The organism is Pseudoalteromonas neustonica (assembly GCF_001653135.1).
Lineage (GTDB): Bacteria > Pseudomonadota > Gammaproteobacteria > Enterobacterales > Alteromonadaceae > Pseudoalteromonas > Pseudoalteromonas neustonica.
Window position 1 is genome coordinate 57672 of the sequence record NZ_BDDS01000006.1, and the last position, 57671, is coordinate 115342.

Consider the following 57671-nt stretch of genomic DNA (forward strand, 5'->3'; position numbering starts at 1 on the left):
CTCAATTAAAGAAATTCAAGACACTTTGTTTAGTTGGTCAACAGTGATGAAAAATACAAAATCCCAGGCCGATGACTGTGTAAATACAACTGGCCATACGCAAATAGAGCTTGATAGCATTTTTGCTCAGATAAGCGAAATATCACAATTAGCCACACAAATATCAGCCGCAGCACAGCAGCAACAAGCGGTCAGTGGTGATATTGGTGAGAACGTAAAACAAATTAAAGGATTTAGTGATGAAAACCTCGCTTTAAGCTTTAATGTAGCTAAAGATGCGGCTCAGCTAGTTGAAGGTTCACGTAAAGTGAATGATATTTTGCTTACTTTTAAAGTTTAAATTATAGTTTATTGGGATGTTAAAGCCTGATTTTAGAGCTTTATTTTTAACTTTACATTAGGGCGTGTTGACCTTTTTGTGGATTGAAATTTGTTCAATCTTGGGGCGATTTAATCGCGGCGCGAGGTTTGTAACCTAGCGAGCTAAATAAAAATAGAACAACAAAAAGTTATGACCAGCACATGCGCTGGTCATAACTTTATTACTTATTTAGCGTGTTGTGAATACTAAACCATTTTCATCAGCGTCTATCACTATCATGTCTCCACTTTGATATTCACCAGCGAGTAGCTTCTGAGACAGTGGGTTTTCAATTGTGTGCTGGATTGCTCGTTTAAGCGGTCTTGCACCATAAACTGGGTCAAAACCGCTAGCAGCAATTCGTTCAAGTGCAGCATCACTAATGTTTAACAAATACCCCATTGCTGTAAGTCGCTCGCGTAATTTGCTCAGTTGAATATCTGCAATCTCTTTGATGTGCTCATTCGCTAGGGGATGAAATACGACAGTTTCATCAATACGGTTTATGAACTCAGGTCTAAATTCATTAACGAGTACACCCATTACTTTTTCTTTCAAGGCACTGTAATCATTACTACCTGTTTGCTCTTGGATGATATCGGAGCCTAAGTTAGAAGTCATGATAATCACCGTATTTTTAAAATCAACGGTTCGACCTTGCCCATCCGTTAAGCGACCATCATCCAATACTTGTAGTAAAATATTGAATACGTCAGGGTGCGCTTTTTCAATTTCATCAAGCAAAATGACTGAATATGGACGGCGTCGTACAGCTTCGGTCAAGTAGCCACCTTCTTCATAACCTACATAACCAGGAGGCGCGCCAACTAAACGTGCTACTGAGTGTTTTTCCATAAACTCTGACATATCAATACGCACCATTGCGCTCTCAGTGTCAAACATATATGTTGCTAACGCTTTTGTCAGTTCGGTTTTACCGACTCCGGTTGGCCCTAAAAATAAGAATGAACCAATTGGTCTATTTGGATCAGCAAGCCCTGCGCGTGAGCGCCTAATCGCATTAGATACGGCAATAACGGCTTCGTCCTGCCCGATTACTTTTGCATGCAGATGATCTTCCATTTGCAGTAACTTTTCTCGCTCACCTTGAAGCATTTTTGAGACCGGGATCCCCGTCCAACGCGATAAAATTTCAGCAATCTCATCTTCGCCAACCTGATTTTTGAGTAAACTCATATCTTGCATTTCAGCTTGCGACGCTAAATCAAGTTTTCGCTCTAAATCAGGGATGCGACCATACTGGAGTTCAGACATACGTTGTAAATCAGTTGCTCTGCGGGCAACATCTAAATCTAAACGAGCTTGTTCTAGTTCTGCTTTTATAACTTGGGTGCCTTGAAGTGATGCTTTTTCGGCATTCCACACTTCATCAAGCTCACGGTATTGGGCTTCAAGGTCTGTGATCAATTCCTGCATTTCACTTCGACGCTTTTGGCTTGCGTCATCTTTTTCTTTCGCTAACGCATTGTCTTCTAATTTAAGTTGAATAATACGACGCTCCAACTTATCTAAAGACTCTGGCTTTGAATCAATCTGTAGACGAATAGACGAACCTGCTTCGTCAATTAAATCAATAGCTTTATCTGGTAGTTGGCGATCACTAATATAGCGGTGCGACAAATGTGCAGCAGCAACAATGGCCGGATCGGTAATATCAACGCAGTGATGAAGCTCATAACGCTCTTTTAATCCACGTAAAATCGCTATTGTGTCTTCGACTGAAGGCTCTTCAACTAAGACTTTTTGAAAACGACGCTCTAAAGCTGCATCTTTTTCAATGTACTTACGGTATTCATCAAGCGTTGTTGCACCTACGCAATGTAATTCACCTCGTGCTAAAGCAGGTTTTAACATGTTCCCTGCATCCATTGCACCATCGCTCTTTCCTGCGCCCACCATAGTATGAATTTCATCTATAAATAAAATCACTTGGCCTTCTTCTTTAGCCAATTCATTAAGAACTGATTTTAATCGTTCTTCAAACTCACCTCTATACTTGGCACCAGCCACCAGCGCCCCTAAATCAAGTGACAACACACGTTTGTTTTTTAACCCTTCGGGCACTTCACCATTAATGATACGCTGCGCTAGTCCTTCGGCAATCGCCGTTTTACCGACGCCTGGCTCACCAATTAGAACGGGGTTATTCTTAGTGCGTCGTTGTAGTACTTGAATTGTACGACGAATTTCATCGTCACGACCTATAACAGGGTCTAATTTACCTTGCTCAGCGCGTTCGGTTAAATCTATGGTGAATTTTTTCAATGCTTGGCGTGTTTCTTCAGCATTTGGATCATCCACTTTTTGGCCACCTCGAATCGCTTTAATTGCCGCTTCAATTTTTGTCGCGGTCATATTCAAGGCACGGAAAATATCACCTAACGGTCCTTTATCTTCACAGGCAGCTAATACAAATAATTCGCTCGAGATATATTTGTCTTTACGTTTTTGTGCATATTTATCACATAAGTTAATCAATGAAACCATGTTATTCGATAACTGTACGTCACCACCAACACCTTCCACTTTAAAGAGTTTTTCTATCTCTTGGGATAATTTAGTATTGAGCTCATCGGCACTCACACTCGCTTGAGCGAGTAATGCACGCACACTTGAACCGCTTTGCTGAAGCAATGAGTACATTAAGTGCACAGGTTCAATAAATTGATGATCGCGACCTAGAGCAAGAGACTGAGCATCTGAGAGCGCAGATTGAAATTTACTGGTAAATCGATCTAAACGCATAATGAGATAACCTATAAAAAAACTAATTGTTTAATTAATGGGTATGTTGAGTGGTTTGTTCAAGGTTTAGCAAAAAATATAATCATGAATATGAGTGTAGTTAGAGGTTATTTGCGCCAGATCAAGCTTGCCATTCGTCCTGTCTGCCTATCACGGCGATATGAAAAAAATGATTCGGGCTGGCTTACGGTGCAATATTCGCCACCACTGATAGTATTTACACCTAACTGTATTAATTGAATACGGGCAATAGCGTAAATATCAGCTAAATATTTGCCATTATTGGTTTCTTTAAATGCGTATTCATAGGCATCTGATTGCTCACAAAATGCAGCTCTTACTTCACTGCCTACTTCAAACTTTAATGCACCAATTGCAGGCCCTAACCATGCAATGATGTTATTTTTTGATGCCGAGAATTGAGCAATCGTATTCGCCATAATACCTGCATTTAAACCACGCCAGCCACCATGTATTGCGGCAACTTCACTACCACACGATGACGTCAACAATATAGGGAGACAATCTGCCGTCATAATTGCTAAAGGCTGATTCTGCAAAGATGTATAAAGTGCATCTGCATCTCGTACTGTTAATGGATCAAAATGTTTATCAACGACGACAACTTCAGCGCTATGTACTTGATTTAACCAAATCGGCGGATTTGGCAATAGCTGATCTAATAAATGGCGATTTGCTAATACCACTTGCCGATCATCACCCACATGAAGCCCTAAGTTTAAACTTGAAAAAGGGGCACGCGATAGCCCCCCGTCACGAGTTGTACTTAATGCACCAACATTTGTTGGTGCTGACCAATTGGGTGAAAGCATTAACTAAGCTTAATAATCAATATTTGGGTTTGCTTTCGTATCTTCACGTAGCACGTGTGTCATCGCAACCATGTCATCAGGAATAGGTGCCTGCCATGTCATCATCTCACCAGTAATTGGATGAGCAATACTTAACTTAACAGCATGCAAAGCTTGACGATTAAACTCACGTAGCATTTGGAATAACTCAGGTGTTGCTCCTTTTGGTGGACGTGGACGGCCGCCATATGCTTTGTCGCCTATTAATGGGTGATTAATAAATGCCATATGAACACGAATTTGGTGAGTTCGTCCTGTTTCTAAACGCAGACGTAATCGCGTGTGCGCACGAAACTTTTCAGCAACGCGAAAATGCGTAATTGCAGGTTTACCCTGCTCATGAACAGCCATGTGTGTACGCTGTGTAGGGTGACGAGCAATTGGTTTTTCAACCATGCCACCTGCTGTCATCGTACCATTACAAATTGCTTCGTATTCACGCGTGAAATTCTCGCGCTTTTGCAAGGCTTTAACTAAATGTGTTTGCGCCTGAATAGTTTTAGCTACCACCATTAAACCGGTCGTATCTTTATCTAGACGGTGAACAATACCTGCACGTGGAACGTTAATAATATCAGGATGATGATGCAATAATGCATTAAGCACAGTGCCATCAGGATTACCAGCTCCAGGGTGCACAACTAAACCCATAGGTTTATTGATAACTAAAATATCATCATCTTCATAAACGATGTTTAATTTGATATCTTGTGCGAGGTATTCACGTGGTGCTTCAATACTCGTTTCAACATTAACGACTTCTCCGCCAAAGAGTTTTTCGCGTGGAGTGTTGAAAATTTCACCATCAACGGTGATTTTATCATCCAAGATCCACGTTTTTATACGTGAACGTGAATAATCAGGGAACAATTGTGCTAATACTTGGTCTAGACGTTTACCGCCTAACTCAGTTGGTACATCGGCTTGAAGAGAAATTTGCTCTGTCATTAGTAACTTTACCCAATTTACCAGTGCAAGCTGCGCTCGACTGGGTTAGAATCGCTTTTAATAAAAGCATTATATAATAAGTATAGTTTACTCGGTTTTACCCACTTGGCCTAGCCGAAGACATCGAAGGTAACAAATAAAATGATAAATAGAATAGGGAAACGTGCATTCGCCATTGTTTTTACAGTTTCATTGCTTGGTTTAGGGGCTTGTTCGTCAGCACCAGATGAAGAAGATATCCAACGCGTACCAAATAAATCTGCACAAGCACTTTATGAAGATGCGAAACAAACTCTCGATTCAGGCTTATACGCACGTGCAATTGAACTTTTAAGTGCTATAGATTCACGCTACCCGTTTGGCCCAATGTCAAAACAGGTGCAATTAGATTTGGTGTTTGCTCATTATCAAGCTGGAAATACTGAGCAGGCATTAGCAACAATAGACCGTTTCATTCGCCTTAACCCAAACCACAAAGATTTAGACTACATGTACTATATGCGTGGCTTGGTAAATATTAAAGCGGATGAAAATGCTTTCCAAGAATATTTTGGTGTTGACAGAGCTGACCGTGATGCAAACCGAACTCGTGTTGCATTTACTGATTTATCAACTTTAGTTAATCGCTTTCCTGATAGCGGTTATGCACCTGAGGCAAAACGCCGCTTAGTATGGTTGCTAAATAAAATGGCACGCTATGAACTTAAAGTAGCCGATTATTATTACGAACGAGAAGCATATCTAGCTGCAGCTAACCGTGGTAAATATGTTGTTGAACATTATTCACAAAGTAGCTATCTAGATGAAGCTCTGGAGATGATGGAAAAAAGCTATGAAAAGCTTGGTTTACCAGAGTTAAGTAAGCATGCAAGAATGACTCGCGAACTAAATAAAAATAAGTAGATTATTTCCAAACACACTCTAACGTGTTTGTAATAAATACAAAAAAGGCGCTACTTGATACAAGTAGCGCCTTTTTTAATGGATGAGTAATACCAATCGACTTAAATTTTTAACCATTCTAGCGGACTAAATAAAGCGCTAACTGCGTTAGTCATTTTTCATGTACGACTGCATGGATGCAGGAGCTAGAGCAATGCAGGAGCAATTGCCGAGAACAACACCATGTCAAAGTTTCTGCCTTGTTATCACTGTATTTATCTTTCGCTATAAATGACCATTAACTTAATACAATTGGTATAACGTCTAAATTGCTTCTTCATCTTCTTCCGCTGTACGGATACGAACAACACGTTCAACGTCAGTTACAAAAATCTTACCGTCACCAATCTTGCCCGTTTGCGCTGTTTTGACAATAACTTCAATAGCACGGTCTACATCTTCATCCGTTAGTACAATGTCTAATTTTACTTTAGGTAGAAAATCAACCATGTACTCAGCACCACGATACAATTCAGTGTGCCCCTTTTGACGACCGAAGCCTTTAACTTCGCTTACTGTCATGCCTGTAATACCAACTTCTGATAATGCTTCTCGTACATCATCAAGTTTAAAAGGCTTAATTATTGCTTCAATTTTTTTCATTGTTTGTTGCTACTCATAATTCCCATTTGCATCGATTTTAGACAATCCTGCATCCCATAGCAAACAAAGCAATTGAATTACGATGATTTAATCGCCAGCAGTGGTATGATTGAGCAACAGATTACAGCCATACCCAAACTACCTCAAGGTGTGAGCGTCGTTGGAGTTAAAAGCGATTTAGGCAAGGCATTGATTGCAGAGAATAGTTATTCCCTTGCTAAAATAAATAACACAGTATAAATCGCTTTTAAACCAACCCATTGGGCGATTCACCGGGAGTTACTCTCTGCGTTGTTACTTCTTAAAAGGGACATTCTTACAAGTAACGCTTGATATTAAGCCCCTGTGAAACGCTGAACCCTGCATCTTGAGGCGGTTTGGGTATATAATTAATAATGAGTTTAAATAACTCCACAGTAAGTACCTACTTAGTAGCAGAGGTGTATATGAAAAATAAACAACGTGGTTTCACACTACTAGAATTAATGGTCACAGTTGCAATTGTAGGGATTCTTGCTGCGATCGCATTTTGGAATAGCAGTGATATGCTTAATAAAGATCGTGCCGAAAATTTTCTTTTAGATTTAAAGCGCAATATTAGTTTTGCTCGAGCTAAGGCAAGTAGTACTGATGAAATTGTTATTCTCTGCCCAGTGTTAGAAAGTAGTGTAATCGCAAAAGCGACAACCATTGAATGCTCAAATGACTGGGCTGATAAAAACGCTATTATTGTATTTGTAGATGCTAATCAAGATCAAGGCTATGACGCTGGCTCTGACTCAATACTGAGAGTTATGGATAAAGTACCACTTAATAATCAGCTGAAATTTTCAGGCAGCAATAGCTTACGTTTTAATACCAGCGGTAGAGTAACAACAAACCCTGGTGATTTTGTTTTTTGCCCCAGTAAATCAGGTGAGAGCAACAAAGCTTTAAACGTCTCCCAATCTGGCACAGCAATGTATCTTGGAGATACCACATCTAACTGCCAATAATTACATCTATGTTTGCTAATCTAGGATTAGCATCTAGAATTTAGAGATATTGGATTACTACGGACTTCAAGGATGAAGCAGTTAATGCCCCTTCACCAACATTCTGGGATCACATTAATTGAAATAATGATTGGTGTGTGTATCTTATCTATTTTGCTTCACTTTACTGTATTTCAAATGTCTGAGGTATTAGCGCGTGTAAGAGCTGAGAATAATACAGCCTTATTGCATCGAGGCTTATACTTATCGAGGCTGTATGCAATAGAGCACAATACTTTTACTACTTTTTGCGCCATGAAAAATAAACGCTGTGTGCTGGATCAGTGGGATAAACAAGTTGTTGTTTTTACTGATAAGAAGAATTTTGGAGTACGAGATCCAAATGAAGAAATACTCATGGTGTTTGACCTTGCTCATCAAGCCGATAGATTAAAGTACCCTAGACGTATGATCACTTTTCGCCCTGACGGGACACCAAACGCTTTAAATAATGGGACATTTATATACTGTCCAAATTATCAACAAGCAAAACTTGCTGGCTATGCTGTCACACTGAGCCAAACAGGACGAGCAAGAGTGAAATCCACAAAAGAATGTCAGTCAGCCTCCCTATGATATAAAACCTTATATCATAGGGAGGCAAACGTGGTTAAGTAGCTTATCGCTTGTGGAATATACCCAAAAGCGATAATTAATAATTAAGTTACTAACCCCAGCAGTAGTCGATACTTTTACTGCCCCCTACGCCTTTTAAACCAACATCAGTTATTGTAAAAGAGCCACAATCACCGTCTGACTTTACAGGCCCACCAACTGGCTTTGCTGTTAGAGTGAAATTAGAACCTCCAACGTTCACTGTAAGTGAATAGTAGCCGTTTTCAGTCGTTGTATTAACACCTAAATCACCTAGATTAGACGTGTACTGTCTGTTATCAACAAAGTACTGTTCTTGTCTATTTGCGGCATCTAATAACGCTGTTACAGCTTCTACACGCGCAGCACGCTTTACATGCTCAGAATAACTTGGAATAGCAACCGACGCTAATATACCTGCAATAGCCACTGCTATTAACAGCTCAGTTAATGTAAAGCCATACGTTCTTTTTTTCATTACTTGCATCTTAATTATCATTACTTGCTTCATCATTATCTTCACGTTTATAAATAAATGTTTGTCGTGTTTTAAAACCAAACCCAACCGGTAGCTCATCACTAAATAGCTTTATTTTGCCACTTGTATCCAGATTTAAGCCTGGACCAGTAATTTCTTTTGGTACAAAAGGATTTGTAACACCATACTTTTCAGGGTTTTTAATGCTTGGCCCAATTGTTTGAAATTTACTCACTTCTTCTACGTCTTCACCTGTATCATCACACTTACCATTACTGTCTGAATCCGCACATGAGGCACCACTACCGAAGAATATTTGCGGTGTGTCAGGCACGTCATTACCTGTTTGATACTTTAAATTACTATAGGCCTTAGTGCCATAATGCAAATGAAACGCGTATACGTGTCCTGATCCTCCACTTAATGAACATTGATTCACTGTCGACGTTTTTGATGCTGGTGTATAACTTGTAAAATATGCAATGCCACCAATCACTGTCGCTGCAGCCAATGACTTTTCACCTGCGCTTGGTAGCGCATAACGCCACCCTTTATAGCTATTGGCTAATTCAGCTTCTAATTCGACAAATTTCTCTACATTATCGAGTGAATTACCAAAAGGATCATCGTTCATCTTCATCAAATCACCTACTTCTATTGTAGGCGGTATTTTTGTTTTAAACGAACGCGTAACCGTGTTTTCATCTCTGATCATGAATAGTTGATCTTGTTCAGATGTTGATGTCGGTTTAGAGCGGTTACCACTGCCTATCAGTACTGCATCAAAGGGGGTATCTTTACGTGTTGTAACACCGCTTACTAGATCTTTTGTTACTTTACTAAACATTGTACGTGCTACCATCGGCTTATAAAAAAAGCGACGGTCTTGGGCTGCGTTGTTACTTCCCAGTTCTGCGAGCTTAAAATGTGTCCATGGATTTTTTGCATCCGTAGGGTTATCTGAGGGCATGTCAACACGCCAAACATTGCCTCCCGTATCTGTTGCATAAAGGCGATCAATATAACCATCGTAATCAGAATCCATCGTCGTTATATCTGAAGCAATACTATGTTGTCCTTGAAAACCATTGCCTGACTCTAAAGACCATACTTTTTTTCCAGTCTGTGCATCAACGATAAAAATACCACGCCCTTTGCTATCATTACTGCGTATTGCATTGTCTTTATTTGTATCATAGCCTGCACCAAAAATGAGCATTGGCTTATTTTTGTAGCCATTTAGATTAACAAAGGCAACTTGTGCTTTTGACCATGTTTGTCCAAGTTCGTTAAAATCGCCACTGCTTCCAGTGATTGGCCCACCCCACATTAACTTTGGTTTATCTGGTATCGAAATATCAAACGCATAGTATTGATTTCCACCACGACGCATCCCAGTAAATGCCCAGACTCTGTCGCTACCATTAACAATGCCGTCTTTATTTTTGTCATCAAAGTAAATTGAGATTGGGCCATCAAAGCCATATACTTTTGTGTCAGCTTGGTTGTCTCGTAACGGTTTCATTATTTTATAAAGGCTGGTCGGTATGAAAGCCCAGCTTTCAGATACAGTGTCTCCACTGTCTTTAAACATATGCAAGTAACCTGCATTTGTTCCAATCAGGATTCTTATGTCGTCATTACCGTAATCTATCGCAACAGGCTTTGAATGTAACGGATCACCAAAAATATCTGTTCGCTGATCAATTGTTGAACCATTATCATTTTCATCATTAACATCAACCCCTTTCGACCAACTTATAATATCAGGTAACTCAAGTAAGTTACCCCCAGCTAATTTTAATAAGTTGTTAACGCCACCTAATGCATTAGCAACATCGGTATAGTTGAAATCTATTAACCCACCAGTGCCCGCATCTGTAAATAATTTACGCTCTGCAAGCATAGACAACTTTAAATTTACACCTCCTTGTTGTACCGTATTACCATCAGCCCCTTCGTTTTCCGGTAACCAAAAAGTACGTGCATTCTTATCTATAAGGCCATCGCTATTAAGTGCTTGTATATCTTCAGAATCAACAATGTTTGCACCAGATACTTTTAGTTTTTTTAAGTTTCCTCTCCACCTTGCACCACTTTCAGGATAAAACATTGCGTAATATATTGATTCTCGACTGCGAGTTTGGTCAGCATTATTAGTAGCAACTGCTGGCGCCGAGAAAGTATCGTTGACTTCTCTTATTCTGGTAATTGTTTTTTTAAGTGCATCAGATAATTGCTCTGCAGTGTTTGCATGCAGATATTGACCGCCACCATCTTTTGCAGCTTCGGCAAGTAATGTCTTACCAGCTGAGCTCATCCCAGAACCAAAGCCTATAGCAAAAACACGCCCCTCATCATGAATTAAGGGTGTGCCAGGATAAAGGTCGACTTTAGTATCTTTAGTGCCATGAATAGATTTTGCCAATGCACTTAAATAGCTGTTACTAATTTTTGACGGATTGCTCCCAAATGTACTTCTATGCAAATTATAAATAACAGTATCAGCGCCGTTATCATTTGAAGGATCGCCATCGGTCATTAAAATAACATTTACTGAGTTATCACATCGCTCTGGTACGCCGCTAACAGGTAGAAAAGGTGAACGGTAGCGATTGCCCACATCAACCGTTCTATCACGCGCACCAACGCTTCTCCCATAAGCACGCTGCTGACCGGTTAAATAAAGGTAAGCTTCCCAAAGCGTTTCTGTCAACGGCGTTGCACCATCTGCAGGCAAGCTATTAATCTGATCTACCAATTTAGTTTTAGTTGCACCAAGACCAGCCATGACATAGCCACCTGAACTACCGTTAAAACGCATTAGACCAAACTCTATGTCATCATTATCATTTACGAGTGAACGAATTGCATCTTTTGCTACACCTAGGCGACTATCATTACATAAAGTCCAGCCTCGATAATAACCACAATCTCTACCTGTTCTCGTAGAAAAGGCCATGCTCCCTGATGTGTCAAAAACAACCACAACCCGTGGTTTCTCTGTCGTTTTTACATTATGGTTAACATAAAGCTCTATATCTTCGGCTTTAGCTTGATAACACACTGCTAATGCAAGAGACAGCAAACTAAATCTTACAAACTTATGGGTCTTCATTTACTTATCCTCACTTTAACTGCCTGTATTCAAGCTCACCATCTCTTGTGCAACACCCGTTACAACAGCCAATGTATGCTTACTTTTTGAACCATATGCGATTGTCGTGTTCATTTGCATCATGTTGCATGAAATTCCAGCTGTATAACTAAACTTACGTGGACATTGCAAATCATGTGCACCCGTATTTAAGTTTATTAGCAGGCTTTTTGTTTTACCACCAAGAGCCAAATCAACCCCACCAAGAGGAATCTCTACTGGCGTTAGAAAAAAACGACTATTACCACCTCTTAGCGCTTCTGTAGCCATCGTTTTTTGTACTTCTCCCATCAAGGTATTATCTGCAATTTCGCGCTCTTGAGCAGCATTTGTGATTTTAATATCTATGCTACTGCTGCTCATTAAAGTCACCGCTATCCCAGTGACAGCAATCACCATTATAAGCGCGACGATTAATACAACTCCCTGCTGGTGGGTCCTACTTGTATTTAAATATTCCATAAATTTGCTCCCACATTGTTCAACCGTATTGTGGTTGTAAATAAAGTTCGACGGAAATGATCTGATTTGCTAATAATTCGTTGATCAGCATCTTCCCCCATCGTATACACTTGACTTTTTAATTTAAGACCATAGTCTGGTAATAATGAACGTACTAAAATAAAGACCTGAACAGTTAGAATTCCCTGACGATTTTCCCAATCTGATGCGGTCATATTTTTAATACTTTTGTAAGTATCAACACGGTTATTACTTGTCGTATCTAAGCCAAATACAAAACGCATATTTTCAACGCCTTCCATCACTGTTTCTGTGATCATACCGCCACTGGGGGTGAGCCTTTTACGCATAAGCACTGGTACACTAATTGACTGTTTATTAATTTCATATGTTTGATTCGCAACATAATAAACATGATGCCCATATGGCCAAACGCTAGCATTACCATTAATGCTGTTTTTATCAATAGGTCCACGTCGAAACTCGGCCTTTTCTTGTTGGGCAATAAAGTAATATTGCTTGTTAGTACTATCATCAGGCTGTACCTGACGTCCTTCTAAATATTTAACTTGTAATATATCTGAGACAGGATCAAAATTTGCATTTTTAATACAACTTAATTGCAAAGCACTTGTTGCTTCTACAGCAAAAACAGATCGAAAATTAGTATTGCTATTATCTGGAAAACTACCGTTATTCTGGCCGCTAAAACAATCACTTGTAGGATTAGGAAGAGTTACCGTATTATCATCTGTAAATCCATCTTCATAAAATGTTCCCCAAAATCCTATTTGCTCAATATCACGTTTCATTATTGATAATGCTAATCGACCCGACTCCTGAAGCTCACCAATTACCATTGTGTCTTTTGTTGTTGATTTCATGCCAACATACAAAAACATCACTCCGCCTAAAATCAATCCACCAATAAAAAGGGAGATCATTATTTCGATCAACGTAAATCCATGCTGCTTCATACTTAGCTCCGTATATAAATAAAGCTGTTTATAACGACTAAGCGCCGCTTTTTATCATTCGCCCCGCACTTTTTCCCTTGTGTACTCCCAGTGGCTGTCATTTCTTGACGCCCTTGCCAACTTATTATTACTTCAATATTAAATTGCTTACCTTTTGTATTCGCCATCATTTGTGGATCAATACATACTGTGGCGTCATCTAAAGTACCTGTATTTTCTCTTGCTTGAATAGCGCGCTTCCATTGCTCGAAATCTAGTGCCGCGATCTGCGCAGCACTACAAGCCCCCGTAAAGCATTGAGAGTTAGAGTTTAATGCCGTTTTACTCGTAAAATCTTTTTTATATAAAGCCCCAATTTGGGGCACATCGTTAGCTCTGATACGTTGAATAATATCGTTTCCTAATGCCACAGCAGCGGCACGTTGCATTGAATCAAAACTCGCTTTTTTAGCCGTCGCTTGTAATGCCACAGCACCAAGTAAACCAAAGCTTAAGATTACGAAAGCAATTAATACTTCAATAAGTGTAAACCCTCGTAGAGATGAAGGGTGTGCTGAGCCCATAAGTACGCCTAATAAAAAATATCGTACGATAAGAATAATCTAACAAGGAGGGAATACAAGAAGGGTTAGGATGAAAGGTTATTTTTGTTGATAAACGGTTAACGCTATTTGCAATGAGTAACCTAAAGTTGCTCTTTTACCACTTTGTAAGCTCGCCGACTTACTGGTAGTAAATGAGTGCAATTTTTAAGCTCCACTACATGGCTACCATCTTCAGCTTTTTTCAATGCATGCAACTGCGATCGATTAATCAATATCTTACGGTGGATCTGTAAAAGTTCCACGGGAAAGTCTGATACTAGCTGCTTCAAGCTTTGCTCGATGATTGCCTCCCCGTCATCAAAAATAATCCGTGTATATTTCTCTTCAGAAATAATGTAATAAACTTTTTCCAACGCTATTACTCGACTAACCCCCGCTAACTGGTAACTTATTGTCGCTGTTTTTTTCTTTTGCATATGAGCTCGAGTTACTCGTCCTATTTGCTCTAGCGTTTTCGCTAAATTTTGCTCAGTCACTGGTTTCACAAGATATCCTGCAGCTGATAGCTGTAATGCCTCTAGCGCATGTTCAGGATGAGCCGTCACAAATACTATCGCTGGCGGTACAGCGAGTAGGTTAAGCTCGTTTGCAACTTCTAAACCATTTAATCCGGGCATATCGACATCCAAAAAAACTAAGTCAGCAACCCATGACTGCATCAATTCTAATGCTTGCGTACCGTTACTTGCTTCTCGGTGACTGCTTAAATCGGGGTATATAGCAAGTAAGCGCTTTAGACGTGAGCGAGCCAATGCTTCATCATCAACGATTAATACTTTCATGGGAAACCCTTTAAGTCTAATACATGCCTAGGCAAAACGAGTTTCACTCGAAAAGTGTCATTGCGTGTTGTAACTACCAACTTTCCTTTCCCTTGATAATAAATGTCTAACCGTTGACGAATGTTCTCCAGCGCCATACCATTCCCAGGACGTTTATTCACACCTTCAAAAATAGGGTTTGATACCAAAATAGTCAACGATTGAGTGCTAAGCAACAACTCTATATTGATTACAGCCCCTGTTACTGAAGGTTCAACTCCATGGCACACGGCATTTTCAATCAAAGGTTGCAATGTTAAACATGGTATTTTCAGCGCAGGTAACTGCTGAGGGATATGCCAATTTACTTGTAAGCGCTCTGAAAACCGCCAAGTTTCCAAAGCTATATACTGTTTTGTTAGATTAATTTCATCTTCTAATAAAGTGCTTTTTCCGACTTTCATCGCAGCTTGCGATAAAGCAGCCAAGGCCAGAATTGCTTGCTCTGCAGCTAATGGATCACAATGGGTCAATTCGGCTGCTGTATTTAAACTATTATATAAAAAGTGTGGACGAATACGTGCCTGCAATGCATCAAGTTCAGCTCTCGCTAATGCATTGGTTTGCTGTTCTTTTTCATAGTGGATAATTAAAAATTGAATAAACAATGCTGCAACTAAAAATACCATTAGTAGGTTTTTTAATAAAAACTCGTAGGGGTTTTGCAGCGCAATATAATCATTTGTAAACTCAGTAAAAAGCAGACTAAACAAAGCAGTAGTTAATAATAAAGATGCCATTAATGCACATAACTGAGGTGTTTGATTTAGTCTTTGAAGCCGTTTACGTAAAAGATAAAGCCAAGTAAGGCTGAATAAAAAGGTGAGATGTAAAAAAAGGCTAATAGCCCCTAAACGAATCCAAATAGCATCAGCCGTCGCTGGAGCAAACGCTAAAATAGTCGCTATAACTTGTCCTACAACAAGTGTAGCCAGTACTCCACGCTCTTTAAAAAGAGCCGCAAAAAGCAAAACATTGGGTTGCAATTGTTTGCTCATCCGGCTCTCCTTTAAAGGTTGTTATAGGCTTAACGCAATTCAACCGGTACTGCAAAGACAATATTCTCTTCTTCGCCCGGGTTTTCAATAACCTGTTTACCACCAAGTTCTTTTAAGCAGTTTATTACTTGTTGCACAAGAACCTCAGGGGCTGAAGCACCCGCTGTTACACCCACCGCATTTGCCTTTTCAAACCAATGCTTTTCAACATTACTTGCATCATCAATTAAATAAGCGGTTGTGCCCATTTTATCTGCAAGTTCACGTAAGCGGTTGGAGTTAGAACTATTTTTTGCACCAACAACGAGCAATACGTCTACTTTATCTGCCAAGTCACGAACAGCATCTTGACGGTTTTGTGTCGCATAACAAATATCGTCTTTTCGTGGACCATTAATTGCGGGATACTTTGCGCGCAAAGCATCAATTACATCAGCAGTATCATCCACTGATAATGTCGTTTGGCTGCAATAAAATAAATTGTTAGGGTTTTTAACATTAAGATTAGCAACATCATCAGTCGTTTCGACTAAATAAATACCGCCATCGTCATTATCGTATTGCCCCATTGTTCCCTCAACTTCAGGGTGGCCATGATGACCTATCAAAATACACTCAATACCCTTACGGCTTGCGCGCGTAACTTCCATGTGTACCTTGGTAACTAGCGGGCAAGTGGCATCAAAAACTTTTAGCTCTCTGCGCTTTGCTTCGCTGCGAACAGCTTGAGACACACCATGCGCACTAAAAATAACAATGCTATCGTCTGGCACTTGATCTAGCTCTTCAACAAATACCGCACCACGTCTTTTAAGGCCGTCAACAACATAACGGTTATGTACAACTTCGTGGCGAACGTAAATTGGCTTTTCAAAGATATCTAACGCACGCTCTACGATACTAATTGCTCGATCTACACCGGCACAAAAACCACGTGGATTTGCTAAAAGAATATCCATTAGCCATTTACCTCTAAAATTTCTACTTCAAAGGTTAATCGCTGACCCGCTAGAGGGTGGTTAAAGTCAATTGTTACTGACTCCCCCTGCACTTCACGCACAAGCCCTGGTAACTCTGTACCATCAGGTTGCGTAAAAGCAATAATTGAACCGACTTTTGCAGGTGTCTCTGGGCCAAATTTACTGCGATCAACGTAATAAATGTTATCAGGGTTAGGCTGCCCAAATGCATCTTCTGGTTCAAGTTCAAATGATTTGCTCTCACCTGATGCCAAACCAAATAAACATTTTTCAAAGTTTGCCGTTAAGCTACCATCGCCCATAACAAGCTTTGCGGGCTTATTATGAACTTTGGTTGAATCAGCTGCTGAGCCATCAGACAATTTAATCGAAAAATGAAATATCACTTGTGAGTTTTCACCAATCACCGATTGACTCATGCTTTTTGCTCCTTTGGACTTTCGCCTGTAAAGGCATCATATAATAGTAGCGCTGCACCTACACAAATTGCACTGTCGGCAATGTTGAACGCTGGAAAATCCCAGTTTTGGTAGTAAAAATGAAGAAAGTCAATTACATAGCCATATGTCATACGGTCATATAAGTTACCTATCGCTCCTGCTAATACTAACGAATAAGCACCGCACAATACTTTATTAGTAGCTGGTAGACGTTTTAACCACCAAATAAGTAATACACTAATTGATATAGCTATAATGCTTAAAAACCAACGCTGCCAACCACCCGCTTCACTTAAGAAGCTAAATGCCGCGCCATAGTTATGGACATACGTTAGATTAAAAAAAGGCAAAATATCAATCGAATCATATAGATTCATGGTTTTAACAACCAGTGTTTTGCTGGCAAAGTCTGCTACTAAAAGTAGCAAACTTAACCAAAGCCACACTAAACCACTTTTTTGGGCTAGTTTGCTCACTTAAAACTCCTATGCGAACTGGCGCTTTTCACCTTCGCCATTTACGTTACTCACGCAACGACCACAAATTTCAGGGTGTTCTGGATCAGTCCCTACATCATCACAGTAATGCCAACAACGCTCACACTTTTTAGCATCTGTCGCTGAAACGCTAATATACAAGCCTTCAATTTCTGTTGCTTGAGTGCCATCTGGTTGGGCATCAACAGCCGTTACAGTTACCTGTGAGGTCAAAAATACAAAGCGTAGTTCATCACCAAGTGCTAATAGCTTATTTGTAAGTTCTGTACTTGCATATAAAGCGACATTAGCTTGTAATGTTGCACCGATAACTTCTTCTTTACGTGCACCTTCAAGAACGCGGTTTACTTCATCACGTACTGTTAGAATTGTTAACCAATCATCATTACTAAATTGACCTTCACTAACAGCCTTTAAGCCATCATACCAAACTGATGTAAATACATATTGATCACGTTCACCTGGTAACGCTTCCCAAATTTCTTGCGCTGTAAAACTCATGATTGGCGCCATCCAGCGCGTCATTGCTTCGGCAATATGATACAAAGCAGTTTGACACGAACGACGTGCATGACTATCGCTCTTCGCTGTATATTGGCGATCTTTGATTACGTCTAAATAGAAAGAGCCAAGTTCACCAGTACAGAAGTTCATTAGCTTTTGCGTCACTTGTAGCATTTGGTAGCTATCGTACGCGGCTAAAATTTCATCTTGTAACTGTGCTGCACGACCAACAATCCAACGATCAAGCTCAACCATATCATCAATAGCAACTTGGTCAGTTTTAGGATCAAAACCACTTAGGTTGGCTAATAAATAACGGCTAGTATTACGAATACGACGGTAGCGATCAGCTGAACGTTTAAATATCTCATCTGATACCGTCATTTCTGCGGTGTAATCAGTTGAGGCAACCCATAAACGTAAAATATCTGCGCCTAGTTTGTTCATCACATTTTGTGGTGAAATAACATTACCTAATGATTTTGACATCTTACGGCCATTCTCATCCACGGTAAAACCATGAGTAAGCACTTGGCGATAAGGCGCATGTCCATTAATAGCAACTGACGTCATCATTGATGACATAAACCAACCACGGTGTTGATCTGAACCTTCAAGGTATAAATCTGCTGGGCCAACTAAATCTTCACGGGCATCAACAACACATGCGTGAGATACACCTGAGTCAAACCATACATCAAGTGTATCTTGCACTTTCATGTATTGCTGAGCATCAGCTTCGCCAAGCAATGTTACAGGTTCTAAGTCATACCATGCTTGAATACCTGACTTTTCAACCAGCTGAGCTGCTTTTTCAATCAATGCTTGTGTATCTGGATGAAGCGCGCCAGTGTCTTTATCTACAAATAAAGCGATTGGTACGCCCCACGTACGTTGACGTGAAATACACCAGTCTGGGCGACCTTCAACCATGTTAGCAATACGGCTTTCGCCCCATTCAGGTAGCCACTGCGTGTTTTTAATCTCAGCCAATGAATCTTGACGTAAATTAGCCTGATCCATACTGACAAACCACTGCGGCGTAGCACGAAAAATTATTGGCGTTTTATGGCGCCAACAATGTGGGTAACTGTGCGTCAATGCATGATGATGCAATAAAGCATTACGTTCAGTCAGTACATCAACAACGCTCGCGTTTGCTTTAAATACGTGTTGGCCGGCAAATAACTCGGTATCAGGTAAATAAACACCATTTGCGCCTACTGGGTTCGCAACTTCTAAACCGTATTGTAAACCTGCCACGAAATCTTCTTGGCCGTGACCTGGTGCGGTATGAACAATACCAGTACCTGAATCAGTTGTTACATGTTCTGCGACAATGACTGGCACGTTAAAATCATAAAACGGATGAGCTACCTGTAAGTTTTCAAGCGCTGCACCTTTTACATAACCTAATACGTGGTAATGATTAAAGCCATATCGATCCATTGCATCTTTTACAAGTTCTGAGCCTAAAATCAAACGCTGCGTAGCGCCTTCATCATCAACTTGTACCAGTGCATATTCTAAATCAGCATGTACTGCAACCGCGCGGTTAGCTGGCAGTGTCCAAGGAGTTGTTGTCCAGATAGCCGTACTTACAGTGCCTGAGCCTTCATGCCCTTCGTTTAAATCAAAGGCATTAACAACGCCCGCTTGATCAACAAATTCAAAACGTACATCAATAGCCGGTGATTGTTTATCTTGGTACTCAACTTCTGCTTCAGCCAATGCTGAACCACAATCAGTACACCAATGCACAGGTTTAGCACCTTTGTGTAGATGACCTTTTTCGATAATGCGACCAAGCACACGGATGGCGTTGGCTTCAAAATCAAAATTCATCGTTAAATACGGTTTATCCCAATCAGCAAATACACCTAGGCGTTTAAAATCAACTTTTTGACCTTCAACTTGCTTTTTAGCGTAAGCACGACATTTTTCACGAAACTCAGCAGCCGTGACTTTCACACCCGGCTTACCAACTTTCTTCTCTACCATTAATTCAATTGGTAAACCATGACAGTCCCAACCTGGTACATAAGGCGCATCAAAATCAGATAACGTTTTTGATTTAACAATGATGTCTTTTAGAATTTTATTTACTGAATGGCCTAAATGAATATCGCCGTTTGCGTACGGAGGGCCGTCATGCAAAATAAAGGTTTTTTTACCTTTTTTAGCGTTGCGAATTTGACCATATAGGTCTTCTTCATACCATGTTTTAAGCATTTTTGGCTCACGTTGTGCCAAATTGCCGCGCATTGGAAACGTCGTTTCCGGTAAATTCAAAGTATGCTTGTAGTCGCTCATTAATCCTAGTTTCCGTATCGGCTACCTAATTTAAACCAAAACACTGTTTAGCGGCAGCAACATCAGTTGCTATTTGTACCGTCAATTGTGTTAATGTCTCGAATTTTTTCTCATCGCGAAGTTTTTCAATCAACTCCACGTGCATAAACTGTCCGTAAATATCTTGCGCAAAGTCGAACAAATGAACTTCTAATAATGCGCGTGTTCCATTAAATGTGGGTTTGTTGCCAATATTTGCAACCCCATACACTTTTTTATCGTTTAACGTTACTTGCACCGCAAATACCCCATTCACTGGGCATACTTGACGCTTTAATGCGATATTCGCAGTCCTAAAACCTAGCTCTCGCCCGCGTTTCCAGCCATGAATAACACGCCCTGATATTGCATAATCATGGCCTAACATCGCTTTAGCTTGCACTAACTGACCTTCAGCTAATGCTTGGCGGATCAAAGTGCTGCTTACTCTAGCATTTAATTGGCGAAAACTCGCGGTGCTTTTTACATCCATATGAGCCGCTTGACCCATTTTTGTCAGTAAATTAAAGTCACCTTGGCGTCTTTTCCCAAAGCGAAAATCATCGCCTACGGTTAACGCTTTAACGCCAAGCTTATTGATCAATATATCTGTCACAAATTGCTCAGCTTGCATATTGGCAAATTGTTGATTAAAACTAATGCAAATAACGCGTTCAACACCTAATTCCTTGAGCAAACGTAGTTTGTCTCGTAATCGTGTTAATCGAGCCGGCGCATTGTCTTTAGCAAAAAACTCTTGCGGCTGTGGTTCAAATAACATCACCGTGCTGGGCAAATTATATTTTTTAGCGTCATTGAGTAACCCATTGAGTACTTCAGCATGCCCTAAATGCACGCCATCGAAATTACCAATGGTCAACACACAGCCGTAATGCTGCGTGCGAATATTGTGAATACCTCTAATTAACTCCATGCCAACTAATGCCTTTGTAAGCGTTATGTACCGAGTAAAATTTCACTTGGGTTACAGAATCATCAATTATACCCAAACCACCTCAAGATGCGAGTTTCAGTTGGTTATATAAATCGTTTTTTTTACTTCATTAAAGCGTTGTAACACTTTTTATCGTTTTCAATCGTACACCGAACAAAAACAAGGTCAAAAAATACACGAACCCAGCAAGTACCAATAAACCACCTAATAAAATCACTTGCTCTGTGAAGTGCCATTGCTGCCACATAAATTGTGTTGAGGTGTACCAAACAACAGCCCCCATAATCAATGCTCCTATGACGCATTTAGTAAAAAACACTAAACTAAAACGAGAGAATTGATATACCTGCTCTTTGCTTAATTGGCGATACAGTAAATACGCATTACAGCTAGCGGACATTGATGTTGCCAACGCTAACCCTAAATAACCAATAAAAGGGGCTAGCATGATGTTGAACACCATGTTCAATACTAAGGTGATAATACCTATACGCACAGGGGTCTTGGTATCTTGGCGAGCATAAAAACCGGGCGCTAACACTTTAATTAGCATAAAACTAACGAGCCCGACCGAGTAAGCCATAACACCGAAACTTACAGCCTGAACATGGTCAATATTGTCATCTTTAAATGCACCATGATCAAATAAAACCGAAATGATCAACGGACTGATAATCATCAGGCCAACCATCGCTGGCAGCCCTAAAAATATCACAAACCGCACTCCCCAGTCTAAGGTGTGCTGAAAATCGCTGCCTTTATCACTACTATGTAATTTAGACAACGCAGGCAAAATAACCGTTGCGATACCAATCCCAAATAAACCCAACGGAAACTCAATTAATCTATCGGAGTAATACAACCAAGCGATTGATCCTGTCATCAACAAAGAAGCGATTACTGTATCTAGTAGTAAATTAATTTGACTAATAGACACACCAAATAATGCTGGCAACATCAACTTGCGTACTTTTTTTACATTTTCATCCTGCCATGCCCAGCGTGGTTTACTGAGCATTCTAGCTCGATACAAAAATGGCAATTGAAACAATAACTGCACCACCCCACCTACAAACACACCAATGGCAAGTGAATAGGCACCGACAGAAAACTTATCATGTAAAAAATATGCACATGTAATAATCGAAATATTCAATAAAACAGGTGTAAATGCAGCAACCGCAAAACGGTTATAAACATTCATTAACGCACCGCTAAGTGCAACAAGGCTAACAAAAAACAAGTAGGGAAACGTTAATTTTAGTAAGCTGCTCGCTAATTCAAACTTTTCAGCATCTGGGCCACCTTGCCACCAATCAATAAACCAACCAGTACCAAAAAGTCCGGCAATAATTGGCGATGCGATTATACCAATCATGGTGACGATCAGTAAAATAGTCCCTAATGTCCCCGCTGCTTGGGCGACAAAAAGACGAACTTTATCATCACCTTGTTGTTCTTTTATTTCAGATAATACCGGCACAAACGCTTGAGCAAATGCGCCTTCAGCAAATAAACGTCGTAAAAAATTTGGGATGCGATTAGCGAATAAAAAAACGTCGGCTGCGGCTCCGGCTCCCAATAAGTTGGCTACCACCGCATCTCGCACTAATCCTAAAATACGCGATATCATTGTCATTGCACTTACAATCATACCAGAACGAAATAATCCTTTTGCCACCTTAAACTCGCTGTAAAACAATTAAGAAAGGTAATTATGCCTAAAATCTACTGAAAGCACTAGGCTGAGACCACGGGCTTTGTTACAATAGCGATATTAACTGCTAGAGCGGCAACAAATTGATGTTCGTTATTAAGGAGCAGTTTTTCTTGTTATGTCAATTTTTTATTGACATTCATGATTAAAAAAGGCATATTCCACGGCCTTTAAATTAAGCTTATTTTTAAGATTGTTAGGAGCAAACCTTGGCTAACATCAAGTCTGCAAAAAAACGCGCTATCACTAGCGAAAAGAACCGTCAACACAACGCAAGCCGTCGTTCAATGATGCGTACATACTTCAAAAAAGTACTTGTTGCTATTGAAGCTGGCGACAAGGAAGCTGCACAGCAAGCTTTCGCTGTTGCAACACCTATTTTAGACCGTTACGCAACTAAAGGTCTAATTCACAAAAATAAAGCAGCTCGTCATAAGAGCCGCATAGCAGCTAAGATTAAAGCGCTATAATTTATTTTTGCTAGAATATAAAAAACCGGCCTCGGCCGGTTTTTTTATATCTATTTTCTATGGCGCTGAAAAAATAACTCAATAATTTTTAACGCAGCCTAAAGAGTTATTTAATTCACGAGATAATTTGTTATGCGTAATTTTGATATGACTTTAGATTAGGCTATGACTAATTCAGGGTAAAACTTTTTCAACATTGCGGCTATTTTTTTCGGTGTAAATGGTTTTACAACAAACCCTTTAGCGCCTTTATCAATCGCATCTTTTACATTCTCTACCGTAGAATGAGCTGAAACCATCACCACATTTGTCTCAGGATTTATATCGTTTATTTGCGCGATAAGTTCTTTTCCATCGCCATCTGGTAATTCGATATCTAAAAATATAATGTTGTAACTCGCTGCATTACACGCGCTAATGCACTGCGCTGCTGTCGATGCTTCCCTAACGTTTTCAATACCTAAATGCATTAAAGTTTGATTTAAAAAGCTACGTACAGTGCCTACATCGTCCACTATCAAGATTGAAAGCTGCGTATTCATGGTTGATCCCCGTAGGTTATGAACTAGGTTTAAGTTATTATACTTGGGTATATACCTAATAACTTATTTCATTTTATAATCTCATTATAGAGAGCTCTGCTTAAAAGGCCAGATTTGCTTTATGTCTAACAATCAAAAAAAACAATCCTTACTTGGAAAAACACCACAAAGAAGAAAACCGACAACTGCATCAAAAAAAAAGGGGACCAGTCAGCTTCCTAGCTCAATCCAAAGTGTAGATGAGCAACAAATTACAATTGGGGCTAACAACAAAAAAACGAAAGCTAAACTTATTATTACTGGTGTAATTTTACTAATCGCTGTCAGTGTACCTAAGCCACAATTAATAACGTATGAAAAGTTAGGCCTAGTGACGCAAAGTGTTTACTGGCCTGGTATGTTTGGTTACGGTGCCACACTTTTTGATTCAAGCTTGCAGCCTCAAGCCGATCTAACCCGAAACAGCCTTTACTTGTGTCGAAATATGAAGCAGCCTGATAGCTGTCAAAAATATCGAATAACCGAAAATGCAGGCTTTTTTGCTGCGCTCAAAAAGCTAATGATGGATTAAAAAAACTAATCCGAAAAAATAAATTTACTTGGTTGAAAGGTGCGCAAAAACTCACCATAATGGCGCTCCTTTTTTCAACACATGAACAACGATAAAACCATGCTAAACGAGCTTGATTGGCTTTTAAACTTTATACTGTTAGCCCTAGGATTAGGGGCATTTTTTATTAACCAACTAACAATATTACGCGTTGCGGCGATTAGCGCCTGCGTTTTACTGTTTTTATCATTTAGTTTAGACCTAATGTCGTCAAGTGTGATCTCAAACATGAGCCTTGTGTTGATTAATACATTTTATTTGTTCAAAGTTTATACCTTTGGTCAATTAAATGTGACGCCTAATTAATATATCCCCCAAGATAATTTTATATGCCTTACTTGGTTTTACTGAGTGAGGTATTTTTTTGTCTAAACTTATTAGCAAAGAAATAACTCGCTTGCACAATAATGCATTAATAAGCTTGTAAAAAAGGAAGAGAGTAAAAACCGAGCACTATGTAAGAAGGATTGACTCGGCTTAGTGATTACTTTTATTTAACTTGGCTTGTTGATTGTTGAGGTTGTTCATCAGCATTAGCTTGGTTAAACCATGCTGACACTCCCATTAGAACAATAGACACCACAATAACACTGAGTTTTACGCCACCTTGTTGTTGTTTCATTATAAACCTTATTATTGTTTTTATTATAAATCGTACGCGTTATAGATTAGCTAAAATTACAAGTGTTAACAATATGTATTTTGCGTTAATTACTTAGATTTTAATAACCTTTTGTTCTATCAACTTGATGATTTAAATCTAGGCCTAATTTTAAACGCTCTACATTTTGTGCAATTTGAGTCGTCACACTATCAAGATCTGACAACGCTGCACAATGTGGTGTTAGTGTGATTTTAGGGTGTTGCCAAAATGGGTGTTCATCACCTAATGGTTCTTGTGTAAATACATCCAAGGTAGCCGCGCGCAATTGCTGTTGGTCTAATGCATGTAGTAGGTCTTTTTCAACCACATGCTGTCCCCTAGATACATTTATTAATACTGCATGTGGTGGTAAATGCGCTAAAAGATTACGGTCTATAATACCTTTTGTTTGTGGTGTTAAAGGCAATAAACACACTAAGTAATCTGCTTTATTGAGTAAATTAGGCAATGCTGCTTGCTGATGTATACAGTTAACATCAGCCATACTTTTTGCGCTTTGCGAAAACGCGCTTACACTAAAGTTATTTATTAAAAGACGTGTAGCGCATGCTTGACCTAACTCACCAAATCCTAAAATAACAACATGCTTATCGCGATAGCTTCGCTTTGGGCACCATTGGTTATCTTGCTGTTTTAATATGTACTCTTTTAAGCGCAGTTTATGCGCCAAAATATGGGCTAATACATACTCAGCCATGTCATGAGCCAAGTTTTCATCAACAATACGTGTAACAACAACATTTTTAGGTAATACATTTAAATCGATGCTGTCTATTCCTGCCCCAAATGATGAAACAGCTTTTAAATTTGGTAGTTGTACCCACATATCTTCAGGGGCAAGCCAGGCAAGAACAAATTCAATATCATTTAAATTATCACAATGTGGCCACTGCGAAATTTTTACATCTGGTAGCTTAGCCTCCAATGCAGTCATTATTTTACTGCAATCACGCCCGCTAATAGCGACAAGTACGCTCATAGAATGCCTATAATAAATAGTATATGTACAATAAGTATAACCTCTGCTGCAATATTTAATCTAATGAGATTCAATTTACGCACTTTAAAAAGTCACACAATTGCAACCTAACTGTCATCGCTTGCTTTTACTCTTTCAATATTGGTTTATCGCCAACATCAAACGAGGTAATAATGATCAGTGTTGATAAAGTAATCGCAGCAAATCTGCCACAACTAGAAAACTCACCTAAAGTTAAAAGTTTAGTTAAAAAAGGCTTAGGGTACTTACTACATGAGCAAGAGTTTGTAGCCTTTGGTGATGCTTACCCACACTTACAAGGTATTGAGTTTGTAGAACAAGTGCTTGACGAATTAGACTTCGATACTCGCTATAAACCGAAACAAATTGAAAATATCCCCAGTGAAGGTAAATTAGTTATTGTCGCTAATCACCCTATTGGCTCGTTAGATGCGTTAGCATTAATTAAAGTGTTATCAAGCGTTCGCCAAGATTTAAAAGTCGTAGCCAATCGCATGTTGATGTCGGTAACCCCCATGCATTCGTTACTTTTGCCCGTCGATAATTTATCTGGGACAAGTAAAAAGCAAGAGCTTAGTAATATTCACCAACATTTAAAAAGTGAAGGTGCGCTATTGATCTTCCCAGCAGGTGAAGTATCTCGTTTAAGTCCAACAGGTATAAAAGACTGTAAGTGGAATAGTGGTTTTTTACGTATCGCTAAAAAAGCGAACAGCCCTATTTTACCTATTTTTATAAAAGCCAAAAATAGTTCGCTTTTTTATGGTACGTCAATGATTTACAAACCGCTCGCGAGTCTACTACTTGTCAAAGAAATGTTTAAGCAGCGTCAAAAATCATTAGAGTTTGAAATTGGTGCATCAATTCCTCCTGAATCCTACTTAATTGAAAACCTCAAAGACAAAGAGGTCGTTAATTTAATTCGTAAGCAACTCTATGCATTAACATCAAAAAAAATCTTACCGCTTAAAACTCAAACGCCTATCGCAACCTCGGAATGCCGTAAAGAGCTAAAAAAGGCCATAGAGAAATGCCAGCGACTTGGTACCACACAAGATGGGATGCAGATTTACTTGTATCAATATCAAGGCAGCTCACCTATTTTCAGAGAGCTTGGCCGTTTAAGAGAGATCTCTTTTAGAGCTGTGGGAGAAGGCAGTGGAAAACGCCGTGATATTGATAAATACGATATGGACTATCAACATTTAGTCTTGTGGGATAGCTCACAGCTTGAACTCGTCGGCGCATACCGTTTAGCCTGTGCGCAAGATATTATTGAAAAACATGGCCAAAAAGGCTTATACACCGATAGTTTATTTTCATACAGTGATGAAATGGCTCCCTACTTCAAGGCTGGCATAGAGCTTGGCAGAAGTTTCGTACAACCAAAATATTGGGGACGAAAAAGCCTCGATTATTTATGGAATGGCATAGGCGCATTCATAAATACCTACTCTCAGTACCGCTATCTATATGGTGCTGTTAGTGTGTCAAATACGCTCCCAGAGCAAGCTAAAGCGATGCTTGTTTATTACTATCAGCATTACTATGGTGCCAAGCAAACAATAGCCATACCTAATAATGAGTTTAAACTCACAGAGCAACAGCGACTCCAATGCGAAACGCTTTTTTGTGGTAATGATGTTAAAGAAGATTTTGTTGAGCTTAAGCATGTGCTCGCAAACATGGGTGCCCAAGTACCCACTTTATTTAAACAGTACACCGAACTATGTGAGCCTGGCGGCGTACAGTTTTTAAGTTTTAGTGTTGATCCTGATTTCAATAACTGCATTGATGGACTTGTATTAGTTGATCTTGAAAAAGTAAAAGAAGGCAAAGCCAAAAGATATTTAGGAAAGACCTAAGAACGCAAAGGTGTATAAAATAAAGACGACCAGCCATCTAGCTTATTTACTAAACCTACTTTGATCCGTAACGTGAATTTAAGCTCACTGTATGCCATCAAAAGTAGTTTTTATGTAAAGGTATGATACAGTGATTGTACATAAATTATTGACAGACTAGCTATGAAAAGGTCCCTGTTATTTTTATCTTTTATCATTATTTTTTCGGTAGTTAGCATTCAATTATTAGTGATCCCTCATTTTGAAAGTAACGTGAGGTACCCAACTGAAAAATGGGCATTAGAGTTTTTAACCTCAGGCTCTACGGATCTTCTTGCTCAACAATTACAATCCATACCTAAACACCAAAGAATAGCTTACTTACAAACCATACAGGCCAATTTTGGCTTTGAACTTACTTTACAAGACTATCAACAAAATGATTTTTCAAGTGAGCAGCAATCTTGGCTCGCAGAGGATAAAATTTGGGGTGATCCGCAAGCAGATTTAGCTTATCGAAAAATAGATAACGAGCAGCTGTTAGTGATTGTAAAACCTAATACGGTACCTAAGCATCTGGTCAACGAGGCACAACGTTGGATGATGGGCTCTTTTTACTTACTAAGCAATATTTTAGCGAAACACCCACAGCACAATTGGCCGTCGATAATTGATTCGCTCAGTGATAATTTTTCATACCCCGTTGCACTAATGACATTGAGTGAATTAACTTACACAAAGCAACAAATAGCCCAATTGAAAACAGGGGCTATTGTGACCATATCCACTGCGGATTCTAATTTTATTGGCTATCCCGCTGACATTGCCGTACAGCGAATCAAAAATAGCGATAAAGTAATTGTACTTGGCCCTTTTAGCCCTCAACTAAAGGGCAAAGTGGTGTATATGTTAAGTATATTTTATTTTATATTCGGCTTTTTCCTGCTTATACCAATTATAATATGGTTAATTCCTGGCTGGCGCTCTATGTTATCGCTCAATAAAGTTGCGATATTACTTGGACAAGGTAAATTTGATGCTCGCGCTAAGCTAATTCGTTTTAGCCATCTAAACCATTTATCCAAAACGTTTAATATCATGGCCGAAAAAATACAACGTCTTATCTCTTCTCATAAAACCCTGATAAATGCTGTATCACATGAATTGCGAACTCCCATTGCACGTATTGAATTCAATATTGAGTTACTTAGAAATAGTACAGCCAATAACTATCAACTTGGGCAACTAGAGCGGATTGAATTATCTTTGAATGAACTGAATTCATTAGTGTCAGAAATGCTTACACATGCTCGATTTGAGCGTGAAATACCGACACTTACATTTGCAGCCGTTGAACTTAATCATTGGATAAAACAAGAGTTATTATGTTGGCAAGAGGCTAATCCAGATATTGACATTGCCTTACTTGAACAAGGCATTTGCCATGCAATGATTGATACGTTTTATATGAGCCGCGCATTAAGTAATTTAATGCGCAATGCCATCGCGTATGGAAAAAACCGTATCCAAGTGAGCTATAAAAAAACCGTGAAAGGCTGGCTGATTTGTGTTGCGGATAACGGTGATGGTATTCCTTTATCCAATGCTGAGAAGGTATTTGAACCATTCTATCGAGAAGATCAAAGTCGTAATTTGCAAGTCGGTGGCACCGGGCTAGGCCTTGCAATCGTTAAACAAATTTTAGGCTGGCATGAAGGAAGCGCGAGTGTTGAGCCATCAAGCTTAGGTGGTGCGTGTTTCATGCTAAATTGGCCAGCCAAACGCATACATCAAGAATCCACATAGAGAATAATAAATGAAAACAAAAATTTTAGTGGTAGAAGATGATTTACCGCTTGCTGAGTCAATTCAAGAGTATTTAACGATTGAAGGCTATCAGGTTGAAATAGAATCAAATGGCGAGCATGCGGTCTCCCGTATTCTTCAGTGGCAGCCAGCTCTGGTGCTGCTTGACGTTATGTTACCGAACAAGGATGGCTTAACGGTATGCCGCGAAGTAAGGCAGTCATACAGCGGCTATATTTTGATGTTTACTGCACGAGAAGAAGAAATTGATCAGGTTGTAGGGCTTGAAATTGGTGCCGACGATTATTTACTAAAGCCGGTGAAACCTCGCTTACTACTGGCAAAAATTAAAGCTTTTTTAAGACGTGGACATCCCACAGATCCACTCGCCATAAAGCCACAAACGAAAGAGTCTATAACGTTTGGGCAATTAATCATTAATACACATAACCGGACAGTCTCTTTAGCAACGCAACATATCCAGCTCACAGACGGCGAATATGACCTACTGCTACTACTTGCTAAAAATGCAGGAGTTATTCTTTCACGTAGTGACATTGTTGAACAAATAAAAGGTTATCACTATGACGGTATTGAACGTGGTGTTGATAATCATATTAGTCAGATACGCAAGAAGCTCGGTGACAATGCGCGTAATCCAATAAAAATTAAGACTATCCGTTCCAAAGGCTACTTATTTGTGGTTAGTGCATGGTAGTTATGGGTGGATATGGCGCTATACCCTAAATATAGAAGTAGCGCCTTTGAGAGACTTGAACTTTGGATAATATACCCAAACCACCTCAAGATGCGAGTTTCAGTTGGAATTTAAAGCGATTTAGGCAAGGCATTGATTGCAAGTAATAGTGGTTCTATTGTTAAAATCAATAACGCAGTATAAATCGCTTTAAAACCAACCCGTTGGGCGTTTCACAGGCACTTACTCTCATCGTTGTTACTTCTTAAAAGGGACTGCCATTGTTGCAAAGTAACGCCTTGATATTAAGCCCCTGTGAAACGCTGAATTCTGCATCTTGAGGTGGCTTGGGTATACATCTTTCTCAGCAACGACTTCACGCTAACCAGATGAGTTTTAATCTAAGGTTATTCTTGAGCCATTACACGTTTACCATTGCTATCGACAACGAGTAAATATGATGCACCAAAATTCCCCCCACATAAATCGATAGCCTGATTGGCAACTTTTAGGCCATTAGCGCAGTTACTAACCGCTAAAAACTCTGTGACACGGCCCTTTTTTGTAATTAATACTTTTTTATCATCAATTGAAACATCATACTCACCGTAGGCAAATAAACGTACATTAAATACATCGGCAGTATTGCTTTGTTTTTTATCAATCACAGACAAAGCCCGTTCACCTGAAGATTGCCAAGCAATAACCCATAAATCATCATTATTACTCAAGGTTGTATTTATGCGTTCCTCTTTATTCGCATTGATACTGTCTTTAACCCCCAAGTTAATCATATTATTAATTACTTTATAACTGTAGTTATAGCGACTACCCACAGCATTGGCCTCCACATCGCCCGAAGCGATATTATCACTATCAAATAAACCGCTATAGCCGGTGCTAATACTCCTTTTTTTGACATGAAAGTCAGCCATATAATCCAATGAATTTATAAAAGACATATTTACTTGATGGGTTAATTTATCATCTAATTCATCCGTGCTTTCACCACATCCACTTAAAGCAGCTGTCACACCAAACAACAGTGCAATACTAAATCCTTTATTACTGGTGCTCATAATAATCTCCATAATGTTTAATTTATCAACGCTAAAAATCGCACTAAACGCTTTTATTACTTTAATAATTTTTTATTAATCAATTACTAAGCATTACATTTCGAATAGCGAAATTGACTGAAAAAATGTTAGCATATTCTTTATGAGACATCTCTCAGCGCTTGTCGGACATTGTCAGGAATTGTCTGTTGATAATGAGCTTTTAGCTTAATGATGACCTTGCGTTATATACCCAAGCCACCTCAAGATGCCGTTTCAGTTGGAGTTAAAAGCAATTTAGGCAAGGCATTGATTGCAAATAATGGTTGTTCCCTTGTTAAAATCATTTCCTTATAAAAGTAACGCAGTATAAATTGCTTTAAACCAACCCGTTGTGCGTTTCACAGGCGCTTACTCTCATCGTTGTTACTTCTTAAAAGGGACTGCCATTGTTGCATAGTAACGCCTTGATATTAAACACCTGTGAAACGCTGAAGTCTGCATCTTGAGGTGGCTTGGGTATAGTCAGCTGACATGGCTAATAAATACCCGTTCTAAAAGCTGTGTGTATATTTTCTCAATTTTTAGTAAGTCATTAATAGGCACATGCTCGTTCACTTGGTGGATGGTATTATTTCTTACCCCGCATTCAATCACTTGGGTATAATCATTAGCAAAAAACCGCCCATCAGAAGTTCCGCCACTGGTACTTAATAAAGGATAACTGCCTGTCACATTAAAAATAGCTTGTTCAACTTGAGTCAATAAGCAGCGACGCGTTTGATGACTAGTATAAAAAGGCTCACACGGACGCTCCCATTCCACACTCAGCAAAGCTTGTAGATCGCCTAACGCGAATTGAATTTCATTTTTTATATCACTGCTTTTATAACCATGGCTATAACGAATATTAAATGTCATTTCACACCGTGCTGGCACCATGTTATCAACAACATTAGCAATATTAATCCCTGTTACTTGCAAGCTCGTATGTGAACTTGGCTCGTCACGCTGCCACGTTATACCAGCCAAACGCTTGATTACTTCTGCACTTAAATGGGCTGCATTTATGGTGTTTTCTGGATAAGCAACATGCCCTGCTTTGCCGTTGATCACTAACCGCGCAGACAGTGCACCTCGACGGCCATTTTTGATTGTATCACCAACATGCAAATGACTGGTTGGCTCACCGACAATGCAGCCGTCAAGTTTGATACCTTGTTGCGCTAAACGCTCTGCAATCAGTAGTGAACCATATTCCGCCTCTCCTTCTTCATCAGAGGTGATCAGCCAGTAAAAAGTACCTTCTTTTGCAGCTGCGTTAGCCAGTAACGTACGACTAGCACATAACATGGCGGCAACGCCTCCTTTCATATCAGCAGCGCCGCGGCCATAAATAGCGCCATCAATAATAGCACCTGAAAATGGTTCTGCTCGCCACTGCTCACTTGTCGCGGGTACAACATCAATGTGCCCAGAGAATGCAACTAAAGGCCCATCTCCAAACTCTATTTTTGCTATAAGATTTGTTACGCCTTTATAGGTAAATTGATCGCACGTAAATCCTAAATTCGAAAGTTGATCATTTAGCCAGTCTATGGCGCCAGCTTGATTTGGGGTCACCGATTTAAATTTAATAAGCGTGCGTAGCCAGTCAACAACTTTAGGCTGCGCGTGTATTTGTAATGATGGGGTTCGTGCTAAAAACATATCAACACACAAAATGCAATAAAGGTAGCTTTATTACAACCGTGTTTTATGACTGGGATATGTCAGTTTATAGAAATAAACATGACTGATTTATAAAACGAATAGAACACGCCTCAAGTCAATCATTATTATGATAAAGGCATCTAAACATTAATCTAAATCAAACAATCTTTTTAGATCCAATAATCTGCTTATAAACATTGATCTAGAACAGTTTCTTATTTCGAATTTACTTGATAATAGACTCAATTCAAAAAAAGTAGTTCTCGGAGAACAGCATGAAAAAACAACTTAGCGCAGCGTTATTCACCTCTCTTTTAATCGCGTCTCCTTTTGCCAGTGCAGATTTTAGCGTAAACGTAGGTGCTATAAACGTAAATCCTGATAATAGCAGCTCAGCAATCAATGAAGACTCAACTCTTGGTCTAAAAGGTGATTCTGATACACAGCTTGGTATTACTATTGATTATGCATTTAATGATAACTGGGTTTTAGAGTTAGTTGCTGCAACACCTTTCTCTCATGATGTTGACGGTACAGGTGGTTTAGCTGGCAATAAAATTGCTAATATTAAGCATTTACCACCATCACTTATTGCTCAATATCACTTTTTAGACAGTGCATCTGCATTTCGCCCATTCGTAGGTGTTGGTGTTAACTATACGGTATTTTTCGACGAACAACCTTCAGCGGCACTTAAATCAGTACTTGGCACTGACGATGTTCAAGTGAAGTTAGATGATTCATTCGGCTTTGTAGCACAAGCAGGTGTTAACTACATGTTTAATCAAAGCTGGGGATTGCATGCAATGGTATCTGTAATGGATATTGAGACTGATGCAACTGTCTACGCAAAAGGCGCACAGGCACTTACTTCAACCGTTAAAATTGACCCGGTTGTTGCAATGTTAGGTGTTAAGTATAAGTTTTAAATTTGTAGATACTAAAAATATACTTTAAAAAGGCCTTTCGGCCTTTTTTGTTTTTTCGTATTAAAATCAGCGAGACAAGTTAGTTACTTTTTTCTGTTCAAGCATTTCCTTCCAATGCATTATTTCTGGGGGCAAAATAGGTGCTACGCCATCAAACCCTGCAACCTCTAACATCTCTTCAACGCTAACAACGCCTTTTTTACGCTTAAACACCCCTCTAACATATGCAATAGCATGAAGGCCACGATCAGAGTGAAACTTCTGTTCTATATAGAAATATTTATGGTCCCAACCAACTAGTCGCGTACTCACTGTATAACGCTGCATTGGCTTGATATCACGAATATAAGTAATCGCAGTTGCATTGACGATGGGAAACCAGCGTTTTTTTAATATCAGCCCCAATAACCCCACCCTTTCAGTCATCCATGTTCGCGCCAAATCCATCATGGCTAAGTAACGAGAGTTTGTCAGGTGCAAATTAATATCACAATCAGTCGGTAACGCTTTGTAATCAATATCAACTGTATCTAAGAGCGGCTGATAAACACGATTACGTTTGATTTTAAAAAAAAGTAATAAAAGACGAAAATAGAGGTTCACAATTAAAGGTCTAACCAGTTAATAATACAACCGAGTGTAGCACAGCATCTTGCAATGGAGAATATTCTGCTCTAATCTCAAAGTTCACTATTTTTAAAAAGTACGCATCATTATGATTAAACCTGTCTTTTACTTAGGTGTTTTATTCACACTTTGTAGCAGCTATGCATGGGCTGATTTTGATTATCCAGGAGAAGGAAAGGTTAGCTACCCTACTGGTGTAGAAAAACCGTTTAAATTCGGCTTTGGTTGGCAAAAAAACAATGAGCAATTTACCATTGGAACTAAAAGTTACAATATGCAATTACCAGAATCATATTCCATTGCTATAACGCTTTCTAAAGATGAGCAGCAAATCTGGGTGCAAGAATTTAACAATGGTTTTATTGAAGGGTTTAACTGGAAAATAGGCGAGCACACTTTAGCACTTGAAAAACGTCAGTTTAAAGATCCTGTCAAAGGAAATTATGTGATTAGTTTAGATAATAAAAATTACTTTTTTGCTCGTAACAATATCAGCATAATGATTAAATTTAGCGAAGAAGGGATTGAGACAATCGCTATTGATGGCGTCACTAAAGATATGGGCACTAAACAATAGTACCCATAAATAATTGCAAACTTACACTTTTACTGTTTTACGGTTAATACCATAATCACGTAATTTATTCGCAACAGCTGTGTGGCTTAAACCTAACCGTTTAGCTAGTTGACGTGAACTTGGGTAAGCTGGGTAAAGTTTACGTAATAACGTTGCTTCAAAGCGCTTTACCGCTTGATCTAAAGAGCCTTCAAAATCAGACTCTAAATAGCCCAAGTCATGTGTAAATGTGGGTAACTGAAGATGCTCTACACGTAGTTCATTGTCATCTAATAATGATACCGCGCGGTAAATCGCATTTTCGAGCTGACGCACATTACCCGGCCATGGGTAATCTTGCAAGAACGCTAAGCACTCAGCCGATAGTTCAGGTATAGCATGGCCATTTTGCTGTGCATATTTTTGAATAAAGTGCTCAGCCAATGGACCTACATCAGCCCTACGGTCTCTCAGTGGCGCTATTTCAAGTGTCAGGACGTTAATTCGATAATATAAATCTTCTCTAAACGTTCCCTCTTGCACCATTGCTGGTAAATCTTTCTGCGTCGCGGCAATAATGCGAACATTCACTTTCACTTCGTTCTCATCGCCTACTTTTCGAAATGTACCATCTTGTAAAAAGCGTAATAGTTTGGTTTGTAATTGCGTAGACATTTCGCCCACTTCATCCAAAAATACCGTACCACCATCCGCTTGTTCAAGCACACCACGTTTTGGTGCAGCATTTTCTTCGTAACCTGCATAGCCAAATAATTCAGATTCTGCTACATCATCAGGTAATGAAGCACATGACAATGCAATGAACGGCTTGACTGAACGATTTGACGCATAATGGCATGCACGCGCAAGCAGCTCTTTACCAGTACCTGTTTCACCGGTGATTAAAATAGGCGCTTCCAATTGTGCCATTTTACGTGCTTCACGCACAACTCGTCGCATTGCGGTACTAAAATTATGAATGGTTGCAAAACTCTCTTGCCCATAACGACGAAATGCGCTGACTTGCTGTCCCAACCGACTCTGTGATTTGATGTTGATTACAGCGCCCGCCAATACATCGCCTTCAGCACCTTGCGGCACTGCTATTGGTAAAATGTCAGCAATAAAATCTTCACCTGCAACTTCAACACGTGTTGTTTGGCCTAAAACTTCTTTCCCTTCCAGCCAGCGTGTAAAATTAAAGCCTTTTAATAGATTATTAATATTCGAGCCGAGAATCTCTTTTTCACTCAGCTGTAAGTCTTTACATGCGGCATCATTGCATAACCTAACCCAGCCTTTAGCATCAATAGATATAACGCCATCAGGTAACGCACGCAATAAAGTATTAAGTTCGTTATGCTCACGTTCAGAAGGTAAAAAAGCAGTAGTTCGAACATCTTTAACACCATCAATCAATCGTATTGATGGCATAATTTTTTGGAACTGTTCAAACTCAATCGGGGGGAAACTGACGTACATACGACAGTTCACTGAATCAACTTCAATACCTTTCAAATCAACTTGATAATTGACCAAAATATTAAGTATTTCTTGAGCAATACCGATGCGGTCTGCACAATGAATATCTAAACGCATTATATCCTCAAAAAAAGAGACATTTATATATCACGGATAATACGCGAACTCCTCTAGAGAGGATAGTCAATTGTAAAGATATTTGGACAAGGCTGAAATAAATAATCTAAACATGGCCGTTATTGAATAATAAATACTATAATTTAGGATTGAACAAATTAAAAAATATCAAATGTTTGGCTGGTTGCTAATACAACTATACATTCCGTATAATGAAAACGTGCTAGACAATGTAACTAGAGTGATAATGAGGTCAGTTTGAAATTAAATATATCCAAATATCTTGTGCTACTGTTAACGATCAATATCGCTGGCTGTAAAGTCGAAGATCCTTACGACGCAGGAGAAACACAAGCTCAACAAACTGAAAGTCAAAAAAGAGCCGAGCATTTAAAGCAAACATTTACAGGCTCAATGACTGTTAAGAATGAGCAAGGGCAAATTTTAAGTGATATTACAGTGAGCTTTGCTAGCCAGAATTATCAAACTGACGCTAATGGACAATTCACTTACAACGAAATTGCTTTTGGTAACCACCGACTAGTAGTAAGCGACTCAGGGTATTTCCCACTCGCTGCAACAATCACAGTTACAAAAAACGGTAACAACCAAGACATTACCTTAAGTAGCAAGAGTAGTAATACTGTTAGCTTACTGTTTGCTGGTGACACTATGTTTGGGCGTCGTTTCCTCGATCCATCACTTGCAACTATGACAGCTAACATTCCCGATGTTGAGGGTGCCCTTATCCGTCCAGCGACAGCTGCTGAAAATGCACAGTCTCTAACACAGTTTGTGGGCTCTTTTTTCCAAGCTGCCGACTTCACATCTGTTAATTTAGAGTCACCAGTGACAGCATCACCTGAAACACCTCATCCAACAAAAGAATTTAGCTTCTTTTCTCTTCCTGAGACCCTTGCAGGAATAAAATCAATCGGCGTAGATTATGTCGCATTAGGGAATAACCATGTCTATGACTTTTTAGATGATGGCCTTAACGATACGCTAACTGAAGTCGCTAATGCAGGGATTGCCAACAGTGGCGCGGGTAACGATATACAAAGTGCCTATCAACCTGAGTATATGGATGTAGGCACCGTTAAACTGGGGCTTTTTTCAGCGACATCGATTACAGGTAAAGAACATGCTATTACCTACGTTACTGACGAAACCAAAGGCGGTGCAGCCGATTTAACAGAATCAGAATTGGTTGAAATGTACCTTGATGAAGCTGCTAATAATAGCGATTATGTAATAGCCCAAATGCACGGGGGCGATGAATATAGCTATGAACCAAGCAACTATATAAAAAGTCGATTTAACTTATTGTCAAAGCAAAAAACTAATTTGATTATTGCTCATCACCCACATATCGCCCAAGGATTTTCTGTGTTCAATGGTGTCCCCGCCATTCTTGGTCTTGGTAACTTTGTCTTTGACCAAGATAGGTTAGATACCTTATTAGGTGTGGCTGTATTAGTACATGTTAACAAAGATTCATCGCCAATGACTGAGCGTGCATATGCATACCCTATTTATGTGGAAGGGTATCAACCTAAATTCATTAATGGCTTTTTAAGCGATTATTTATTACGCCGCTTAGCCGAATTTTCAGACGATAACATCACACTTATCCCAAGAGATGGCTATGCAGACGTATACTTTGCAAAAAACCAGGCCAGCAGCTCTTCATATACTCAAACAGTCACAATAGCAGCAAATCAATCAATTATTGACCTACGTGATTATGCCCCATCAAGCAAATCATTCTTAACTAAGATTGAACTTATATCTGGTGCAGCTCCTTCAAATATTAGATTCGGTCGCGATGTTATGGTTTTCGGTGATTTTGAAGATTGGGACAATGACGATGAGCAATTGGAAGTTGCACGCTGGGATCATACTGGTGATAGTGTGACACCTTGTATTAGCCAAGCAAGAAATGGCCAGCAAGGCTTGTGTTCATCACGCACTCAGTTTGACAATACACCTTCTATTATTCCTTTTCGCCAAACAATCCGTGCAATGGAGTTACCAAATCTAGAAAATGAAATGAGCGTGTTTAAGGATTTTAGTTTATTTGGTTATAGCAAAGCAGATAATGCAGGCAAGCTCGATGCTAAGTTAGTAATTACAACAGCTGAAGATGGTCTAGAGTTTTCAACACAATATATAAGCATTCAGCCAGCGGGTAGCCACACTTGGGAAGCGTTTAATTATGATTTTACACTCCCATCGGATGATTTAACATTAGGACCAGAAAAGTTACCTGCAAGAGGAATAAAAGTCACTTTTAACCACTACCCTCCTGAAAAAGATGAAGCTAATCTAGCGCTTGATGATGTTACCATGATTTCTTGGCAAACCAAGCTTGAGTTAACAGAGGGGGTTTGGCAAACTGATAGGATGCATGGTTTTGATTTTATAAACTTAAATTCAAATGCCCCACTCACTTTTAAGCTCACTTTCAGTACGCTTGACTAATTTTACTACCCTAGGATTTATAGTGGCTTTTAAACAACAATTTTTTCTATTAAAGAACCAACGAACATTCTGGCTAATTTTAAGTTTATTTATTATTGTAATAGTAGCAAATACATTATCATTGTTTCATTCAGCTAATGCTTTTTTTTACAGTAACTTAGCACAGCTAACGCACAGCCAAAAAAGTAATGTCGTTATTATAGAAAGTGAGCATTTGAGCCGTGATCATAATGTTTTAGTTGAGCAACTATTAACATATAATCCAAAAGCTGTTGTTGTGCTCGCAAATGAGCAGTTAAGCTACTTTAAGTCTGAAGGACAAGGACCTGAACAAAAGGTATTTTATCCTCACCCTAATAACGCATATTGTCTGCCAGCTATTTCTGATTGGTCAGGCTATAACGTTGAATTAGTAGCTATGTCTAAAAGTTTATGCAAACCTGTGTGGCCAGCATTATTTAGTGATCTTGATTTAGACAATAATTTACTAATAAATTTTTCGTTATCTCCTTCGGCTTTACCTAAGTTTACAGCAACACGCTTGATGACTATGGATATAATGGCAAGCCAGTTAGAAGAGAAGGTTGTGATTATTGGCCAAAAAAATGTGGGATTAGGGGTAACGCTTAATGCGCCAAAACTACAACACTCATCTAATTATTTATTACTAACAGCTTATATTGCAGATACGCTAAATAAGAACAATGCTGTGGTCATGCTTTCGAAACTACAAAGTACATTTTTGTTACTAGCCATTGCGTTTTTACTTTTATTTGCATTTCAAAAGCTCTCAATAAATTACAGCATATTTTTAGTTTTAACCCTTATAGCTAGTTGGTTTACTCTTGGCTATTTCACATTGATTCTACAACAACTATTTTTACCTGTTGGTCAAATGAGCATCCTTACTCTGTTTTCTCTACTGTGGGTGATTTTGGTCAGGAAACTAAACGAAGATAGTCAATTAATCAGCCTGATAGGTAATATTCAGCAAAAGATGGCTGGGCGTTATCTGCCAAAATCATTTACCTTACAAAGTAGCCCATGGGATGCCATTATCCGCTTGGTCAATCAACAACTCGCATTAAACAAATCTATATTTCTGGCCCGCAAAGAAGGTGACCATAGACTAAGCGAAATTAGAGCGGTGAACTGTCAGTTAAGCGATATTAAAGAAATGCGCCGAGACTATAAGCGAGAGCCCTACTCTGAAGCCTTAAAAGCATTTGGCGTAATCCCTATCGACAGACCTTTTTTTGAAAACATTGAAGACGGTGAAGTCCAATATATTGTGCCATTAATTTATGCTGGTGATGTACGTGGTTTTTGGGCTATGACTGTAACCCCAGATGAAAATTTTAATCAGCAAGCATTTGAAAAAAATGTAAATGCGTTCGCAGCTCAAATTGGCGAGTTACTATTTCATTATCGTATTTTTGAATCGCAAACAGATGCAAATAATAGCGCGCTTTCTCAGTTATTAACTTTGCGCCTTAAAGAACCTTTAAGCCAACAAGTAAAAGTATCAATTGCCGAGATGGAGCAAAAGCTAACGACTTTAGAACATGTTTTCAACAATATACGCTCAGCGACGGTATTGTTTAACTTGTTTGGCCAAGTAGTACAAATCAACCAATCATTAGAAAAACTAGCAACAAAACATCAGTTTTCAATATTTGAAATGACCGCTCTGGATTTATTATGTTTAGTGACAGATCTTGACCTTGAAGCTGCTAAAGGAAAACTGCGTTTTATTACATTACAAAAAGGTGACATCTATCTCGAGGCACACATTGATAATAAAACGTATATTTTAAATGTTAGAGCAATGGATTCAGCCAATGTGCAAAGTGCATCTGGGGAACCTTTTCAAGTGTCTGGCATTTTGTTTGAATTTATCGATCTTGCCTTTTTCATAGAAAAAATGCCCAACAGTAAACAATTATGTGACTCGATAAATGAACAACAAAAGTGTTATATGCAAAGTTTAGCGGAGCAAACTAACTAGTGGGCGATTTTATTTTACAGCTCTTTCCTGCTGGTGGCGGACTTGGTCAGTCAGTAATTACCACTGTTTGGATTGGTATTACTGTTGTTTGTTTTCTAAATTTACGATTTGGCTTTCCCTTAACGGGCTTAGTAGTACCAGGTTATTTAGTTCCATTACTGATCGTCAGCCCCACCTCTGCAGCCGTAATTTTAATTGAAGCCATCGTTGTATATGGCATTATGCTATTTTTTGCTAAATACATCATGGAACGCTTTGGCTATGCTGAAATGTTCGGTCGAGATCGATTTTTTGCCATCATACTCATAAGTATTCTTGTACGTGTTGTCATGGATACGTTATTTTGGCCACTTATCGCAGGTGTATTGAGCGGCTGGGATATTACCTTTGATTACTCTTCACAGCTCTATTCCCTTGGTTTAGTTATTATTGCGCTAACAGCGAATGTAATGTGGAATGGCGGCTTTAAATATGGCATGAAGGTCACTATTGTCCAACTTGTAATTACCTTCTTATTGGTGCGTTTTGCATTAATGCCAATGACTAACTTTAGTATTGCCAACTTGGCGATTATGTATGAGGCCGTAGCGGCGTCAATTATAGCAGCGCCTAAAGCCTATATCATATTGGTCATTACAGCCTTTATCGCCTCTCGCGCCAATATTAAATATGGCTGGGAATTCAATGGCATAATGCTTCCTGCATTACTTGCATTGCAATTAATGCAGCCAACAAAATTACTCACCTCATTTGCTGAAACCGCCATTATTTTGATTATTGGCGCATCTCTATTGAATTTTACTCGCTTGCGTAATGCCAATATAGAAGGTGCTCGTTTACTGTTGTTTTTCTTCAATATTGGATTTATTTATAAACTACTTCTAAATTATTTCTTAGTTCATTATTACCCCGAAGTAAAAGTAACTGATGCGTTTGCCTTTGGTTATATGCTCTCAACCTTATTAGCGCTTAAAATATATCAAAAGAGCGCCTTAGGATTAGTGATCCGCGCAACTTTTCAAACCTCTATAATAGGGGGAGCACTTGCAATTGTGATTGGGTTCATCATCATGTTTGTCCCTTCATTATTTGTAGATACAGGTATTAAAGAACTTTCTGCAAATCAAAAGATAAGCACTTTAAACCAACAAATTAGTGAATATAAGAGCTACTTATACACAGAAAATAAGGGGCCAATCGAAATAAGTAGCTATCAAGCAAGTCAAAATAAAACCAAGTTTAAACAAGCTATTTATGAAATAAATAAAGCACCAGACTCATCTGAAAACTTAGCTAAAGTAGAGCAAATGCTCGCTAAGCTAGATTTTCAACTGCAGTTTGATGAAAAGTATATATATATCCGCGATGCCCGAAAAACATCACAAAGAGGTTTATTCGTCATCTCCCGACAGCCAAAATCTGGCTTTATTGTGACGGTCCCCTTCCCGACATCTGAAAGCTTAGCAAGTGATTCTGCTGGCCTTATTTTTTCTCATTTCAGCAGTAGCGCATTAGTCTTTGGTACAAGTTCAACACCTAGTGCTGAACTTTCACATAACAATGAGCAAAGCCCCTACTATCTTGCCTTTATTGAGGCTATGGATATAGAACAACTGTTTCAAGTGCGAGAAGTAAATGCAAGAACAAGCCGCCTGTTAGCAAAAACAACCATAGGTGCAACAAGCCAATATTGGATTTACAACCAACTGCCAAGTTCTTTAAGTCAGCGCTTAATTCAACAACTACTAGGGTACGAGGAAACATTCTTTGGACAAGCAACAAGCACTTCGTTGCCTCAAAATGGCTTTGACGGTCAATTGTTTGAAGCCTTTCTTAACAGTGATAATTACACAACATTATTGTCTAACATCTCTCGCGATAATGAGCTCGATGCAGAAAATGCAATTAACTACTCGGAGCAATCTCTCACTGACGTTGTTGATTTTAATTCACACTATATTACAGCTAAAGGTAGTGGCGACTATCTCCCTCTGTCGGTTAACCAAGCTGCACTTTGGGAGTTTGAAATTCTTCGTCCTTTGTACCGTATTAAAGTAGATTTAGCGGGTCAAAATATTGATGAAGACACCATTAACCAACTAAACCAAATTAATGCCACGACTAGGTTGCTAGGTTATGAGCTTACACTTCTTACCAATCAGCAAGGGCGTTTTTTAGTCATCGCGCCGCAGCCGAACAGCCCCGCGACTAAGCATGGTCAAGGGTTTTACATATTAAACCTAAACAATAGCGAGCAATTAAATATTGCAGTCCCGCGACCTATTTTTGAAAGTAATACACTTAAATTTGCGGCGCAATTATTTGCCAACAGTAAAGCCGAACATCTACTAATAGCCGGTGCGCACCCTTACGCTCATCCAAAAGCAAATGTTTTAGCGCCAAATAATGTTGATTCATTATTTAATGTAGTGCATCAGAGTTATTTACGATTTGCTGCTAATGACGTTATATTGAATTTACAGTTAAGAAGTCACAGCGCACCATCTTGGATAAGACCAACTGCGTTGGCCTTTCAATTTACACATTCAAATGGGACTCATCAAAATCTACTTAATACGCTTGATACTAATTTAAAAAATCTTGCTGTAAGCTATCAAGTAGTACATGGTCAAACTGTTACTCGAGGTTTAGAGCTCGGCACTTCGCCACAATCAGGGTATCAGCTATTTGCTCCAAATAGTGAGCTTGCAACCCTATGGTTAGCTTCTGACTTTAAGCAACAATTTTCTGTGAATCAACAAAGTTTAGTCCAGCGTTTATTAGCTATTTCTAACGAGCCAACAGTAAAAGTGATGAACATAACAACACTATCACCCACTGATTGGAAAACGTTAACACCTCAGTTAAAAAATGATTTCACTCATACTATCCAGCGTTATTCCAGCTCACAAAACTTAACGGTGTTAGCACAAATGTGTGCTCAATTAACAAGCTGCCAACTTCAAACGATTGAGTTTGAAGGGCGTAAAGAATACGCATTAGCAATTAAACAACAAGGTAAGTTATTGGCCATCTTCAACCCAGTTACAAATAGATTAACTGACCAAAAACGTTTTAACACTATGATGAGTGAGGGTGCGTATGCAATATATTAAGCAACTCTTAAAATTACTTATCTTGCTTCCTCTTTTAGTTGGTATTGGGTTTTCTGGATTTAGTTTATATATTTGGTTAGGCTCAGCAGAGCCAACAAGTGTTCGCTCTGAAGATGAAACTCGTTCGAATGTGCAATGGTTAAGTAGCGATAAAGCGCTTGTTTTTTCTTTTTCACCATCAAGAACACATTCGATTAGAGTCTTATCAAATGCTATTTTTGCACAACAGTTAAGCCTTGATAAACCAGTAAATTACGCAATTGAATATGCGTTTATTGATCAACAAAAGCAGGTTATCAGTTCACATATTTATCATCATGCATCAAAGCTCACTCCGTTAGAAAATGAGTTTCAAGTAAAACAAATAATTGAAGATCGCCAAGCCCTTACCGTTGCATCAGGACAGTCATTTTACATTAGCCCTGAGCAGCTTAAAAATGTTGCAGCCATTTCCCTAAAGCTTATCCCTGAAGATACTCAGGTGATGGGAGTGGTTGTTCGAGTACATGCTAAAACACTTAATGACAATCAAGATAAGAACAGTACGTGGCTTAAATTACCTTTAGAACGAAGAGAGCGCGCCACAGAATATCACAGCATTGGTGCCAATGCGTTATCCATGAAAGAGATATCAAATGCCGTTACTTACTCATGGCTTAAGCTTGCCCCACAAGGGATACCTAGCATTGATTTCAAATCAGATATTTTATACGAAACATTACCGTACAATGTTGTAACTTATGATTTCTCGAGCCAGCAATTAAATTTAGGTGACTATTATACCGACGCATCTTTGTGTGCGAGTATTACCTTAGGTGAACCTGATACCCTGCATTTCACAAAAAGTGCAGCCATTACTCCTATCCTAACGTGGTACGACTTAAATCAGTATTTACCACCAAAACGAGTGGTTGTTGAACAAGATGCTAATAAACCACTCTCTTTTACAACTGAACCACTGGCTGCTGGTCTAGTTACTATTTGTAGCCAAGAACCGCTATTAACTACTTGGTCACTTGTCTCTCAACAAGAGTTGACGACAGCACAAGATAGCTATTATTTGATAAGCGAACCAATGAGCGCACGCTACGATGTTGAACCTAACAGCGATCTAGCAATTGAATTAAGATCTGCAACACGCAACGCAGTTACAGTTTCTGTGCTTGATCAGTCGAACCAAGTTATTGATGACTTCGAAGTGTACTATGATGGTGGAATATCTGCATTCGATCGAGTAATTTTAGACAGCACACAACGCCAGCAAGTAGCACAAGCTAAAACCTTTTACTTACGTGTTGGGAAAAATGCTGCAGCTATCAAAATAAACTCAAAGCATGACGCATTAGTGAGAATAAAATCTCGTAATAGCCTGTTTAACTATCAACGTACGGTATGTCATTTGAATTGTTTTGAAGATGAGACGTTTCATAACATAGCGGCTTGGTATGAACAGCAAGCAAGTAATCACTATATATTTAGTGAAAAAGAGATGCTGGTAAATATTCGTGTGTTTGCAGCTCCACCTGAAATAGAACAAAAAGACACCTTTTATCAATCTAGTGATCTTTCAAAACAACTTAGTTTATCAAATGTTGCTCTTGTATATAGTCCTGATAAATACTTTTTGGAGCCAACAGAGCCATCTCAATTTCACTTTGCAAAAATGAATAACAAACAACTGATTCAAAAATCAACCAATATAAAAAGTACAACACCGGCAAGTATTATTTATCAACTAAACAAAAATACAGCGAAAGAAATTGATTTAAAAGACACAGATTTTGAGCAATTAGCACGCGTTGAAGACAGCTCAAAAACCATTTATCAAAACTGGCAAGGCGAGCGTCCTTGGATAAAACAAAGGTTATATAAATTAACTGCCAATAAAGCGGTTACTTTAAACTACCCCACATTACGCCCGAAAAGTGTTGTGGTTAAAATTTATAGTAACAAAGAAAATGACGATGTCGTTTTGAATTTATCACAGCACGCAAAATATTTTAGTGGTCTAAAAGAAGAATATAGCATTGCTAAAAAGCGCTACAGATTACTACCAAGTAGCTTAAGTGAGGCCTTTTTAATACACCCAAAAGATAGCCGTCTATATTCATACCCAGCCATTACAAATCAAATTACGGCGGATATACAAGCAATACACAGCATTCGAGTCACTACAGATAAAGATGTTTGGGTTGCTGTCTTAGAAGAATACTCTAAGGAAGAAGTAAAAGTCAGGTGGTGGAATGATGACTCTTTATAATACCCTATTCCCATTCGTCACACTTCTGGCTATGAGCTTTTCAACATACGCCAAAGAACCTGATAATTATGCTAGTTTAAAAAAACAACTTAGTACTTGGTTAGCAAGTTCGAATGTAGTTTATGCTGATTTTACTATCACTCAGCCCGTTACTATCACTACTAATGATAAACTGGCGGCAGGAGGGGAAGTAAAATTCAAAGCATCTGGCAAGCAATGTGTTGCCTATGCTCCGCACCGTTTTTATGATATCCATACTTATCGTATTGCACTGGCACTTTTTGAACACTGCCAAGTTTTTTTAGCAAATACAGTTCACAGGAACACACTTAATTTGAAAGGTCAGAAAACAGATTTGGGGAAGTATCGCTACAGTACAACAAATGCATTTATTGATGTTTATAGCCAAACAGTAGACACATTTACTATTTACCAAATTCATGGTTTTGATGCCGCCAAACGACGCACTAAAGAAGCTCTCAATGCTGATGTGATAATCAGTAGAGGAAATAAGTACCCTAACGATAAAATTAAACAAATGAGCCAATGCTTAGTACAAAAGCTGCACTTGAATAGCGTTATTTATCCTATTGAAGTGAAAGAGTTAGGGGGCACTAAAAACATATTAAATACTGTAGCGCCACGCAACAGTCATTTTTTTCATATTGAGCTAAGCAATACATTGCGCGCTCGCCTTATAAAACAGCCAACTTTAATGAGTCAATTTAACACATGCATTACGCTATAGTTGCTTTAATCTCTAGTTTGTTATTGATGGTTAGCTCATTAAGCTTAGCCAGCAATGATAATATTTTAAAATCCCCATATTGGTTGAACGTTCAGCCTAAGTTATTGCTCGCTCAACAACAGCAGAATATGTATTTCGAGGCCAAACAGAGCCATTATTTATGGCTTGAAAAAGGTCAATGGCTCGAACTTGAAAATGATACATTTAGCTCATTTATTTATAGTTCTGGCACAAGTCAAATAGCACAGCAAAGACTTAACCAACGACGCGATTTTATTTGTGAACAAGATAAATGTCAGTTACCAAGCACCTCGTATAATCGCGTAATAAAAATATCAAATCACCTTGATGACGCTGAATACCTGTCAGTTATGGTCGGTGAAAAAAATAGACATAAAGATAGCTTTCGTCGTGCAATAAAACTGCCAAGGCAAGCAACTCGTTTGCGTTACGGCCAAAATGTCGAACACTATTACCATTTTAAAGCCGGGGATACCGTAAAGCTGTTTTTTCAAAACGCAAAAAAACTAAAAATAACTGTTCGAAAAGACCTATTAAATAAAGATATTAACGGTAAAATATATGCTTATATTAATGACCAGCCAGCTGCTATCGTCGGCGTTTTAGCTAGTCGTGCAAGTGAGTTTCACAAGCCACACATTGGGTTAGCTAACACCGAATACCTCGCCGTGGGTAAAGGTGAATATTTAACACTAAAAAGCGAAACTGACGCATATATTAAACTTGAGCAGAACCATCGCGCTATATACGACGACCTTGCTATGGATAAACAACAAGAGGTGTTATTTCAACCATACTGGGTTAATAATCTAAACAATACGCTAACACAAATTTATCAGCAGCGTGATCTATCACTTCTCGACCCGCAAGTTTATCGCCATAGTGATTTATTGGCTCAACGTCGTTATCTAGATCTACTCAAAACAATCAGTACATCTGACTACCTACTCCCACTATCAAATGAAAGTGATAGTTTCACAAGTTACTTTAAACACTTTGATAGTCTAAGCGGCGTACGCTTAGTTGACGATATTGGCTACCCAATTTTAACCGAAGAGTATGCACAAGTTCATCAACTGGCACATCAAAAACACTTTTTCTCTCTCGATGCAAAACAACGAGTGAAGCAAACTATTACTTTCCATGCAAGAAGTGAAGTTGATACCCAACTGTTAGTGAAAAGTGGTAACCAACAATGGCAGTTAAATTTATTAAAAAGTGAGAACTTTGCAACTTTTGAATTAAATATACCACTGACAGCATCTGGCATCAGTATTCAAAATTTGCAGCAGCAAAGACACCCTATTGAGTATGTGTTACAAAGTGATAGATTGTTAGATTTACCAAATAACGAACTACTGTATGCACAGCCTGGTCTGCTAACAACAAAAAGTAAGATTATAGACTCTTTAATAAAGCAGCAGCTAACGCAAGCAGGAGACGAGTTTTTATCAACACTAGTCCCTTATAACCCTGTACTTGAGCCTAATAGCTTTACATCATTTGATTCGATGCATTGGCAGCACCAGCTTGGAGAAGCGCAGTATTTAGCCAAAACAGATCCACTGCAAGCACTGCTAGTTACTAAAAAATTAGTCTCAGTCCCTAGCGTTGAAATTGCAATTAAAGCATGGCAATTACGCATTGCTATATTGATCAAGCAAGGTAGAAGCATTTTAGCTAAAAGTTACCTTGAGGGCCTATTTAAAAGCAGTGATAAACCAGCATTAAAACACTATGCCGGTGGCGAACTCCTTAAACAATACCAAGCGTTAGGGCAAGATTATAAACTACAAGGTTTATGCGCTAATGCACTCACTGAACTACCTGCATGTCGTAACATAACCATTGATTTAGCTATCAAGCAGCAAAAGAACTTATTTGCATTATGGCTCAGCCATGACTTAACGGCCGATGATGAATTAAACAGTAGCTTTAAACGTCTTAACTGGCGTGATTACAATAACACGCAAACACAGCAACAACTTATTTATGGCGTTGAGCATAGTGGACAGCAAACATTAACGAGTTCTGCTGCTATATTTCAAGCTTTTACGGTTACCCGCACGCAAGGAATAACATTTAAAGCTGTAAATCAGCCAATGACAATTGCATTGCGAGCTCGAAGTGAAAGTGTTCAAAATGGGCAATATAAAATGAGCTGGTTATACACCAGTCAGGGTAAGCAGCAGTCTTTATTGCCTATATTTTCTGACGTTAGTTCTACCACCGCTTTAAAAAACAGCGGTGAATTATTATCTATCGCCTCAGAAAGTTTACTCACTCTAAGGGTTGGTGAATCGATCAGGTTAACCAGTGATCACCCTACGTTTGTCACTTACAAAGTAATTCCTGCGCCGTTAGTAACTAGCTTTAACTATCAAAACATGGCAACCCCTCACTATTGGCAGACACCATTTATGTCATTGCTGTATGACTCTAGTGTGGATTTAAAGAGCCTTTTAAATAATACGTTATTCAAATTAGCTGAAAAAACATTAAGCATAAACGAGTTCACACAAGTGCTCGCCAAAGTACATGCTTTGAGTTTGCCTGTCGAACTGGAGTCTTTATATTCACGAGTACAAAGCTACGGTGAGTGGGAAGCCGTACCTGAATATGAGGATTTTGCAGGTACGCAACTAATCGCTGTAGACTCATTAAGTCAAGCAAGTTATAGCGACCAGCTTGCTCGTGCAAGTAGTCAAGAAGGATTTAATAACGGCTTAGTGCTGCGTCCTTTACATAGTATGTATATAGATTTAAGCCAGACACGCTCGCAACAACTTAGACTAAACTTTAACTTTTCGTCGGCAGAGTTATCTCAAGGTAATATTGCTAACGTGGCGCTAAACTTAGGTGATTTAGAAAAAACATGGTCTGTGCAACCCGATAAAATCACTTCTTTTGGCTTTAATAAATCAGAGTTAAATGACAGTGTGATCTCATTACGCTGGCTCAACCCTTACCTTTCACAAATTATGACAGTAAATGCACAAGAGTACCGTGATAATACATGGCAGGATCTCCCGCTTGCAAACAACCTGTTGTTTTATACCGTATTGCCTGATGCACATTTGATAGCGAAATTACCAGCAGATAGGCTAGTTAAGCTTGAGCAAATGCAGTTAAACATTGGTGAGGAACAAGTTGCTCAGCGTACAGAGCGTACATTTTTCCATCCTGCTGGGAAAGTTGAAGTGAGTACTGATAAGCTCAAATACGTCCGTCTTTATACATGGCAGCTGAGTAAAAGCAATCATAAAATATCGAATTATAAAGCGCCGACAAAAGTTGAAAAACAGTCGATTGTTTATCAACTGCCTGAGTCTGAAAAATCGCTACAAACTGAAGTCGCACGTTTTTCTCCAGATGATCTTAGTTGGCAGGCTTTTATAAATTATGATCGCCGCGGTATATTTGAATCCAGTGAAGATATAGCAACGCAAAATAACATTGATGTTGGCGCGCGTTTTCGTTTAATCAGCGATGAGAATTGGTATCGTCTCGATCTAAGTTACTCAATAAGCGAAAGCGATAAAGATACAATAGCAGTTGATATGTATCACTCTTGGCAAGATCATGACAGCCCTTGGTACGTCGATAGCGCATTAAAAACGCGGTGGCAGCCATCAACACAAGGGGCTGATAGCCAATATAGTGTCAGTACCTCTGTACAGGTTGGTCAAATTTGGCGCATAGATGAAAGTCATCGTCATCAATGGCAAGTAAGCCCCTTTTATAACTATAGCAGTGCAAATATAGATGATTTATTACTTGATCCAACTCTAAGCTCTGATATTTATAGTTTCTATCGCGAAGATCACCCATACGGTTGGCGTGGCGAATATCAATACCGTTATCAGCCATGGGTTGACAGCTATTTTAACTTCTTAGCGGGTAGCACATCTAATTCTGATTGGACCAGCCTAGACAGCTTGCGCTTTGGGACATCGTGGACTCAATACTATCAAGGTCATATTTTTCAAGCAGGACTTACCAGTTATTATAAATTTGCTGATAAACACAGACCAAATAATACCTGGCAATACATCACGAGTCTTGGCTGGCGTAAACAGGTTCCACTTGGAAGCCTATCACAAGGTTGGGTTAAATTACGTTGGGATCAAGACTGGTTTAGAAATGACCATAATATCAGTTTAGAATTTTCTACGGGTAACCTTGATAGCACTGGTTTTGAGGTTTTCTCTCATGACGAAATTATTTTTGAGTCGCTGCAACTCAATCACTTTTTAGAGCAAAATTAATATGGCCACAGTTGAGAAACAGATGACCCACAGCGAACTTAAAAAGCACTTAGAACATTTATTATTTGCCGATATTGCTAACTTTTGGCTCGATCTGTATCGCCAAAAATACTTACAGTTAGTCGATGATTTAGCTGATTGGGAGTTGATCCAAAACATCCCAGAAAATGAAGATTTAGATACATGGCTGCTGCGTCAAGCTATTGCCTTCTTGCGTCACCAAATTGAGAAAAAACAACAGAGCTTACAAAAGTTAGATGCCGGATACTCTCTCTTTATAGAACGATTAAGCCACGCTGAAATGAGTGCCGAACGCGAGTTTCATATCCTTGATTATGCAAAGCAACTCGGTGGAACACCAAAGCAATTAAGCTTAGATAAACTTGCTTTCTCACGTTGGTTTGATGAGGGAGCGGTTATTAATCGCTATCAAGATAAAGTTGCCGAAATTGAACAGACTTTAAAGTTTTTAATCGGCAAACTGGGGGATTTAAGTAATCGTTATTTAAGATCATTTTCTAACAATATTGAAAAAGCATGGCAAACATTAGATTTAGAAAGCTTCTTTTTATTGTTATTGTCAAAAACTGACAATGAACATGTAAAGAATGCACTTTATCGCGCTCTGGCTAATCAAGTTCAGCTTATCCACACCTATAACGGCGCACCAGAACTTAGCGCAAGCCTCATTGAAACTTTAGTATTGGCACTAGAGAATAGCCACACACCTCATCTAGCACGATTAGATATTTTAGAAATTTTAATCCATCAACGCCCCACTTACCTACGCGTCTATATGGAACAGTTCATTAATGATGAAACTGAGGAATCGTTAACTTACGAGATCAAGTTATTCACCTTAGCTGCATTTGCCAAAATATTAACAAGCCAAATCAAATTAACACCAACATGTGAAAGTTTGCTTTTACAACTAGCTGAACATGAGTACCCTCGTGTACGGCAAAGTGTTATTGAGCAGTCATCTAGCTACGAATTATCATTTCAAGAAGAGTTATTAACTGCTCGATTAAAAGCTGAAAGCCTTGATTCAGTTCGCTTTACATTAGTGAAACAGCTTAGCCACCCTCGCTTATGCAATGATAATTTTGCATTTAATTTATGGAAGCAGTTATTAAATGCCAAAGAAAGTATAGCGATAAAACGTCTAACACTTGAATTAACTGCACGTATTATGCTTAACCAACAACTTGAAACGGCTGAACCTGATGCGGTATTCACTGTATTCATCGAATGTTTAAACGCGCAATTAACCACAGAACCTAATATTGCTATTCGCCGTTATATTACGCGGACCAGAGAGCAACTTGTTGCCTTTCAACATCAAAATATTATGGCTGAATTAGATCAAACGTTACCGCTATCTGCAGTCTCAACACTCAAACATGAAGATATTGATGAAGAATTATTAGGGCGTTTATTAAGTCGTAAAGCCCAACAGAATGAAGCCTTTAACGTTAGTAGCCGTGGTCACTCATGGCACATTAATAATGGTTATAAATATGCGTTTCGTTTGTGGCGTTTTATGCACGAGTGGCGCAACCCAAGCTCAGATAAGCGCCAAAGCTTTAACCACAGTAAAGCACGTAAGCCATCTGCATTTATGCACATTCCAAGCTGTACCGTTGCTGAGATCAGTGCCACCGATGTACCAGGAGAACCATTATTTGATGCTGTAGAACACTCAGCTCGCCCTCACCTGCCACTTCCTGATTTTTTACTTTCGGTATTAAGCCAAGATAATTTAAAACAAGCAGCCAAAACATATACTCCAGATGGAATTTTGTGTGTCCAGCCGCCAAAGTCTTTATTTAAACGCATTAAAACTTATTTATGGTTATCTACACACTTTGATAGCTTAGATGCTCAGCGTAAAGGTAATGACATAGAGCAAGATAATTACTTAAGAGCTTTAGAAAAGCATGGCTTTGTTTTTGAATTTAAAGCATATGGTCAGCAGTTAGGCTGTCAATTTCAGGTTGAAGAAAACATAAGTAAACTCTATAAAAAGCTCAGTATATCGCCACTGCTTGTAAACATATGGCTAAACTTTAAAGAATACCTTTACTCAATTTATCAAAACAGTATTGGCCAACTCATATTCTTTGTTATCGGTTTTATGGTTTACTTTTGGGGCCGTCATATTCATGTAAGTCAGCGTATTCGATCTGATCGTAAAGCAATCCCGGTTAGTATTGGTGGCTGGGGAACCCGTGGTAAATCAGGAACTGAGCGCTTAAAAGCAGCACTTTTTAGTAGTTTAGCACTTAAAGTAATTACCAAAACAACCGGTTGTGAGGCTACATTAATTTACGCTCGTTCAAATGGAGAGCAATTTGAGGTGCCTTTATTTCGTCCATTTGATAAAGCGAGCATTTGGGAGCAAAGTGACGTCTTACATTTCGCAAAAAATGTCAAAGCTGACGTTTTTTTATGGGAATGCATGGGCTTAACACCACGCTATGTCAAAATTTTACGTCAATGGATGCAAGATAACTTTTCAACAATAACGAATGCATACCCTGATCACGAAGACATATTAGGGCCAACAGGCATTGATGTTGCAAAAGAGATGGCCAACTTTATAGCACCAAAAAGTCAGGTTTTCACAAGTGAACAAACAATGATGCCTGTATTAGAAAAAGACGCGATAAGTAAGCAAGCCAGTCTGATCCAAGTACATTGGGGTGATGGCTACCAGATAACCCCGGATATACGTGCTTTATATCCGTATGAAGAACACCCTGATAATATTGCTTTAGTATGTAAGATGGCCGAGCACATAGGTTTAGATAAAAACTTTGTGTTTAAAGAAACTGCGCAACGTATCATTCCTGATATTGGAGTTTTACAACATTTTTGCCCAGCTCCGTTTGAAAATTTTACAATGTCTTTTATCAATAGCATGTCTGCAAATGAACGCTTGGCAACATTAGAAAACTGGCGTCGCTTAAATTTATTTAGCTTAAGCCATGATCCAAGCAAACAAACCATAGCGCTAATAAATAATCGCAATGACCGTGTAGCTCGTTCAAAAGTTTTTGCACATATTCTCGCTGAAGATCTACCATTTGATAAAATGGTCGTTATAGGCACAAATGTTGACGGTTTTTATAGTTATTACCTACAAGCATTTGAAGAACGGATAATTAGAATCATCAACAATGATGATTTACAAGAATTTGAATCGTTATGTTCACAACTTCATTGTATTAAAGATGCAGAATCATTGGCGTTAGTTTTAAGCCACGCACTTAATTTTGATTGTTCGGCTTCAATGTTCATAAATATGAAACAGTTGCAGCAATTTGATGACTGGTTAACAGTTCAAGCACTAACGCTCAGCACACAGCAGCGGTTGAATATACACGATGTATTCAATCACTATTTAAGCTATCAAAATATTTCGCCTTTATTGACCGACTTAAAAGCGAATCAAGCTGAATTACAAAAAATACTGATTACCCTTGTCAAAACTAAGTGCATACTTGTAGATAACCCGCAAGTTACGCCTGATGAGCTAACGTTTAAACTTTCATCTTTAGCTAGGCCATATTGTCACCAAGTTGTTATTGGCATGCAAAATATCAAAGGAGCTGGTTTAGGCTACGTATATAGCTGGCAACAGTGGCAACGCATTCACGATAGTATAACGACCTTGCTAAACCCTGATAGCACAGCAGAGCAATTTAAAAAGACGCTGACTCGTTTATCTTTAATCACAAAGTTTAGCCAGTTAGAGCATGCTTATCTACACGATTCATTGAGCCGTATAAAGCAAATGCATCATGCACAAAATGAATACAGCCAAGCTGAGCTACTTCATATTAGTGAACGTTTAGAAAACTACTCGCATCTAGAATATGAAAATACGGAGTCTGTGCAAAAAAACCGGATTACTCGCTTTGCAACTCAAGTCGCAGAGTCATTCCTTGATGCTGGAGCCGCCGTGAAGCGTAAAAAAATTGCCAATCAGGTTTATAAAGATATTGCATCAAAACGTATTACGCTTGAAAAAGCGATTGAGGTACTTGGTAAGCTCAACCGCAATCAAAAGCCTGGATGGCTGTCATTTTCTAATAGCAGTAAAAAATAACCGCTATTGCATCACCTCTACTCATGTACAAACCTTTTAGTACTAGGGTTTGTATATGCTATTAAACTTACTTACTAGCAATGTAACTTGCTAAAAATAAAGAATAAAAAAATATTATTTTTTTATTCTTTATTTTATTTTTCTAACTCACTGTTTCAAAATGATTGTTGTACTGTTGCCTGTTTTTAATCTCCATAAACGCAATAATATTCATGCTCAGCATTTGACCAACGCCATAAAATATAGCACAATAGTATCATATTAAGTTAAACATCCTGTTAACATAATCAGATGTAATGATCTGGTAGGAGAAGAATTATGAAAAACTCAGTCTTTAAGCTTGCAGCATTACCTTTATTACTTGCATCTAGTTTCACAATGGCTAGCACTAACTTAGTTGCTAATGGTTCATTTGAAGACACTGCTGCATTTTCTGGTTCATGGAGCCTATTAAATGAATTACCAGGATGGCAACGTTCGGCTAATGCAAATTTTGAAATTCAAACGTCTGCACTAAATATCGTAACAGCTCAAGACGGCTCTAAATACATCGAGCTTGATTCAACAGCTAACTACAGTGCATTTCAAACTCTTGCTACCGAAGAAGATCATAACTATGAAGTGAGCTTTTATTACTCAGCCCGTGTAAATGGTAATGAAACAACAAATAAAGCCGAAGTATATTGGGACGGTGAGTTACTAGATACGCTTAATGCTACAACCAAAGGCTGGACAAAATTTACTTACACTGTAAAAGCGAGTTCTACAGCAACTGAGTTAAAATTTGTTGGCGCAGGTGCATCCGATTCTGTTGGTGGATTTATTGATGATGTACAAGTAACAACATCATGTGCTTCTGGTTTATATGGCATCAATAACTTTGGCTCTAACGAAGATGGGTTTGTTTATCACTTTGATACACAAAATAATACCTACTCTACTGTTGCCGGTTTATCAAATACAGCATCAAACATTGCATCTCACAATGGCGTGTTGTACTTCATGGAACAGTTAGATAAGTCGACTAAAGAGTCTCAGGTTTTATCACTCAATCTTGCTGATAATACTCAAGCTTTAGTTACTGCAACTAATTCATACCCAATCTATCGTTCTGCAATGAATGCTGATGGCTTATCATTGCGTGCAACAAGTAAGACATACATGTACGATTTCGATATAGCGACGGGTGATAAAACAGTACTAGGCAAATTATCTTTCCCTGGTGACTCGTTTGCTGATGGTGATATTGCTTACTCTGCTGATAACAACATTCTATACGTACTAACAGGTAAAGCACTTTATACTGTTGACCAAGGTTCGTTAGCGTTATCTTTAATCGGTGAACATGGTGTTGACCAAGCGTCAGGTATCGCAATCGCCGCTGATGGTAGTATTTATGTATCTGGTCGTGTTAAAGGTGAAAATGCTAAAATCTTTATGCTGAACCAAAATACAGCTGTAGCGACATTTGTAATGGATGGCCCTTCACACGTTA

General features: G+C 38.9%; 45 protein-coding genes (2 of these 45 cut by a window edge). 21 read left to right on the forward strand and 24 right to left on the reverse strand.

Annotated elements, in window-relative coordinates:
• Nucleotides 1–340, forward strand: the 3' end of a protein-coding gene (locus A7967_RS10535; protein ID WP_064435692.1) for a methyl-accepting chemotaxis protein. Its footprint begins 1208 nt before the window's first position; the window shows 340 of its 1548 coding nt (coding positions 1209–1548); the start codon falls outside the window, past its left edge; it ends in the stop codon at nucleotides 338–340.
• A gap of 210 nt (nucleotides 341–550) precedes the next feature.
• On the opposite strand, the gene clpB is transcribed toward A7967_RS10535, so the two are convergent.
• The 3 genes from clpB to rluD all read right to left on the reverse strand — a co-directional run bounded on the left by clpB (nucleotide 551) and on the right by rluD (nucleotide 4947).
• Entirely contained in the window at nucleotides 551–3127 is a 2577-nt protein-coding gene (clpB, locus tag A7967_RS10540) for an ATP-dependent chaperone ClpB (protein WP_054205151.1), read from the reverse strand.
• Nucleotides 3128–3234: 107 nt separating this feature from the next.
• A complete protein-coding gene (pgeF, locus tag A7967_RS10545; protein ID WP_054205150.1) occupies nucleotides 3235–3960 on the reverse strand; it encodes a peptidoglycan editing factor PgeF in 726 nt (241 codons plus the stop codon).
• Between the two features lie 9 nt (nucleotides 3961–3969).
• On the reverse strand, nucleotides 3970–4947 hold the full coding sequence (gene rluD / locus A7967_RS10550) for a 23S rRNA pseudouridine(1911/1915/1917) synthase RluD (protein WP_054205149.1): 978 nt from the start codon (nucleotides 4945–4947) through the stop codon (nucleotides 3970–3972).
• Between the two features lie 141 nt (nucleotides 4948–5088).
• Here rluD and A7967_RS10555 point away from each other — a divergent pair, with 141 nt between their 5' ends.
• Nucleotides 5089–5850, forward strand: a complete 762-nt coding sequence (locus A7967_RS10555) for an outer membrane protein assembly factor BamD (RefSeq protein WP_054205148.1) — start codon at nucleotides 5089–5091, stop codon at nucleotides 5848–5850.
• A 303-nt stretch (nucleotides 5851–6153) separates the two neighbouring features.
• Here the strand turns inward: A7967_RS10555 and glnB are convergent, their stop codons facing one another.
• Complete coding sequence (gene glnB, locus A7967_RS10560) at nucleotides 6154–6492, reverse strand: nitrogen regulatory protein P-II (protein ID WP_054205147.1); 339 nt, start codon at nucleotides 6490–6492, stop codon at nucleotides 6154–6156.
• Nucleotides 6493–6564: 72 nt separating this feature from the next.
• On the opposite strand from glnB, the gene A7967_RS23005 reads away from it, so the two are divergent.
• From A7967_RS23005 to A7967_RS10570, 3 genes are all read left to right on the forward strand, one after another.
• On the forward strand, nucleotides 6565–6732 hold the full coding sequence (locus tag A7967_RS23005; RefSeq protein ID WP_157601495.1) for a hypothetical protein: 168 nt from the start codon (nucleotides 6565–6567) through the stop codon (nucleotides 6730–6732).
• A 206-nt stretch (nucleotides 6733–6938) separates the two neighbouring features.
• Nucleotides 6939–7487: a GspH/FimT family pseudopilin gene (locus A7967_RS10565; RefSeq protein WP_054205146.1), complete on the forward strand. Its 549-nt coding sequence runs from the start codon at nucleotides 6939–6941 to the stop codon at nucleotides 7485–7487.
• An 84-nt stretch (nucleotides 7488–7571) separates the two neighbouring features.
• Nucleotides 7572–8102, forward strand: a complete 531-nt coding sequence (locus A7967_RS10570; protein ID WP_054205145.1) for a GspH/FimT family pseudopilin — start codon at nucleotides 7572–7574, stop codon at nucleotides 8100–8102.
• 91 nt (nucleotides 8103–8193) lie between these two features.
• On the opposite strand, the gene A7967_RS10575 is transcribed toward A7967_RS10570, so the two are convergent.
• From A7967_RS10575 to murJ, 13 genes are all read right to left on the reverse strand, one after another.
• A complete protein-coding gene (locus A7967_RS10575; RefSeq protein ID WP_054205206.1) occupies nucleotides 8194–8598 on the reverse strand; it encodes a type IV pilin protein in 405 nt (134 codons plus the stop codon).
• A 10-nt stretch (nucleotides 8599–8608) separates the two neighbouring features.
• Nucleotides 8609–11716, reverse strand: coding sequence for a pilus assembly protein (locus tag A7967_RS10580; RefSeq protein ID WP_054205144.1), 3108 nt, complete (start codon nucleotides 11714–11716; stop codon nucleotides 8609–8611).
• A gap of 15 nt (nucleotides 11717–11731) precedes the next feature.
• The gene (locus tag A7967_RS10585; protein ID WP_054205143.1) at nucleotides 11732–12217 is read right to left on the reverse strand and encodes a pilus assembly PilX family protein; all 486 of its coding nucleotides are present in this window, start codon (nucleotides 12215–12217) and stop codon (nucleotides 11732–11734) included.
• Nucleotides 12205–13194 (reverse strand): PilW family protein, encoded by a 990-nt coding sequence (locus tag A7967_RS10590; RefSeq protein ID WP_054205142.1) that lies wholly within the window; start codon nucleotides 13192–13194, stop codon nucleotides 12205–12207. The genes A7967_RS10585 and A7967_RS10590 overlap by 13 nt, the downstream gene beginning before the upstream one ends.
• Nucleotides 13195–13196: 2 nt before the next feature.
• Entirely contained in the window at nucleotides 13197–13757 is a 561-nt protein-coding gene (pilV, locus tag A7967_RS10595; RefSeq protein WP_054205141.1) for a type IV pilus modification protein PilV, read from the reverse strand.
• A 122-nt stretch (nucleotides 13758–13879) separates the two neighbouring features.
• A complete protein-coding gene (locus A7967_RS10600; RefSeq protein WP_054205140.1) occupies nucleotides 13880–14581 on the reverse strand; it encodes a LytR/AlgR family response regulator transcription factor in 702 nt (233 codons plus the stop codon).
• Nucleotides 14578–15618 carry a sensor histidine kinase gene (locus A7967_RS10605; protein ID WP_054205139.1) on the reverse strand — a complete coding sequence of 347 codons (1041 nt, stop codon included), beginning with the start codon at nucleotides 15616–15618 and terminating at the stop codon, nucleotides 14578–14580. The genes A7967_RS10600 and A7967_RS10605 overlap by 4 nt, the downstream gene beginning before the upstream one ends.
• Nucleotides 15619–15647: 29 nt before the next feature.
• Complete coding sequence (ispH, locus tag A7967_RS10610) at nucleotides 15648–16577, reverse strand: 4-hydroxy-3-methylbut-2-enyl diphosphate reductase (RefSeq protein WP_054205138.1); 930 nt, start codon at nucleotides 16575–16577, stop codon at nucleotides 15648–15650.
• A complete protein-coding gene (fkpB, locus tag A7967_RS10615) occupies nucleotides 16577–17017 on the reverse strand; it encodes an FKBP-type peptidyl-prolyl cis-trans isomerase (RefSeq protein ID WP_054205137.1) in 441 nt (146 codons plus the stop codon). The genes ispH and fkpB overlap by 1 nt, the downstream gene beginning before the upstream one ends.
• A complete protein-coding gene (lspA, locus tag A7967_RS10620; RefSeq protein ID WP_054205136.1) occupies nucleotides 17014–17514 on the reverse strand; it encodes a signal peptidase II in 501 nt (166 codons plus the stop codon). Before lspA ends, fkpB begins: the two co-directional genes overlap by 4 nt.
• A 9-nt stretch (nucleotides 17515–17523) precedes the next feature.
• The gene (ileS, locus tag A7967_RS10625; protein ID WP_054205135.1) at nucleotides 17524–20352 is read right to left on the reverse strand and encodes an isoleucine--tRNA ligase; all 2829 of its coding nucleotides are present in this window, start codon (nucleotides 20350–20352) and stop codon (nucleotides 17524–17526) included.
• 25 nt (nucleotides 20353–20377) lie between these two features.
• A complete protein-coding gene (gene ribF / locus A7967_RS10630) occupies nucleotides 20378–21304 on the reverse strand; it encodes a bifunctional riboflavin kinase/FAD synthetase (RefSeq protein WP_054205134.1) in 927 nt (308 codons plus the stop codon).
• Between the two features lie 130 nt (nucleotides 21305–21434).
• Nucleotides 21435–22964 (reverse strand): murein biosynthesis integral membrane protein MurJ, encoded by a 1530-nt coding sequence (gene murJ, locus A7967_RS10635; RefSeq protein ID WP_054205205.1) that lies wholly within the window; start codon nucleotides 22962–22964, stop codon nucleotides 21435–21437.
• Between the two features lie 287 nt (nucleotides 22965–23251).
• Between murJ and rpsT the strand changes: the two genes are divergently transcribed.
• Nucleotides 23252–23512 carry a 30S ribosomal protein S20 gene (gene rpsT, locus A7967_RS10640; protein ID WP_054205133.1) on the forward strand — a complete coding sequence of 87 codons (261 nt, stop codon included), beginning with the start codon at nucleotides 23252–23254 and terminating at the stop codon, nucleotides 23510–23512.
• A 158-nt stretch (nucleotides 23513–23670) separates the two neighbouring features.
• Here rpsT and A7967_RS10645 read toward each other — a convergent pair whose 3' ends face one another.
• On the reverse strand, nucleotides 23671–24054 hold the full coding sequence (locus tag A7967_RS10645; RefSeq protein ID WP_054205132.1) for a response regulator: 384 nt from the start codon (nucleotides 24052–24054) through the stop codon (nucleotides 23671–23673).
• Nucleotides 24055–24175: 121 nt separating this feature from the next.
• Between A7967_RS10645 and A7967_RS10650 the strand changes: the two genes are divergently transcribed.
• Nucleotides 24176–24625 (forward strand): hypothetical protein, encoded by a 450-nt coding sequence (locus tag A7967_RS10650; protein ID WP_054205131.1) that lies wholly within the window; start codon nucleotides 24176–24178, stop codon nucleotides 24623–24625.
• 99 nt (nucleotides 24626–24724) lie between these two features.
• The gene (locus tag A7967_RS23350) at nucleotides 24725–24970 is read left to right on the forward strand and encodes a hypothetical protein (protein WP_054205204.1); all 246 of its coding nucleotides are present in this window, start codon (nucleotides 24725–24727) and stop codon (nucleotides 24968–24970) included.
• A gap of 184 nt (nucleotides 24971–25154) precedes the next feature.
• Here the strand turns inward: A7967_RS23350 and A7967_RS23555 are convergent, their stop codons facing one another.
• Nucleotides 25155–25286 (reverse strand): hypothetical protein, encoded by a 132-nt coding sequence (locus tag A7967_RS23555; protein ID WP_269432715.1) that lies wholly within the window; start codon nucleotides 25284–25286, stop codon nucleotides 25155–25157.
• A gap of 100 nt (nucleotides 25287–25386) precedes the next feature.
• Nucleotides 25387–26307, reverse strand: coding sequence for a 2-hydroxyacid dehydrogenase (locus A7967_RS10660; protein ID WP_054205130.1), 921 nt, complete (start codon nucleotides 26305–26307; stop codon nucleotides 25387–25389).
• A 173-nt stretch (nucleotides 26308–26480) separates the two neighbouring features.
• Here A7967_RS10660 and olsF point away from each other — a divergent pair, with 173 nt between their 5' ends.
• The 3 genes from olsF (at nucleotide 26481) to A7967_RS10675 (ending at nucleotide 30696) form a co-directional block, all read left to right on the forward strand.
• Nucleotides 26481–28193, forward strand: coding sequence for a bifunctional ornithine lipid synthase OlsF (gene olsF / locus A7967_RS10665; RefSeq protein ID WP_054205129.1), 1713 nt, complete (start codon nucleotides 26481–26483; stop codon nucleotides 28191–28193).
• A gap of 162 nt (nucleotides 28194–28355) precedes the next feature.
• Nucleotides 28356–29978: an ATP-binding protein gene (locus tag A7967_RS10670; protein ID WP_054205128.1), complete on the forward strand. Its 1623-nt coding sequence runs from the start codon at nucleotides 28356–28358 to the stop codon at nucleotides 29976–29978.
• Between the two features lie 10 nt (nucleotides 29979–29988).
• Nucleotides 29989–30696, forward strand: a complete 708-nt coding sequence (locus A7967_RS10675) for a response regulator (protein ID WP_054205127.1) — start codon at nucleotides 29989–29991, stop codon at nucleotides 30694–30696.
• Between the two features lie 386 nt (nucleotides 30697–31082).
• On the opposite strand, the gene A7967_RS10680 is transcribed toward A7967_RS10675, so the two are convergent.
• Complete coding sequence (locus A7967_RS10680; protein WP_054205126.1) at nucleotides 31083–31754, reverse strand: hypothetical protein; 672 nt, start codon at nucleotides 31752–31754, stop codon at nucleotides 31083–31085.
• A gap of 504 nt (nucleotides 31755–32258) precedes the next feature.
• Nucleotides 32259–33443 (reverse strand): succinyl-diaminopimelate desuccinylase, encoded by a 1185-nt coding sequence (gene dapE / locus A7967_RS10685; protein WP_054205125.1) that lies wholly within the window; start codon nucleotides 33441–33443, stop codon nucleotides 32259–32261.
• A gap of 278 nt (nucleotides 33444–33721) precedes the next feature.
• Between dapE and A7967_RS10690 the strand changes: the two genes are divergently transcribed.
• Nucleotides 33722–34375, forward strand: coding sequence for an OmpW/AlkL family protein (locus A7967_RS10690; RefSeq protein ID WP_054205124.1), 654 nt, complete (start codon nucleotides 33722–33724; stop codon nucleotides 34373–34375).
• Between the two features lie 66 nt (nucleotides 34376–34441).
• On the opposite strand, the gene A7967_RS10695 is transcribed toward A7967_RS10690, so the two are convergent.
• On the reverse strand, nucleotides 34442–34978 hold the full coding sequence (locus tag A7967_RS10695) for a thioesterase family protein (RefSeq protein ID WP_054205123.1): 537 nt from the start codon (nucleotides 34976–34978) through the stop codon (nucleotides 34442–34444).
• A 112-nt stretch (nucleotides 34979–35090) separates the two neighbouring features.
• On the opposite strand from A7967_RS10695, the gene A7967_RS10700 reads away from it, so the two are divergent.
• Complete coding sequence (locus A7967_RS10700) at nucleotides 35091–35579, forward strand: hypothetical protein (RefSeq protein WP_054205122.1); 489 nt, start codon at nucleotides 35091–35093, stop codon at nucleotides 35577–35579.
• Between the two features lie 21 nt (nucleotides 35580–35600).
• Here A7967_RS10700 and tyrR read toward each other — a convergent pair whose 3' ends face one another.
• Nucleotides 35601–37157: a transcriptional regulator TyrR gene (gene tyrR / locus A7967_RS10705; protein ID WP_054205121.1), complete on the reverse strand. Its 1557-nt coding sequence runs from the start codon at nucleotides 37155–37157 to the stop codon at nucleotides 35601–35603.
• A gap of 258 nt (nucleotides 37158–37415) precedes the next feature.
• On the opposite strand from tyrR, the gene A7967_RS10710 reads away from it, so the two are divergent.
• The 8 genes from A7967_RS10710 to A7967_RS10745 all read left to right on the forward strand — a co-directional run.
• Nucleotides 37416–39641 (forward strand): CapA family protein, encoded by a 2226-nt coding sequence (locus A7967_RS10710; RefSeq protein ID WP_054205120.1) that lies wholly within the window; start codon nucleotides 37416–37418, stop codon nucleotides 39639–39641.
• A 22-nt stretch (nucleotides 39642–39663) separates the two neighbouring features.
• Nucleotides 39664–41649, forward strand: a complete 1986-nt coding sequence (locus tag A7967_RS10715) for a hypothetical protein (RefSeq protein ID WP_054205119.1) — start codon at nucleotides 39664–39666, stop codon at nucleotides 41647–41649.
• Nucleotides 41649–44765 carry a poly-gamma-glutamate biosynthesis protein PgsC/CapC gene (locus A7967_RS10720; RefSeq protein ID WP_054205118.1) on the forward strand — a complete coding sequence of 1039 codons (3117 nt, stop codon included), beginning with the start codon at nucleotides 41649–41651 and terminating at the stop codon, nucleotides 44763–44765. Before A7967_RS10715 ends, A7967_RS10720 begins: the two co-directional genes overlap by 1 nt.
• Nucleotides 44752–47025, forward strand: a complete 2274-nt coding sequence (locus A7967_RS10725) for a hypothetical protein (protein ID WP_054205117.1) — start codon at nucleotides 44752–44754, stop codon at nucleotides 47023–47025. Before A7967_RS10720 ends, A7967_RS10725 begins: the two co-directional genes overlap by 14 nt.
• Nucleotides 47009–47773: a hypothetical protein gene (locus tag A7967_RS10730; RefSeq protein ID WP_157601494.1), complete on the forward strand. Its 765-nt coding sequence runs from the start codon at nucleotides 47009–47011 to the stop codon at nucleotides 47771–47773. The genes A7967_RS10725 and A7967_RS10730 overlap by 17 nt, the downstream gene beginning before the upstream one ends.
• Nucleotides 47758–52062, forward strand: a complete 4305-nt coding sequence (locus tag A7967_RS10735) for a hypothetical protein (protein WP_054205115.1) — start codon at nucleotides 47758–47760, stop codon at nucleotides 52060–52062. Before A7967_RS10730 ends, A7967_RS10735 begins: the two co-directional genes overlap by 16 nt.
• Before the next feature lies 1 nt (nucleotide 52063).
• Entirely contained in the window at nucleotides 52064–56176 is a 4113-nt protein-coding gene (locus tag A7967_RS10740) for a poly-gamma-glutamate synthase PgsB (protein WP_231659030.1), read from the forward strand.
• A gap of 318 nt (nucleotides 56177–56494) precedes the next feature.
• A protein-coding gene (locus tag A7967_RS10745) for a carbohydrate binding domain-containing protein (RefSeq protein ID WP_152960586.1) crosses the window boundary here: on the forward strand, nucleotides 56495–57671 show its 5' portion. It continues 38 nt past the right edge of the window; 1177 of the gene's 1215 nt are visible here — the first part of the coding sequence; the start codon lies at nucleotides 56495–56497; its stop codon lies off the right edge, out of view.

What these genes read in the sequence shown, in the direction of transcription:
- clpB (WP_054205151.1), bottom strand. Translation starts at nt 3,127, where the DNA reads ATGCGTTTAGATCGATTTACCAGTAAATTTCAATCTGCGCTCTCAGAT.
- pgeF (WP_054205150.1), bottom strand. Translation starts at nt 3,960, where the DNA reads ATGCTTTCACCCAATTGGTCAGCACCAACAAATGTTGGTGCATTAAGT.
- rluD (WP_054205149.1), bottom strand. Translation starts at nt 4,947, where the DNA reads ATGACAGAGCAAATTTCTCTTCAAGCCGATGTACCAACTGAGTTAGGC.
- A7967_RS10555 (WP_054205148.1), top strand. Translation starts at nt 5,089, where the DNA reads ATGATAAATAGAATAGGGAAACGTGCATTCGCCATTGTTTTTACAGTT.
- glnB (WP_054205147.1), bottom strand. Translation starts at nt 6,492, where the DNA reads ATGAAAAAAATTGAAGCAATAATTAAGCCTTTTAAACTTGATGATGTA.
- A7967_RS10565 (WP_054205146.1), top strand. Translation starts at nt 6,939, where the DNA reads ATGAAAAATAAACAACGTGGTTTCACACTACTAGAATTAATGGTCACA.
- A7967_RS10570 (WP_054205145.1), top strand. Translation starts at nt 7,572, where the DNA reads ATGCCCCTTCACCAACATTCTGGGATCACATTAATTGAAATAATGATT.
- A7967_RS10575 (WP_054205206.1), bottom strand. Translation starts at nt 8,598, where the DNA reads ATGAAAAAAAGAACGTATGGCTTTACATTAACTGAGCTGTTAATAGCA.
- A7967_RS10580 (WP_054205144.1), bottom strand. Translation starts at nt 11,716, where the DNA reads ATGAAGACCCATAAGTTTGTAAGATTTAGTTTGCTGTCTCTTGCATTA.
- A7967_RS10585 (WP_054205143.1), bottom strand. Translation starts at nt 12,217, where the DNA reads ATGGAATATTTAAATACAAGTAGGACCCACCAGCAGGGAGTTGTATTA.
- A7967_RS10590 (WP_054205142.1), bottom strand. Translation starts at nt 13,194, where the DNA reads ATGAAGCAGCATGGATTTACGTTGATCGAAATAATGATCTCCCTTTTT.
- pilV (WP_054205141.1), bottom strand. Translation starts at nt 13,757, where the DNA reads ATGGGCTCAGCACACCCTTCATCTCTACGAGGGTTTACACTTATTGAA.
- A7967_RS10600 (WP_054205140.1), bottom strand. Translation starts at nt 14,581, where the DNA reads ATGAAAGTATTAATCGTTGATGATGAAGCATTGGCTCGCTCACGTCTA.
- A7967_RS10605 (WP_054205139.1), bottom strand. Translation starts at nt 15,618, where the DNA reads ATGAGCAAACAATTGCAACCCAATGTTTTGCTTTTTGCGGCTCTTTTT.
- ispH (WP_054205138.1), bottom strand. Translation starts at nt 16,577, where the DNA reads ATGGATATTCTTTTAGCAAATCCACGTGGTTTTTGTGCCGGTGTAGAT.
- fkpB (WP_054205137.1), bottom strand. Translation starts at nt 17,017, where the DNA reads ATGAGTCAATCGGTGATTGGTGAAAACTCACAAGTGATATTTCATTTT.
- ileS (WP_054205135.1), bottom strand. Translation starts at nt 20,352, where the DNA reads ATGAGCGACTACAAGCATACTTTGAATTTACCGGAAACGACGTTTCCA.
- ribF (WP_054205134.1), bottom strand. Translation starts at nt 21,304, where the DNA reads ATGGAGTTAATTAGAGGTATTCACAATATTCGCACGCAGCATTACGGC.
- murJ (WP_054205205.1), bottom strand. Translation starts at nt 22,964, where the DNA reads ATGACAATGATATCGCGTATTTTAGGATTAGTGCGAGATGCGGTGGTA.
- A7967_RS10645 (WP_054205132.1), bottom strand. Translation starts at nt 24,054, where the DNA reads ATGAATACGCAGCTTTCAATCTTGATAGTGGACGATGTAGGCACTGTA.
- A7967_RS10650 (WP_054205131.1), top strand. Translation starts at nt 24,176, where the DNA reads ATGTCTAACAATCAAAAAAAACAATCCTTACTTGGAAAAACACCACAA.
- A7967_RS23350 (WP_054205204.1), top strand. Translation starts at nt 24,725, where the DNA reads ATGCTAAACGAGCTTGATTGGCTTTTAAACTTTATACTGTTAGCCCTA.
- A7967_RS23555 (WP_269432715.1), bottom strand. Translation starts at nt 25,286, where the DNA reads ATGAAACAACAACAAGGTGGCGTAAAACTCAGTGTTATTGTGGTGTCT.
- A7967_RS10660 (WP_054205130.1), bottom strand. Translation starts at nt 26,307, where the DNA reads ATGAGCGTACTTGTCGCTATTAGCGGGCGTGATTGCAGTAAAATAATG.
- olsF (WP_054205129.1), top strand. Translation starts at nt 26,481, where the DNA reads ATGATCAGTGTTGATAAAGTAATCGCAGCAAATCTGCCACAACTAGAA.
- A7967_RS10670 (WP_054205128.1), top strand. Translation starts at nt 28,356, where the DNA reads ATGAAAAGGTCCCTGTTATTTTTATCTTTTATCATTATTTTTTCGGTA.
- A7967_RS10675 (WP_054205127.1), top strand. Translation starts at nt 29,989, where the DNA reads ATGAAAACAAAAATTTTAGTGGTAGAAGATGATTTACCGCTTGCTGAG.
- A7967_RS10680 (WP_054205126.1), bottom strand. Translation starts at nt 31,754, where the DNA reads ATGAGCACCAGTAATAAAGGATTTAGTATTGCACTGTTGTTTGGTGTG.
- dapE (WP_054205125.1), bottom strand. Translation starts at nt 33,443, where the DNA reads ATGTTTTTAGCACGAACCCCATCATTACAAATACACGCGCAGCCTAAA.
- A7967_RS10690 (WP_054205124.1), top strand. Translation starts at nt 33,722, where the DNA reads ATGAAAAAACAACTTAGCGCAGCGTTATTCACCTCTCTTTTAATCGCG.
- A7967_RS10700 (WP_054205122.1), top strand. Translation starts at nt 35,091, where the DNA reads ATGATTAAACCTGTCTTTTACTTAGGTGTTTTATTCACACTTTGTAGC.
- tyrR (WP_054205121.1), bottom strand. Translation starts at nt 37,157, where the DNA reads ATGCGTTTAGATATTCATTGTGCAGACCGCATCGGTATTGCTCAAGAA.
- A7967_RS10725 (WP_054205117.1), top strand. Translation starts at nt 44,752, where the DNA reads ATGCAATATATTAAGCAACTCTTAAAATTACTTATCTTGCTTCCTCTT.
- A7967_RS10730 (WP_157601494.1), top strand. Translation starts at nt 47,009, where the DNA reads ATGATGACTCTTTATAATACCCTATTCCCATTCGTCACACTTCTGGCT.
- A7967_RS10735 (WP_054205115.1), top strand. Translation starts at nt 47,758, where the DNA reads ATGCATTACGCTATAGTTGCTTTAATCTCTAGTTTGTTATTGATGGTT.
- A7967_RS10740 (WP_231659030.1), top strand. Translation starts at nt 52,064, where the DNA reads ATGGCCACAGTTGAGAAACAGATGACCCACAGCGAACTTAAAAAGCAC.